Source organism: Streptomyces sp. NPDC005435, from assembly GCF_040703155.1.
In the GTDB taxonomy this organism is placed as follows: domain Bacteria; phylum Actinomycetota; class Actinomycetes; order Streptomycetales; family Streptomycetaceae; genus Streptomyces.
Genome location: NZ_JBEXEQ010000029.1, coordinates 1 through 57,317 on the forward strand (window position 1 = coordinate 1; position 57,317 = coordinate 57,317).

Annotated in this window: 49 protein-coding genes and 1 tRNA gene (1 of these 50 running past the window's edge); 24 read left to right on the plus strand and 26 right to left on the minus strand. The window is 72.1% G+C overall.

What is annotated here, in order from left to right:
- Window positions 1–167: 167 nt before the first annotated feature.
- From AB0898_RS28845 to AB0898_RS28860, 4 genes are all read right to left on the minus strand, one after another.
- Window positions 168–1,337, minus strand: coding sequence for a serine hydrolase domain-containing protein (locus AB0898_RS28845; RefSeq protein WP_366805962.1), 1,170 nt, complete (start codon window positions 1,335–1,337; stop codon window positions 168–170).
- A gap of 83 nt (window positions 1,338–1,420) precedes the next feature.
- Window positions 1,421–2,188 carry an ABC transporter ATP-binding protein gene (locus tag AB0898_RS28850; RefSeq protein WP_366805963.1) on the minus strand — a complete coding sequence of 256 codons (768 nt, stop codon included), beginning with the start codon at window positions 2,186–2,188 and terminating at the stop codon, window positions 1,421–1,423.
- Window positions 2,189–2,201: 13 nt separating this feature from the next.
- Window positions 2,202–2,963, minus strand: coding sequence for a cobalt ECF transporter T component CbiQ (gene cbiQ, locus AB0898_RS28855; RefSeq protein ID WP_366805964.1), 762 nt, complete (start codon window positions 2,961–2,963; stop codon window positions 2,202–2,204).
- Window position 2,964: 1 nt separating this feature from the next.
- Window positions 2,965–3,999 carry an energy-coupling factor ABC transporter permease gene (locus tag AB0898_RS28860; RefSeq protein ID WP_366805965.1) on the minus strand — a complete coding sequence of 345 codons (1,035 nt, stop codon included), beginning with the start codon at window positions 3,997–3,999 and terminating at the stop codon, window positions 2,965–2,967.
- Window positions 4,000–4,161: 162 nt separating this feature from the next.
- On the opposite strand from AB0898_RS28860, the gene AB0898_RS28865 reads away from it, so the two are divergent.
- The gene (locus tag AB0898_RS28865; RefSeq protein ID WP_366805966.1) at window positions 4,162–4,512 is read left to right on the plus strand and encodes an SsgA family sporulation/cell division regulator; all 351 of its coding nucleotides are present in this window, start codon (window positions 4,162–4,164) and stop codon (window positions 4,510–4,512) included.
- Between the two features lie 77 nt (window positions 4,513–4,589).
- Here AB0898_RS28865 and AB0898_RS28870 read toward each other — a convergent pair whose 3' ends face one another.
- The 3 genes from AB0898_RS28870 to AB0898_RS28880 form a co-directional block, all read right to left on the minus strand.
- Window positions 4,590–6,251 (minus strand): penicillin-binding transpeptidase domain-containing protein, encoded by a 1,662-nt coding sequence (locus AB0898_RS28870; protein WP_366805967.1) that lies wholly within the window; start codon window positions 6,249–6,251, stop codon window positions 4,590–4,592.
- Window positions 6,252–6,348: 97 nt separating this feature from the next.
- The gene (locus AB0898_RS28875; RefSeq protein ID WP_366805968.1) at window positions 6,349–7,983 is read right to left on the minus strand and encodes a penicillin-binding transpeptidase domain-containing protein; all 1,635 of its coding nucleotides are present in this window, start codon (window positions 7,981–7,983) and stop codon (window positions 6,349–6,351) included.
- 619 nt (window positions 7,984–8,602) lie between these two features.
- Entirely contained in the window at window positions 8,603–9,025 is a 423-nt protein-coding gene (locus AB0898_RS28880; protein WP_366805969.1) for a hypothetical protein, read from the minus strand.
- A gap of 601 nt (window positions 9,026–9,626) precedes the next feature.
- Here AB0898_RS28880 and AB0898_RS28885 point away from each other — a divergent pair.
- The gene (locus tag AB0898_RS28885) at window positions 9,627–11,531 is read left to right on the plus strand and encodes a GMC oxidoreductase (RefSeq protein WP_366805970.1); all 1,905 of its coding nucleotides are present in this window, start codon (window positions 9,627–9,629) and stop codon (window positions 11,529–11,531) included.
- Between the two features lie 28 nt (window positions 11,532–11,559).
- On the opposite strand, the gene AB0898_RS28890 is transcribed toward AB0898_RS28885, so the two are convergent.
- Window positions 11,560–13,314: a phospholipid carrier-dependent glycosyltransferase gene (locus AB0898_RS28890; RefSeq protein WP_366805971.1), complete on the minus strand. Its 1,755-nt coding sequence runs from the start codon at window positions 13,312–13,314 to the stop codon at window positions 11,560–11,562.
- A 105-nt stretch (window positions 13,315–13,419) separates the two neighbouring features.
- Here AB0898_RS28890 and rsmI point away from each other — a divergent pair, with 105 nt between their 5' ends.
- From rsmI to AB0898_RS28920, 6 genes are all read left to right on the plus strand, one after another.
- Window positions 13,420–14,268, plus strand: a complete 849-nt coding sequence (rsmI, locus tag AB0898_RS28895) for a 16S rRNA (cytidine(1402)-2'-O)-methyltransferase (protein WP_366805972.1) — start codon at window positions 13,420–13,422, stop codon at window positions 14,266–14,268.
- Window positions 14,269–14,493: 225 nt separating this feature from the next.
- Window positions 14,494–14,880, plus strand: a complete 387-nt coding sequence (locus AB0898_RS28900; RefSeq protein ID WP_366805973.1) for a hypothetical protein — start codon at window positions 14,494–14,496, stop codon at window positions 14,878–14,880.
- Window positions 14,881–14,907: 27 nt separating this feature from the next.
- Window positions 14,908–15,801 carry a TatD family hydrolase gene (locus AB0898_RS28905; RefSeq protein ID WP_366805974.1) on the plus strand — a complete coding sequence of 298 codons (894 nt, stop codon included), beginning with the start codon at window positions 14,908–14,910 and terminating at the stop codon, window positions 15,799–15,801.
- 114 nt (window positions 15,802–15,915) lie between these two features.
- Window positions 15,916–17,328 carry a ubiquitin-like domain-containing protein gene (locus tag AB0898_RS28910; protein ID WP_366805975.1) on the plus strand — a complete coding sequence of 471 codons (1,413 nt, stop codon included), beginning with the start codon at window positions 15,916–15,918 and terminating at the stop codon, window positions 17,326–17,328.
- A 95-nt stretch (window positions 17,329–17,423) separates the two neighbouring features.
- Window positions 17,424–18,293, plus strand: coding sequence for a 16S rRNA (adenine(1518)-N(6)/adenine(1519)-N(6))-dimethyltransferase RsmA (gene rsmA / locus AB0898_RS28915; protein ID WP_366805976.1), 870 nt, complete (start codon window positions 17,424–17,426; stop codon window positions 18,291–18,293).
- Entirely contained in the window at window positions 18,290–19,183 is an 894-nt protein-coding gene (locus tag AB0898_RS28920; RefSeq protein ID WP_366805977.1) for a 4-(cytidine 5'-diphospho)-2-C-methyl-D-erythritol kinase, read from the plus strand. Before rsmA ends, AB0898_RS28920 begins: the two co-directional genes overlap by 4 nt.
- Window positions 19,184–19,187: 4 nt before the next feature.
- Here the strand turns inward: AB0898_RS28920 and AB0898_RS28925 are convergent, their stop codons facing one another.
- The gene (locus AB0898_RS28925; RefSeq protein WP_366805978.1) at window positions 19,188–19,778 is read right to left on the minus strand and encodes a Uma2 family endonuclease; all 591 of its coding nucleotides are present in this window, start codon (window positions 19,776–19,778) and stop codon (window positions 19,188–19,190) included.
- Window positions 19,775–21,043, minus strand: coding sequence for a transposase (locus AB0898_RS28930; RefSeq protein WP_366805979.1), 1,269 nt, complete (start codon window positions 21,041–21,043; stop codon window positions 19,775–19,777). The genes AB0898_RS28925 and AB0898_RS28930 overlap by 4 nt, the downstream gene beginning before the upstream one ends.
- Window positions 21,044–21,332: 289 nt before the next feature.
- Between AB0898_RS28930 and AB0898_RS28935 the strand changes: the two genes are divergently transcribed.
- From AB0898_RS28935 to AB0898_RS28950, 4 genes are all read left to right on the plus strand, one after another.
- Entirely contained in the window at window positions 21,333–23,138 is a 1,806-nt protein-coding gene (locus AB0898_RS28935) for an ABC-F family ATP-binding cassette domain-containing protein (protein ID WP_366805980.1), read from the plus strand.
- 185 nt (window positions 23,139–23,323) lie between these two features.
- Entirely contained in the window at window positions 23,324–25,192 is a 1,869-nt protein-coding gene (locus AB0898_RS28940) for a PQQ-binding-like beta-propeller repeat protein (RefSeq protein ID WP_366805981.1), read from the plus strand.
- Between the two features lie 1,237 nt (window positions 25,193–26,429).
- Window positions 26,430–28,076 carry a PQQ-binding-like beta-propeller repeat protein gene (locus AB0898_RS28945; protein WP_366805982.1) on the plus strand — a complete coding sequence of 549 codons (1,647 nt, stop codon included), beginning with the start codon at window positions 26,430–26,432 and terminating at the stop codon, window positions 28,074–28,076.
- 192 nt (window positions 28,077–28,268) lie between these two features.
- Complete coding sequence (locus tag AB0898_RS28950; protein ID WP_361111816.1) at window positions 28,269–28,964, plus strand: response regulator transcription factor; 696 nt, start codon at window positions 28,269–28,271, stop codon at window positions 28,962–28,964.
- Between the two features lie 34 nt (window positions 28,965–28,998).
- Here the strand turns inward: AB0898_RS28950 and AB0898_RS28955 are convergent, their stop codons facing one another.
- A complete protein-coding gene (locus tag AB0898_RS28955) occupies window positions 28,999–29,337 on the minus strand; it encodes a hypothetical protein (RefSeq protein WP_366805983.1) in 339 nt (112 codons plus the stop codon).
- Window positions 29,338–29,358: 21 nt separating this feature from the next.
- Window positions 29,359–31,071, minus strand: a complete 1,713-nt coding sequence (locus tag AB0898_RS28960; protein WP_366805984.1) for a sodium:solute symporter family protein — start codon at window positions 31,069–31,071, stop codon at window positions 29,359–29,361.
- Between the two features lie 195 nt (window positions 31,072–31,266).
- On the opposite strand from AB0898_RS28960, the gene galT reads away from it, so the two are divergent.
- From galT to galK, 3 genes are read left to right on the plus strand one after another with little or no spacing between them, the layout of a single operon-like run.
- Window positions 31,267–32,370: a galactose-1-phosphate uridylyltransferase gene (gene galT / locus AB0898_RS28965; RefSeq protein ID WP_366805985.1), complete on the plus strand. Its 1,104-nt coding sequence runs from the start codon at window positions 31,267–31,269 to the stop codon at window positions 32,368–32,370.
- Window positions 32,367–33,329 (plus strand): UDP-glucose 4-epimerase GalE, encoded by a 963-nt coding sequence (galE, locus tag AB0898_RS28970; protein ID WP_366805986.1) that lies wholly within the window; start codon window positions 32,367–32,369, stop codon window positions 33,327–33,329. Before galT ends, galE begins: the two co-directional genes overlap by 4 nt.
- Window positions 33,329–34,483, plus strand: a complete 1,155-nt coding sequence (galK, locus tag AB0898_RS28975; protein ID WP_366805987.1) for a galactokinase — start codon at window positions 33,329–33,331, stop codon at window positions 34,481–34,483. The genes galE and galK overlap by 1 nt, the downstream gene beginning before the upstream one ends.
- Here galK and AB0898_RS28980 read toward each other — a convergent pair.
- Window positions 34,457–34,936: an N-acetyltransferase gene (locus tag AB0898_RS28980; RefSeq protein WP_366805988.1), complete on the minus strand. Its 480-nt coding sequence runs from the start codon at window positions 34,934–34,936 to the stop codon at window positions 34,457–34,459. The two genes, galK and AB0898_RS28980, sit on opposite strands and share 27 nt — an antisense overlap.
- 279 nt (window positions 34,937–35,215) lie before the next feature.
- Between AB0898_RS28980 and AB0898_RS28985 the strand changes: the two genes are divergently transcribed.
- Window positions 35,216–35,983: a response regulator transcription factor gene (locus AB0898_RS28985; RefSeq protein ID WP_366805989.1), complete on the plus strand. Its 768-nt coding sequence runs from the start codon at window positions 35,216–35,218 to the stop codon at window positions 35,981–35,983.
- Here the strand turns inward: AB0898_RS28985 and tamR are convergent.
- Window positions 35,942–36,439 carry a MarR family transcriptional regulator TamR gene (gene tamR / locus AB0898_RS28990; RefSeq protein ID WP_161179562.1) on the minus strand — a complete coding sequence of 166 codons (498 nt, stop codon included), beginning with the start codon at window positions 36,437–36,439 and terminating at the stop codon, window positions 35,942–35,944. The two genes, AB0898_RS28985 and tamR, sit on opposite strands and share 42 nt — an antisense overlap.
- Before the next feature lie 89 nt (window positions 36,440–36,528).
- On the opposite strand from tamR, the gene AB0898_RS28995 reads away from it, so the two are divergent.
- Together AB0898_RS28995 and AB0898_RS29000 are read left to right on the plus strand one after the other, a co-directional pair.
- Entirely contained in the window at window positions 36,529–37,341 is an 813-nt protein-coding gene (locus AB0898_RS28995; RefSeq protein ID WP_366805990.1) for a trans-aconitate 2-methyltransferase, read from the plus strand.
- 3 nt (window positions 37,342–37,344) lie between these two features.
- On the plus strand, window positions 37,345–37,725 hold the full coding sequence (locus tag AB0898_RS29000; protein WP_366805991.1) for a VOC family protein: 381 nt from the start codon (window positions 37,345–37,347) through the stop codon (window positions 37,723–37,725).
- Between the two features lie 24 nt (window positions 37,726–37,749).
- Here the strand turns inward: AB0898_RS29000 and AB0898_RS29005 are convergent, their stop codons facing one another.
- From AB0898_RS29005 to AB0898_RS29015, 3 genes are read right to left on the minus strand one after another with little or no spacing between them, the layout of a single operon-like run.
- Window positions 37,750–38,001, minus strand: a complete 252-nt coding sequence (locus AB0898_RS29005; protein ID WP_366805992.1) for a type II toxin-antitoxin system Phd/YefM family antitoxin — start codon at window positions 37,999–38,001, stop codon at window positions 37,750–37,752.
- A gap of 40 nt (window positions 38,002–38,041) precedes the next feature.
- The gene (locus tag AB0898_RS29010) at window positions 38,042–38,719 is read right to left on the minus strand and encodes a TetR/AcrR family transcriptional regulator (protein WP_366805993.1); all 678 of its coding nucleotides are present in this window, start codon (window positions 38,717–38,719) and stop codon (window positions 38,042–38,044) included.
- A complete protein-coding gene (locus AB0898_RS29015; RefSeq protein WP_366805994.1) occupies window positions 38,716–39,711 on the minus strand; it encodes an acyl-CoA desaturase in 996 nt (331 codons plus the stop codon). The genes AB0898_RS29010 and AB0898_RS29015 overlap by 4 nt, the downstream gene beginning before the upstream one ends.
- A 309-nt stretch (window positions 39,712–40,020) precedes the next feature.
- Between AB0898_RS29015 and ppc the strand changes: the two genes are divergently transcribed.
- Entirely contained in the window at window positions 40,021–42,753 is a 2,733-nt protein-coding gene (ppc, locus tag AB0898_RS29020) for a phosphoenolpyruvate carboxylase (protein ID WP_366805995.1), read from the plus strand.
- A 79-nt stretch (window positions 42,754–42,832) separates the two neighbouring features.
- Here the strand turns inward: ppc and AB0898_RS29025 are convergent, their stop codons facing one another.
- The 7 genes from AB0898_RS29025 to AB0898_RS29055 all read right to left on the minus strand — a co-directional run bounded on the left by AB0898_RS29025 (window position 42,833) and on the right by AB0898_RS29055 (window position 48,602).
- A complete protein-coding gene (locus AB0898_RS29025; protein WP_366805996.1) occupies window positions 42,833–43,327 on the minus strand; it encodes a hypothetical protein in 495 nt (164 codons plus the stop codon).
- Between the two features lie 63 nt (window positions 43,328–43,390).
- Complete coding sequence (pth, locus tag AB0898_RS29030) at window positions 43,391–43,987, minus strand: aminoacyl-tRNA hydrolase (protein ID WP_366805997.1); 597 nt, start codon at window positions 43,985–43,987, stop codon at window positions 43,391–43,393.
- A 115-nt stretch (window positions 43,988–44,102) separates the two neighbouring features.
- On the minus strand, window positions 44,103–44,699 hold the full coding sequence (locus AB0898_RS29035; protein ID WP_366805998.1) for a 50S ribosomal protein L25/general stress protein Ctc: 597 nt from the start codon (window positions 44,697–44,699) through the stop codon (window positions 44,103–44,105).
- A 205-nt stretch (window positions 44,700–44,904) separates the two neighbouring features.
- On the minus strand, window positions 44,905–45,885 hold the full coding sequence (locus tag AB0898_RS29040) for a ribose-phosphate diphosphokinase (protein WP_161179554.1): 981 nt from the start codon (window positions 45,883–45,885) through the stop codon (window positions 44,905–44,907).
- A 172-nt stretch (window positions 45,886–46,057) separates the two neighbouring features.
- On the minus strand, window positions 46,058–47,506 hold the full coding sequence (gene glmU, locus AB0898_RS29045; RefSeq protein WP_366805999.1) for a bifunctional UDP-N-acetylglucosamine diphosphorylase/glucosamine-1-phosphate N-acetyltransferase GlmU: 1,449 nt from the start codon (window positions 47,504–47,506) through the stop codon (window positions 46,058–46,060).
- A gap of 136 nt (window positions 47,507–47,642) precedes the next feature.
- A tRNA-Gln gene (locus AB0898_RS29050) sits at window positions 47,643–47,718 on the minus strand.
- A gap of 14 nt (window positions 47,719–47,732) precedes the next feature.
- Window positions 47,733–48,602 carry a hypothetical protein gene (locus AB0898_RS29055; RefSeq protein WP_366806000.1) on the minus strand — a complete coding sequence of 290 codons (870 nt, stop codon included), beginning with the start codon at window positions 48,600–48,602 and terminating at the stop codon, window positions 47,733–47,735.
- 165 nt (window positions 48,603–48,767) lie between these two features.
- Between AB0898_RS29055 and AB0898_RS29060 the strand changes: the two genes are divergently transcribed.
- The gene (locus AB0898_RS29060; RefSeq protein WP_366806001.1) at window positions 48,768–50,075 is read left to right on the plus strand and encodes a histidine kinase; all 1,308 of its coding nucleotides are present in this window, start codon (window positions 48,768–48,770) and stop codon (window positions 50,073–50,075) included.
- Between the two features lie 76 nt (window positions 50,076–50,151).
- On the opposite strand, the gene AB0898_RS29065 is transcribed toward AB0898_RS29060, so the two are convergent.
- Both AB0898_RS29065 and AB0898_RS29070 read right to left on the minus strand, forming a co-directional pair.
- The gene (locus AB0898_RS29065) at window positions 50,152–50,682 is read right to left on the minus strand and encodes an SUKH-3 domain-containing protein (RefSeq protein ID WP_366806002.1); all 531 of its coding nucleotides are present in this window, start codon (window positions 50,680–50,682) and stop codon (window positions 50,152–50,154) included.
- 55 nt (window positions 50,683–50,737) lie between these two features.
- Entirely contained in the window at window positions 50,738–51,253 is a 516-nt protein-coding gene (locus AB0898_RS29070) for a YwqJ-related putative deaminase (RefSeq protein ID WP_366806003.1), read from the minus strand.
- 324 nt (window positions 51,254–51,577) lie between these two features.
- On the opposite strand from AB0898_RS29070, the gene AB0898_RS29075 reads away from it, so the two are divergent.
- The 4 genes from AB0898_RS29075 to AB0898_RS29090 form a co-directional block, all read left to right on the plus strand.
- The gene (locus AB0898_RS29075) at window positions 51,578–52,570 is read left to right on the plus strand and encodes an SMI1/KNR4 family protein (protein WP_366806004.1); all 993 of its coding nucleotides are present in this window, start codon (window positions 51,578–51,580) and stop codon (window positions 52,568–52,570) included.
- Between the two features lie 10 nt (window positions 52,571–52,580).
- Window positions 52,581–55,727: an SUKH-4 family immunity protein gene (locus AB0898_RS29080; protein WP_366806005.1), complete on the plus strand. Its 3,147-nt coding sequence runs from the start codon at window positions 52,581–52,583 to the stop codon at window positions 55,725–55,727.
- A gap of 169 nt (window positions 55,728–55,896) precedes the next feature.
- Window positions 55,897–56,781 (plus strand): cellulose-binding protein, encoded by an 885-nt coding sequence (locus tag AB0898_RS29085; RefSeq protein WP_366806006.1) that lies wholly within the window; start codon window positions 55,897–55,899, stop codon window positions 56,779–56,781.
- Window positions 56,782–57,310: 529 nt separating this feature from the next.
- Window positions 57,311–57,317, plus strand: partial view of an ABC transporter ATP-binding protein gene (locus tag AB0898_RS29090; RefSeq protein ID WP_366806008.1) — the start only. 782 nt of this gene lie beyond the right edge of the window; 7 of the gene's 789 nt are visible here — the first part of the coding sequence; it begins with the start codon at window positions 57,311–57,313; the stop codon falls past the right edge of the window.

Genomic DNA, 57,317 nt, shown 5'->3' on the forward strand with positions numbered 1-57,317 from the left:
GTCCTCGGTCCGGCGGGCTGCGTACCGAGGAGCACAACGTGTTTTCGCCGGCCGCTGCGGGCGGACACCCCCCGCCGCGTCCCCTCCTCGCCGTCGGCGGCCGGCCGGTGCGTCGGGGCCGACGTCTGCGGCTTCCGCCGTCGGCCGTGTGCATGTCGTACGGGCTGCTAGGCGCTTAGCGCGTTTCGTACTGCTCGTACCAGGGACTGTGCCCTTGGGTCTGCTGTTACGCCTGGCTGGAAGCCGTTGGTTACGTAGCCGAAGGCGATTCCCGACTCCGGGTCGGCGAAGCCCAGGGCGCCGCCTCGGCCGGGGTGGCCGAAGGAGTGGGGGGTCAGGAGGGGGGAGGCCGGGCCGTGGAGCATGGGGCCCAGGCCGAAGCGGGTGTTCACCATGAGGACTCGGTCGGGGCCCGATGACTGTTCCTTGCGGGCCAGTTCCATGGTGGAGGGGGTGAACAGGCGTACGCCGCCGTCCACTTCGCCTGTCAGGGAGGCGTATACGCGGGCCAGGCCGTCGGCGGTCGCTATGCCGTTGGAGGCGGGGAGGGTGGCGGCTCGGTAGGCGGGGGCGTTTTCGTCGGGGAGGGGGGTGATCGCGGCGAAGGCTCGGCGGGTCAGCGATGTCGGGTCGGCGTAGGCGTCGGCCACGGACTGCTTGGGTCGGGTGCGCAGGGTGCCCTCTACGCGGGGTGGTTCCACCGGGCCTACCCGGCCCACTCGGTCGTGTTCCTGGGCGGGCAGGCCCAGCCACAGGGGCGCGTCGACCGGCCCTGTGATCTCGTGCGCGATCCACTCGCCCGCCGGGCGGCCGGTGATGCGCCGGATCAGTTCGCCGGTGAGCCAGCTGTAGGTCTGGGCGTGGTAGCCGTGGGCGGTGCCCGGTTCCCAGGCCGGGGCCTGTGCGGCCACGGCGGCCGCGCCGAGGTCCGGGTCGGCGGCCTGTTCGGGGGTGAGGGGGTGGTCGAGTACGGGTACGCCCGCTCGGTGGGCGAGCAGGTGGCGTACGAGGGTGTGTTCCTTGCCGTGCGCCTTGTACTCCGGCCAGTACTCGCCCACCGGGGCGTCCAGGTCCAGTTCGCCGCGCTGGTGCAGGAGCAGGAGCGCGGCGGCTGCGACGCCCTTGGTCGCGGAGCGGATGATCTGCGCGGTGCCCTCCTGCCAGGGCTCGGTGCCGTCCACGTCCCGGGTGCCGGCCCACAGATGGACGACCCGGTGGCCGTCGCGGTAGACGGTGACGGCCGCGCCCCGTTCCCCGAGCCGGGTGAAGTTCGCCGCGAACGCCTCCCCGACCGCTTCGAAACCTTCGGCCACCGTGCCGTTCACGTTCGCTTCCACACCGAGCCCCTTCACTGGCTTGCGCTCACGAGTGAAACACGGGGGCGTGGCCTTCGATTCCTCGGTGGGATGGGGTTCACATGTCACACGCCCCGCGTCACGGCCCTCGGGTCGAAGCCGAAGGGCAGCTCCAGCCGGTGGGCCCGCATCAGCGTGTCGTCGCCGAGCAGGTCGCCGGTCGGGCCGTCCGCCGCGATCACGCCGTCGCTGAGGATCAGGGAGCGGGGGCACAGCTCCAGGGCGTAGGGCAGGTCGTGGGTGACCATGAGGACGGTCACGTCCAACGAGCGCAGGATGTCGGCCAGTTCGCGGCGGGAGGCCGGGTCCAGGTTGGAGGACGGTTCGTCCAGGACCAGGATCTCCGGCTCCATCGCCAGTACCGTCGCGACCGCCACCCGGCGGCGCTGGCCGAAGGACAGGTGGTGCGGGGGGCGGTCCGCGAAGTCCGCCATGCCGACCTGGTCCAGCGCGCTCCGTACCCGCTCCTCCAGCGCCGCGCCCTTGAGGCCGGCCGCCGCCGGGCCGAAGGCCACGTCCTCCCGTACGGTCGGCATGAAGAGCTGGTCGTCGGGGTCCTGGAAGACGATGCCGACCCGCTGCCGGATCTCCGCCATGTGCCGCTTGCCGACCGGCAGTCCGGCCACGGTCACCGTGCCGGTGCCGCCGCCCAGGATACCGTTCAGATGCAGCACGAGCGTCGTCTTGCCCGCGCCGTTCGGGCCGAGCAGCGCGACCCGCTCACCGCGGGTGATCGAGAAGTCCACGCCGAACAGCGCCTGGTGGCCGTCGGGGTAGGCGAAGGCGAGGCCGGAGACCTCCAGCGAAGCAGAAGCAGTACTCACGCCGACCATCCCAGCACACCTCTCACAGGGCCCAGCCCAGCAGGCAGACCACGAGCGCGGTCGCCGGGAGGGTCAGGGCGTACGACCACTGGGTGCGGGACGCGGCGATGTCGTCGATGACCGGCATGGTGCCGGAGTAGCCCCGGCTCATCATGGCGAGGTGGACGCGCTCGCCGCGTTCGTAGGAGCGGATGAACAGGGCGGCCGCCGACTTGGCGAGGACGCCCCAGTGCCGTACGCCCCGCGCCTCGAAGCCGCGGGACTCGCGGGCGATCCGCATCCGGCGCATCTCGTCGGTGACGACGTCGCCGTAGCGGATCATGAAGGACGCGATCTGGACGAGCAGCGGCGGCAGCTTGAGCCGCTGGAGGCCGAGCAGCAGTTCGCGCAGGTCGGTGGTGGCCGCGAGCAGGACGGAGGCGGCGACGCCCAGGGTGCCCTTGGCGAGCACGTTCCAGGCGCCCCACAGCCCGTCCACGCTCAGCGACAGGCCGAGCCAGTGCGTCCGCGGGCCCTCGGCGACGAACGGCATGAGTGCCGCGAACGCCACGAACGGCACCTCGATGACCAGCCGCCGCAGCAGGAACCCGGCGGGCACCCGGGCCCGGTACGCGACGCAGGCCAGCAGCACGGCGTACACCCCGAACGCCCACATCGCCTCGCGCGGGGTGGCCACCACCACGACGACGAAGGCGAGGGTGGCGGCGAGCTTGGTGTGCGGGGGGAGGGTGTGGACGGGGGAGTGCCCGTGCCGGTAGAGGCGGTGGGCGTGTCCCGCGCCCATGTCAGGCCTCCGCCGGCACGGAACGGCGCCTGCGCACCGCCCAGAACACCGCGCTGCCCGCCACGACCGTGACGCCGACGCCGATCACGCCCGCGAGTCCGCCGGACAGGCGCGCGTCGGAGACGTCCCTGACGCCGTAGTCCGCGAGCGGGGAGTCGGCGGAGGCGTGCCGCTCGGCCTTCTTGTCGATGCCCTGGTCGTGGGCGACCTTCTCCAGGCCGTCGGGGTGGGCGGAGGCGTAGAAGCTGACGAATCCGGCGAGGACCAGCGAGGTGACCAGGCCGGTGATCCACAGGGTGCGCCGGGAGGTGCGCGCGGCCACCGGGGCCGGGGCGTCGGTGGGCGCGTCCACCAGCTCGCCGTTCACCCGCAGCCGGAGCCGCTGCCGCAGTCCGCGCGCGCCGTAGACCAGGTCGGGGCGTACGGCGACGACGGCGCCCACCGTGAGCGCGGTGATCACGGCCTCGCCGATGCCGATCAGGACGTGGACGCCGATCATCGCGGTGGCGACCTTGCCGAGGGACACGTTCGTGGTGCCGCCGACGGCGTAGATCAGCGTGAAGACCACGGCGGCGGCCGGTACGGAGACCAGCGCGGCGACGAAGGACGCGGCGGTGACCGAGCGCCGGGTGCGCGGCAGCACCGCGAGCAGCCCCCGGAAGACGGCGTACGAGACGACGGTGGTCGTGAGCGCCATGTCGGTGATGTTCACGCCGAGCGCGGTCAGCCCGCCGTCCGCGAACAGCACGCCCTGCATGAGCAGGACGACGGACACGCAGAGCACGGCCGTGTAGGGGCCGACGAGTATCGCGGCGAGCGCACCGCCGAGCAGGTGGCCGCTTGTTCCGGCCGCGACGGGGAAGTTGAGCATCTGTACGGCGAAGATGAACGCCGCGACGAGTCCGGCCAGCGGTGCGGCGCGCTCCTCGCCCAGTTCGCGGCGGGCACCGCGCAGGCTCACCGCGAGGGCGCCGGCGGCGACCACTCCGGTGACGGCGGAGGTCGGGGCGTTGATGAATCCGTCAGGTACATGCACAGCACGATTTTAGGGGCTTGTTGCGAACCCTTTGCAAGAGAGAGGAAGTCTCGGTTTCATCGTTCCCGGCCGTCCGGGGGCGTAAATCGGAAAATATGGGACATTAGAGACGAGGTGGATGGACGGCACCGGCGATGTCACCCCATGTGAGAGGGCGATCCGATGTCTGTAGTCGAGCAGTACGCGCGCGCCCACATCGTCACGGACGAGGACGAGGACGACCCGGGAGCCGTACCCGTCATGCTGACCTACGACCCCGACACCGACCCCTGGTCGATCCGTGTGGGGCTGCCCGGACCGCAGGAGTGGACCTTCTCCCGCGCGCTCCTGGAGGAAGGGCTCCGCGCCCCCGCCGAGAGCGGTGACGGGGACGTACGGGTCTGGCCGTGCGGCCGGGTCCAGGCGGTCGTCGAGTTCCACTCGCCGCAGGGCGTGGAGGTCGTGCAGTTCGACGTCAAAGCGCTCATGCGCTTCCTGCGCCGCACCTACACGGCCGAGCCCGTCCGCAGCTGATCTGCGAACGGGCTCGTTCCACACGTGAGTTGTGCGGTGGAGTGGTGCGGTCGGGCTGTGCGGTCGGGTTGTGCGGGTCAGCTCCCGAGCTTCAGCAGGGCCGCCACGATCGGGCCCGCCGTGTCGCCGCCGTGGCCGCCCGCCTGGACGACGCCCGCCGAGGCCATGTCGCCCTTGTAGGCGGTGAACCAGCCGTTGGGCTTCTTCTGGTTGTCCACCTCGGCCGAGCCGGTCTTCGCGCCGTAGTCCGGGCCGAGCCCGGACATCGCCTCGGCGGCGGTGCCGTAGGCCGCGGTGAACTGCATCAGCTCGCGCAGATCGGCCAGCGTCTTCGCGGACATGGTGCGCGAGGCGGTTGCCAGCGTGCGGTGGTCCACCGACGGCGCGACCAGGTACGGCTGGTGGAAGGTGCCCGTCTTCACGGTCGCCGCGACCGACGCCATGTTCAGCGGGTTCATCCGCACCCCGCCCTGCCCGATCAGGTCGGCCGCCATCGGCGCCCCCGACTGCACCGGCACCGAGCCGTCCAGGGTGGGCACGCCGATCTGCCAGTTGTCCATGGAGAGGCCGAAGACCTCCCGCGCCTGCTTGGGCAGGTCGTCGCTCTTCAGCTTCTTCGCCTGGCTGATGAAGGCGGTGTTGCAGGAGCGGCCGAAGCTCGCCTTGAAGGTGCCGCCCTTGATCTCGAAGTCGTCGTCGTTGTGGAACTTCCAGCCGCCGTACGTGTACGTCTTCGGGCACGGGTGCTTCTTGTCCGGCGACGCCAGACCCTTCTCGATCAGCAGCGAGGAGGTGATGACCTTCATGGTGGAGCCGGGGGCCAGCGAGCCCTGGAACGCGGTGTTGAAGCCGTGCCCGCTGTTCGCGACCGCGAGAATCTCACCCGTCGAGGCGCGCAGGGCGACCACCGACGCCTTGTCCTGCTTGTCCACCTGCTTCTCGGCCGCCTCCTGGAGCGCCGGGCTCAGCGTGGTCTTCACCGTGCCCGGGGTGCCCTCGCTGAGCGTCACCAGGGTCTTGTCGGACAGCCCGGCCTTCCCGGACGCCTTGCCGCGCACCACGCGCAGCTCCACGCCGGCCTTGCCGCCCGCCTGCTTGCCGTACTTCTCGCGCAGGCCGTCCAGCACCGGGCCCAGCGAGGGGAACCTGGCCGTCGTCAGCTCGCCGCCGTCGCGGTCCAGGGCCTTGACCGGCGGGGTGCCGGACTCGCCGGTGACCAGCTTGTCGCCGTCCTTCAGGTCCGGGTGGACGACGGAGGGCTGCCAGTCCACCACCGCCGCGCCGTCGGACTTACGGCGCACCACGGTCAGCGAACTGTCGTACGCCAGCGGCTTGTCGGTGCCCTCGAAGGAGACGGTCGCCTTCACCGAGAACGGCACCTTCGCGCCCGCGCGCTTTCCCGCCGTCAGCGTGACGTCCTTCAGACGGGCGTCCTTGGCGTAGCCGGTGAGCAGGGCGGTGGCGGCGGGGGCGTCGTCGGTGACGGCGGCCGCCTTGGCCGGGTCGTTCTTCTGCCAGGCCGTCAGGAAGCGGGTGGCGGCCGTCTGCACCTCGATGGCGCTCGGCGGACCCGTCTTGACCTCCTTGTGGTCCGACAGGGTCCGGTCGTCGGCCGACGCGCCGCCCTCGTACAGCGCGTAGAGGCCGAAGCCCGCGCCGCCGACGACGACGGCGATCATCCCGCCGAGTACGGCGGGTCTGGTCTTCGGCCGCTCGGCGGCACGCCTTCTCTTGCCCACAGTCCCAAGTCCTCCGCGCTCTCCCCAGGGTCCCCGCAGCCCTCACACATCCCCAACGTCGGCCACCACACTAGAGTCCCCGCGCGTGTGCCCGCGCTCAGCCCATGCTCCGTAGCACTCTTGCGACAATCGGACCGGAGGCGTCGATGCCATGGCCGCCGTCCTCGGTGACCGCCGCGGCGGCCACGTCGTTGCGGTAGCCGGTGAACCAGCTGTTGGACTTCGTCTGGCTGTCCACCTCGGCGGAGCCGGTCTTGGCGCCGATGACGCCGGTCATCCCGGCCATCACGCCCGAGGCGGTGCCGGAGCGGGCGGTGCGGTTCATCATCTCGCGCAACTGCCGGGACGTGCCCGGCGCGAGACCCTGGGCGGTGGCCGCCTCACGGCCGTCCAGGCTCAGCGGCACGATCACCGGCTGGCGGAAGACCCCGGTCATCGCGGTCGCGGTCACCGAGGCCATGTTCAGCGGGCTCATCTGCACCTGGCCCTGGCCGATCAGCCCGGCCGCCGTGTCGGGGCCGCCCGGCGCGGGTACCCGGCCGTCGAAGGACGGCACGCCGATCTTCCAGTCGTCACGGCCGATCCCGAAGTGCTGCGCGGCCTCGTTGGTCAGCCAGTCCGGCCGCACGTCGTCCGCGAACTTCACGAAGGCCGTGTTGCAGGAGCGGGCGAAGCTGTCGGCGAGGGTGGCGTTCTCGTTCGGCGTCATGCCGGCGAGGTTGTTGAAGGTCTGGCTCTGCCAGACGGCGCTGGGCGGGCAGGGCGCCGGGCCGTCGGCCGAGGTCAGGCCGTGGTCGATGAGGGTCGCGGCGCTGACTATCTTCATGGTCGAGCCGGGGGCCAGCTCGCCGAGGAAGGCCGCGTTGAAGCCGTCGTCGCGGTGGTTGGCGACCGCCAGTATCTCGCCGGTGCTCGGCTTGACCGCGACCACCGAGGAGTTGGTGTAGTGGGCGACCGCCGACTCGGCCGCCGCCTGCGCACCGGCGCTGAGCGTGGTCCTGAGCTTGCCGGTCCGGCCCTTCACCAGCGTCATCAGGGTGGTGTCGGCGGCCGTGTCCCCCTCCGCCGCGTCCTGATGGCGGATCACCAGCTCCACCCCGCCCCGGCCGCCGGCCTTGTCGCCGTAGCGCTGCCGCAGTTCGTCGAGGATCGGCCCGAGCGAGGGGTACTTCTCCCGGGTCAGCACCCTGCCGTCCCGGTCCACGGCCTCGATCTGCGGGGAGGCGGCCTCCTCGATCGTCAGCGTGTCCCCCTTCTCCAGCCGGGGGTAGACCACCGAGGGCTCCCAGTCGACCAGCGGCCGGTGCGAGGTCACCCCGCGCACCACGGTCAACTCGCTGCTGTACTCGATGGGTTCGGACTTCTCGCCGTACTTCACCTGCGCCGTCACCTTGAACGGCACGGTGGCGCCGTCGGCCTTGCCGGGCCGGATGCGGACGCCGGTGATGTGCGCGTCGTCGCCGTACGCCGTGAGCAACTGCTCGGCGTCCTCGGGGAAGTTGGTGTACGTGGCCGCCTGCGCGGGCTCGTTCCCCGTCCAGGCGGCGAAGAACGCCTTGCTGGTCTCGGCCACTTCGTCCTTGTCGGGCGGCCCCGTCCGCACCTTGGGCGCGCTGCTGCCGACTCCGGTGCCGCCCAGCGCGGAGGCGACGTTGTACATCCCGTAGCCCGCGCCGCCCAGCATCGCCGCGCAGACCCCGCTGATGACGACGACCTTGACTTTCCCGCCCATGAACGCGTCCCTCCCCAGCCCCGTGTCCCCGTGGTGCGACCGTTCGCTCGCGTCCCGGCGCCCTGAACGCGTTCAAAAATCGGTGCGGGGGAACTGTATGCGCTCGTGGACCACTCGTGTGGTCTTCGTGTCGAGAGTTGTCGATTGTTGACCGAACGGAGATGTTGCGCGGCTGCCCGCCCCTGGTACGTGGTGTGGGCGTCCGCCGTGGCGCGTGAGCGTTCCCGCGAGGTGCGCGGGGGGTGAGTCCGGCCGACGTCGGACCGGCCGGACCCACCGGGGCCCCCGGCCGCCGGCCCGGCTCCGGGGTGCGTTCCGGAGCCGGGCCTCAAGGCACGGGGGCCGTGCGGGAGGCTCTCCCCCTGGGGCCTCCGAGGAGAGAGACAACCCCAACCGACCCCCCTCGCTCAAGCGTCCGGCGCCCGACCCGGGGAGGGGTTCGTCCCGGTTTGCCGGTGGCGGGCGCCGGGGTGTTCGACTGGCGCGTTCGGATGGCGAATGGCGAAACCGCAGGCGGGGGGCGTGCGGGGGTGGCGAAACCTGGCGTATGGGCGGGTACCGCCTGCCTTCCCGGCCCCCCTCGCGCGCGCCTCGCCCGCATCGCCTCCCGGCCCGCGGCTCAGCCCTCGTCCCGCACCGCCTCCACCAGCGCGTCCGCCGCGAGCAGGCCGAGGGCGTTGGAGGCGAGCGGGCTGTCGCCGGTGAGGAGCTTGCGGTCCTGGTGGACGCGGCCGGTCATGTCGTCGTTGAGGACGTTCAGGCCCTGCTCGCGCAGCAGTCCGGCGACCAGCCACTGGAGCCGTCCGGGCAGATAGCCGATCTCCAGGTTGGGTCCCTCGTCGAGCGCGTCCGGGAAGACGCAGACCGAGTAGCCCTTGAACGGCGACTCGCTCTTGCCCAGGGAGGCCGCCAGCAGCGCCGCGGGGCCGTGGCACAGGGTGATGACGTACTTGTCGTTCTCCAGGGCCCAGTCCAGCGTCCGCGCCACGTCCTCGCTCCTGGGCAGCCCCACCACGGCTCCGTGGCCGCCCGGGATGAACACGGCGAGGTACTCCGAGTCCTCGCCGAGGCCGTTCGCGACGACGTCCGCGAGGTCCAGGGGTTCTTCAGCTTCGGCTTGAGCGTCTCGTAGGCGGACAGGACGGCCTCGTCCTCGCCCGGCATCGCCCACAGCTCCAGCTTCGCCGGGTAACCGCCCACGGTGGCTACGTCGATGTCGAAACCGGCCTCCAGCAGATGGTGCGCGGGCAGCAGCATCTCCACCGGATGATTTCCCGTGGAGAACATCTTGCCGTTCTCCAGCAGGACATAGCGTTCCGCCGAGGCGATCATCAGCACCTTTTTGTCGCCGGAATAGGCGTCCTTGTGCTTCACGCCGTCGAAGTCGGTTCTGGGCGAGGTGTATTGACTCAGTGAATACGGGGACGGGAAATAGGCGTCGTCCTCGGCCCGGTCCGGAGCCGGCTCCTTGCTCAGCCCGTCGGAAGCCGTTGCCATCGTTGCTCACCGCCTCGGTGTCGGTGATGGTCAGGGACACCCCCCGCCCAGGCTAACCCCCGTGAACGGGCCTGTCAGAGGGGCCGCGCGGCGGTGGGTGGCGCGCCTCTTTCCGCAGGTGCACAGTGGTCGGGAGGAGGAGTCGCATGTCTCGGCAACCGCTTGAAACGTCCCAGGAATTCGACTTCGTCGTGGTCGGCTCCGGCGCCGGGGGAGGTCCCCTGGCCGCCGGTCTCGCTCTCGCCGGACATCGCGTCCTGGTGCTCGAAGCCGGTGACGACCACGCGTGCCCGTACTATTCCATTCCGATCATGCAGGCTTTCGCCAGTGAAGATCCGGACATGGCGTGGAGCTTTTACGTACGGCACTGGGACGATACGGAGAACCAGCGCGAGGACCGGAAATTCGTCGACGCGGAGAACGGCGTTCTGTATCCGAGGGGCAGTTCCCTCGGCGGCAGTACGACGGTGAACGCGCTCATCACCCTCTTCCCGCAGGGCAAGGAGTGGGAGCGGCTGGTGGAACTGACCGGCGACACCGGCTGGTCCACCGAGGCCATGCGCGAGCGGTTCCGGCGCCTGGAGAACTGGCAGGGCCAGGACGCCGAGCCCCTTCCCGGCGAGACACCCGCCGAGCGGGACGCCAAGGCCCGGCACGGCAGGGACGGTTGGCTCGGCACGACCCGCGCCGCACCGAGTCTGGCCGGCCGGGAGCCGAGGTTCCTCGACATCATCGGCGCGGTGGAGCGGACCGCCCGCGACCGCTTCAACATCCCCGACGACGTCCCGCTGCCCCGCGACCCGAACGCCGCCGACACCCCGCCCGACTTCCAGGGCATGGGGTTCGTCCCGACCGCCGTGCACGACGGGGTGCGCAACGGCTCCCGCGAGCGGCTGCTCGACGTACGACGGCAGGTCGGGGACCGGCTGACGATCAGGACGGACGCGCTGGTGACCCGGGTGTTCTTCGACGGCGACCGGGCCGTGGGCGTCGCCTACCGCGCGCAGCACCGGGCGTACGGCGCCTCGTCGCACGAGACCTGCCGGCTCGACCCCGACCCGGCCGACGGGACCGAGGACGAGAGCGCCGAGGCGGTCGCGTACGCCACCAAGGAGGTCGTCCTCGCGGGCGGCACCTACAACACCCCCCAGCTGCTCATGCTGTCCGGCATCGGACCCCGCGAGGAACTGGAGCGGCTCGGCATCCCCGTGCGCGTCGACGCCCCCGGCGTGGGACGCAACCTCCACGACCGCTACGAGGCGTCCGTGGTCGCCGAACTCGATCACGACTACGCCCTGTTCGAGGGCTCCTCGCTGAACGTGCCCACCGCCGGCGAGCCCCGCGACGCGCTGATCGGCGAGTGGGACGACGACCACGGCGGCCCCTACTCGACCAACGGGCTGCTCGCGACGCTCATCGCCGAGTCGAGCGTCGCCGACGGCGACTCCGACCTCATGCTGCTGGTGCTCCCCGTCGACTTCCACGGCTACTACCCCGGCTACGCGGAGGACGGTTCGCACGCGCGCGACCGGCTGGCCGTCGTCGTCCTCAAGGGCCACACCAAGAACCGCGGCGGCGTGGTGAGCCTGCGCTCCGCCGACCCCGCCGAGCCGCCGGACATCAGCTTCCACTACTTCTCCGAGGGCAGCCCCGGCTGGCAGGAGGACCTGCGCGGCATGGTCGACGGGATCGAGATCGCCCGCGACGTCATCGCCCACGCGGCCGGCGCCGGTGTCACCCGCGAACTGGTCCCCGGGCCCGAGGTCCGCACCACCGGCCGGCTGGAGGAGTGGATCCGCACCCAGTCCTGGGGCCACCACGCCTGCGGCACCGCGAAGATCGGCGCCGACGACGACCCGGCCGCCGTGCTCGACGGCGACTTCCGCGTGCGGGGAGTCCAGGGGCTGCGCGTGGTCGACGCCTCCGTCTTCCCCGACATCCCGGGCCTGTTCATCGCCTCCGCCGTCTACCTGATCAGCGAGAAGGCCGCCGAGACACTGCTCGCGCGGTACCCGGCCCAGGAAACGGAAACGGCGACGGCCCGGCGGTGAGACCGCCGGGCCGTCGACAGAAAACGGGCTACACCCAGGTGTCCAGCCACATCCGCGACCGCCACTGGTCGATCGGGATGGCCTGGCCCGTGAACAGGGGCCAGAAGTAGATGAAGTTCCAGGCGATCAGCAGGACCAGGACGCCCGCGCCCGTCGCGCCGACCACGCGGCGGGTGTCGGTGGAGTGGGCCGGGCCGATGACGGCGCCGATCATCATGGCGACCGCGAGGCAGAGGAACGGCACGAAGACGACCGCGTAGAAGAGGAAGATCGTGCGCTCCTGGTACAGGAACCAGGGGAGGTACCCGGCCGCGACACCGCAGGCGATGGCACCGGCGCGCCAGTCGCGGCGGAAGACCCAGCGCCACAGGACGTACAGCAGCGCCGCGCAGCCCGCCCACCACAGGGCCGGGGTGCCGATGGCCAGCACCTCGCGGGCGCACTTGCCCGCCGTGTCGATCGGGCAGCCGTCGGCGCCGGCGGAGGGCGACTCGTAGAAGTACGACACCGGGCGGCCCAGCACGATCCAGCTCCACGGGTTGGACTGGTAGGTGTGCGGGGACGACAGGTGGACGTGGAACTCGTAGACCTCGTGCTCGTAGTGCCACAGGCTGCGCAGCCAGTCCGGCAGGAAGGTCCAGGAGCCGCCCTTGCCCGCCGTCGCGGCCCAGTCGCGGAAGTAGCCGCCGGTGCCGTCGGTGGGGGAGAGGATCCAGCCCGTCCAGGAGGCCAGGTAGACGGCGATCGTCACCGGGACCGTCGCGAGGAACGTGATGCCGGTGTCGTACTTCAGCACCGCCTCGTACGGGTGCCGGGCACCCGCGACCTTGCGCGCGCCCACGTCCCACAGCACGGCCATCACACAGAACGCGGCCAGGATGTACAGGCCGTTCCACTTGGTGCCGAAGGCCAGGCCCAGCATCAGACCGGCCGCCCAGCGCCAGGGGCGCCACCCGAGACGGAAGGTGTCCGCGACCTCCGCGTCCGGGCGGGCCCGGCCGTCCTCGCCGACCGGGAGCGCGGCCGCGAGTTTCGCGCGTGAGCGGTCGCGGTCGAGGATCAGGCAGCCGAACGCCGCCAGCACGAAGAACATCAGCACCCCGTCGAGCAGCGCGGTGCGGCTCATCACGAAGTGCAGACCGTCCAGCGCCATCAGCAGGCCCGCCAGGCAGCCGAGGAACGTCGAGCGGAACATCCGCCGGCCGATCCGGCACAGCATCAGCACGCTCAGCGTGCCGAGCAGCGCGGTCATGAAGCGCCAGCCGAACGGGTCGAACCCGAAGAGCAGCTCGCCGAGCCCGATCACGTACTTGCCGACCGGCGGGTGCACGACGTACGCCGCGTCCAGCGGGACGGACAGGTGGCCGTGCGTCTGGAGGACCGCGTCGTTGGCGTTCTTGTCCCAGTTGACCTCGAAACCGCGGTGGACGAGGGCCCACGCGTCCTTGGCGTAGTACGTCTCGTCGAATATCACCGCCCGCGGGCTGCCCAGGTTCCAGAACCGCAGCACGCCCGCGAGGAGCGTCACGAGCAGCGGGCCGCCCCACGCCGACCAGCGGGTGATCCGGTCGGCGAGCAGCGGGGGCGCGCCGAGGACCTGCCACAGGCGCGGCGAGGGCTCGGCGTACGGCGGCACCAGGCGGTCCCGTACGTCGCCCCCTCCCGGCGCGCCTCCCGCGGGCGCGTAGCCGAATCGGCGCAGCCGCCGCTGCCAGGAGGGCCGCTCGTCGTCGGGCGGCGCCTGGCCCTGCCGGAGGTCCGTGGAGGACGCGGTACTGGTCACCGCGCCATGGTAGGGAAAGCCGCTGTGGGAGTCCCGCGCATGTGCGGTACCGATTGGGACGCGATCGTTTTCCGCCCTCCCCCGGAGCCCTGGGAGGATGGGGGCGTGACTGGAACCCTTGTCCTCGCAGGTACCCCCATCGGCGACGTCGCGGACGCCCCGCCCCGGCTGGCCCAGGAGCTGGCGGGCGCCGACGTGATCGCCGCCGAGGACACGCGCCGGATGCGCCGGCTGACCCAGGCCCTCGGGGTGACACCGCGCGGGCGCGTCGTGTCGTACTTCGAGGGCAACGAGTCCGCGCGCACCCCCGAACTGGTCGAGGAGCTGCTCGGCGGGGCGCGGGTGCTGCTCGTCACGGACGCGGGCATGCCCTCGGTCTCCGACCCCGGGTACCGGCTGGTCGCGGCCGCCGTCGAGAAGGACGTCAAGGTCACCGCCGTGCCCGGCCCGTCCGCCGTCCTCACCGCGCTCGCCCTGTCCGGGCTGCCCGTCGACCGCTTCTGCTTCGAGGGCTTCCTGCCCCGCAAGGCGGGCGAACGGCTCTCCCGGCTCCGCGAGGTCGAGGGCGAGCGCCGCACCCTCGTCTACTTCGAGGCCCCGCACCGCCTGGACGACACCCTCGCCGCCATGGCCGAGGTCTTCGGCCCCGACCGCCGCGCCGCCGTCTGCCGCGAGCTGACCAAGACGTACGAGGAGGTCAAGCGCGGGGGCCTCGCGGACCTCGCCGCCTGGGCCGCCGACGGCGTCCGGGGCGAGATCACCGTCGTCGTCGAGGGCGCCCCCGAGCCCGGCCCCGAGGAGCTGGACGGCGACGAGCTGGTCCGCCGCGTCCGCGTCCGCGAGGAGGCCGGTGAGCGCCGCAAGGAGGCGATCGCGGCGGTGGCCGCCGAGGCGGGGCTGCCGAAGCGGGTGGTGTTCGACGCGGTGGTGGCGTCGAAGAAACCGCAGGGCTGAGGCGCACCCGTCCCTCTCCGGCGCGCCGGAGGTGTGCGCCCCATGCGTGGGCAAAAGGGGCGGCGCTCAGGCAAAGGGCTGCCCTCCGCGACAGGGGCGTTTCGGCAAGGGCGGCCCAAAACGGGTCCAATACTCGACAGGACGGATGCGCTCGCTCACCGTCCGGCGTCCACTGGTCGAAGGGACGAACCTGTCCCTCGCCTCCGGCGGACAAGAGGAGCGGGCATGAGCGAGATCGCAGGACCGGTCGGCCTCCGGGCGACGACCACCGCCGTTGTTCACGAGTCGTACTCCTTCGCCTGCATGAGCTGCGGGCACGGCTGGGAGCAGTCGTACGAGATAGCCCACCACACCGACACCGAGGGCCACGAGTGCGTCCGGTACGTGGCGGACGGCCGGGTCGTGCCGTCCCCGCTGAGTCGGCCCGCCTGCCAGAACTGCGACGGACACGTGGTGCGGATCATGCGCGCCGGGCAGGTGTCGTCGGTGCGTGCCTGCGCCCAGCCCAGGTCGTACGCCGTACGGCCGGTCGCCGCGCCGCCCCCGGAGACCGAGCCGCACCACTGGCACCTCTCCGACCTGCTGCACCCCTTCCAGCGCCGGGCGAGCTGAGCGCGGGCCTTTTCGTAGGATCGGCACATGCCTTCGAACGCCGGTCCCGCCCAGGACGACAAGCACGCGGCCCCGCCGCTCCCGGCACCCCTGGCGGTGCCCGTGGCCGATTCGCACACCCACCTCGACATGCAGTCCGGCACCGTCGAGGAGGGGCTGGCGAAGGCCGCGTCCGTGGGGGTGACGACCGTCGTCCAGGTCGGCTGCGACCTCGCGGGCTCCCGCTGGGCCGCCGAGACGGCCGCCGCGTACGACAACGTCCACGCGGCCGTCGCCCTTCACCCGAACGAGGCGCCGCGCATCGTGCACGGAGACCCCGACGGCTGGTCGAGGCAGGGGGCCCGTACGCCGGGCGGCGACGCGGCCCTGGACGACGCCCTCGCCGAGATCGACCGCCTCGCCGCGCTTGCGCAGGTCAAGGGCGTCGGCGAGACCGGCCTCGACTACTTCCGCACCGGGCCTGAGGGCAAGGAGGCCCAGGAGCGCTCCTTCCGCGCCCACATCGAGATCGCCAAGCGGCACGGCAAGGCCCTCGTCATCCACGACCGCGACGCCCACGCCGACGTCCTGCGCGTCCTCAAGGAGGAGGGCGCCCCCGAGCGCACCGTCTTCCACTGCTACTCCGGCGACGCCGACATGGCCGAGATCTGCGCCCGCGAGGGCTACTACATGTCCTTCGCCGGGAACGTCACCTTCAAGAACGCCCAGAATCTGCGCGACGCCCTGACCGTGGCCCCGCTGGAGCTGGTCCTCGTCGAGACCGACGCGCCCTTCCTGACCCCGGCGCCGTACCGGGGCCGCCCCAACGCGCCGTACCTGATCCCGGTCACCGTGCGCGCCATGGCCGCCGTACGCGGCACCGACGAGAACACCCTCGCCACCGCGCTCGCGGCGAACACGGCGCGCGCCTTCGGGTACTGAGCGCCCGTTCGAGGCGCGACGGACCGTAGTCGAGCCGCTTTGGAGAGTGACGCCCGCTCCGCTAGGTTCTGGGGGCCCGATCCGGACCCCTGGCCTCCTGGAGCGTGTGTCGGCGTGACCAAGTCGCAGTACGAGACGTACGGCCCCGTGGGCCCGCACGGCACCCACGGCCCGTTCACGCCCACGGTGGCCGACCCCGCCGGCGCCCTGCACCGGGCGGACACCCTGCCGTACGACCTGCCCGGCGGCCGGGACACCTACCGCCCCGCCTACGAGGCCGAGGCGTACCTCGCCACCGAGCCCGCGCTGCCGGTGCCGAGACCGGCGCCGGACGTGTACGACGTACGGGAGGGGGCGCCGGGGGGCCGCGCCGCGCGCCGCAGGGCCCGGGGCCGCACCCGCGCCCGCTCCGGTTCCCGGTCCGGCGAGCGCCCCGACTCCGCCGTGCGCAGGCTCGTCCCGCAGGCCCTCGTCGTCGCCTTCCTCGCGGGCGGCACCAGCGCGTTCGTCGCCGAGGACAAGTCCGTCGAGCTGACCGTCGACGGCGGCCACCGCACCCTGCACACCTTCGCCGACGACGTGACCGAGCTGCTGGAGGCGGAGGACGTACACCTCGGCCGGCACGACGTGGTCGCCCCCGCCCCCGGCACCCCGCTGACCGACGGCGACGAGATCACCGTCCGCCACGGCCGCCCCCTCCGGCTCACCATCGACGGCGAGCAGCGCACGGTGTGGACGACCGCCGGCACCGTGGAAGAGGCGCTCCGGCAGTTCGGGGTGCGCGCCGAGGGCGCCTACCTCTCCGTCTCCCGCTCCCAGCCCATCGGACGCGCCGGGCTCCGCTTCGACGTCCGCACCGAGCGCACCCTCACCATCGTCGCGGACGGCCGCAGCCGCACCGTCCGCACCAACGCCGCCACCGTCGGGGAGGCGCTGGACGACGCCGGGATCGAGCTGCACGGCCAGGACACCACCTCCGTGCCCGCGACGAGCTTCCCGCGCGACGGCCAGACGGTCACCGTGCTGCGCGTGACCGGCACCCGCGAGGTCCGCGAGGAACCGATCCCGTACGCCGTGGAGCGCACCGGGGACCCGGAGCTCTTCCAGGGCACCGAGGTCGTCGACCGGCAGGGCAGCCCGGGGCTTCGCCGGGTCACCTATCTGGTGCGGACCGTCAACGGCGTACGGCAGCGGCCGCGCCTGGAGGGCTCCGAGGTGGTGCGCGAGCCGCGCCGGGGGAAGGTCCGGTACGGCACCCGGCCGCGCCCCGCCTCCGTGGGCGGCGCCGACCACCTCAACTGGCACGCCCTCGCCGTCTGCGAGTCCGGCGGCCGCCCCGACGCCGTGGACCCCTCGGGCACCTACGGCGGCCTCTACCAGTTCGACGCGCCCACCTGGCACAGCCTCGGCGGCCACGGCCGCCCCCAGGACGCCCCGGCCGAGGAGCAGACCTACCGTGCGAAGAAGCTCTACCAGCGCAGCGGGGCCAGTCCCTGGCCGCACTGCGGCGGCCGGCTGCGGGGCTGAACGGAGCGGGGAACAGGTGCTCGCACGCGCCCGTACGGACCCGTCGTGGGAGTCCGGCGCGCGGGAGGCCCCCTGTCGCCCCGTACCCTTGTTCCGTGAGTAGCCCCACCCCCGACGCCCTGCTCGGACCCGCCGACATCCGCGAGCTGGCGGCTGTGCTCGGCGTACGGCCGACCAAACAGCGCGGCCAGAACTTCGTGATCGACGCCAACACGGTCCGCCGCATCGTCCGCACCGCCGGGGTGCGCCCCGACGACGTGGTGGTCGAGGTGGGGCCGGGTCTCGGCTCCCTCACCCTCGCCCTGCTGGAGGCCGCCGACCGGGTCACCGCCGTCGAGATCGACGACGTGCTCGCCGCCGCGCTGCCCGCGACCATCACCGCCCGGATGCCCGAGCGGGCCGGCCGGTTCGCGCTGGTCCACTCCGACGCGATGCTGGTCGAGGAGCTGCCGGGCCCGCCGCCCACCGCGCTGGTCGCGAACCTGCCCTACAACGTCGCCGTCCCCGTGCTGCTGCACATGCTCGCGACCTTCCCGAGCATCGAGCGCACCCTGGTGATGGTCCAGTCCGAGGTCGCCGACCGGCTCGCCGCCGCGCCCGGCTCCAAGGTGTACGGCGTGCCCTCGGTGAAGGCCAACTGGTACGCCGAGGTCAAGCGGGCCGGTGCCATCGGGCGCAACGTCTTCTGGCCCGCGCCGAACGTGGACAGCGGGCTCGTCTCCCTGGTCCGCCGCACCGAGCCGATCAAGACCACCGCCTCCAAGAAGGAGGTCTTCGCGGTCGTGGACGCGGCCTTCGCGCAGCGCCGCAAGACCCTGCGCGCCGCGCTGGCCGGCTGGGCCGGTTCGGCCGCCGCCGCCGAGGCGGCCCTCGTCGCGGCCGGGATCTCCCCGCAGGCGCGCGGCGAGGCGCTGACGGTCGAGGAGTTCGCGCGGATCGCGGAGCACAAGGGGGCGGGCGCGTGAGCGTCACGGTACGGGTACCGGCCAAGGTCAACGTCCAGCTCGCGGTCGGCGCCGCCCGGCCCGACGGCTTCCACGACCTCGCCAACGTCTTCCTCGCGGTCGGCCTCTACGACGAGGTCACCGTGACCCCCGCCGACGAGCTCCGGATCACCTGCGAGGGCCCGGACGCCGCGTCGGTCCCGCTGGACCGCACCAACCTGGCCGCGCGCGCGGCCATCGCCCTCGCCGAGCGCCGGGGCATCGAACCGGCCGTCCACCTCCACATCGTCAAGGACATCCCCGTAGCCGGGGGCATGGCGGGCGGCAGCGCGGACGGCGCGGGCGCGCTGGTCGCCTGCGACGCGCTGTGGCGTACGGGGGCGTCCCTGGCGGAGCTGCTCGACATCTGCGCGGAGCTGGGCAGCGATGTGCCCTTCAGCCTGGTCGGCGGCGCCGCCCTCGGTCTCGGGCGCGGTGAACGCCTCACCCCGCTCGACATCGGCGGCGGCTTCCACTGGGTCTTCGCGATGGCGGAGCGGGGGCTGTCCACGCCGGCGGTCTTCCGCGAGTTCGACCGGCTGGCCGAGGGGCGCGAGATCCCCGAGCCGACGGCTTCGGCGGACCTCCTGGACGCCCTCGCCAAGGGCGACCCGGACGCCCTGGCGGCCACCCTCTCGAACGACCTCCAGCCGGCGGCGCTGTCCCTCTACCCGGAGCTCTCCGACACCCTGGCCGCCGGCCGCGACGCGGGCGCCCTGGCCACCCTGGTCTCCGGCTCGGGCCCCACGACGGCGTTCCTGACCCGGGACCCGGAGTCGGCGGCGAAGGTCGCGGAGGCGCTGCGGGTCTCCGGCACGTGCCGGACGGTACGGGTGGCGTCCGGGCCTGCGCCGGGGGCGTTGGTGGTCTGAGGCGTCAGAGCTGGTCGACGGCGGTCAGGTCGATGTCGATGAGGTAGGGCTTGTCGACCTTGAGCTGGGCGCGGTGCATGCCCATGTGCACGTAGGACCTGGTGAGCGGGTCGAGTTCGTAGACGTGGACGACGGGCTTGCCCTTCGTCGCCTCGACGCGCCAGAAGTTCGGAATCCCGGCGGCGGCGTACTTCTGCGGCTTGGTCGTACGGTCCCGGGACGCCGAATCCGGTGAGACGACCTCCACGGCCAGGAGGACATCCTTGGCCAGGAAGCTGACCTGGTCCCGGCCGCTGAGCGCGTCGGCCCAGGTCACGATGACATCTGGTTCGGGACCGTTGCGCTCATCGAGGATGACGGTCATTTGCCGACTGACCTTGTACTCGGCCGGTCGGCCGGCACGAAGGCCGCTCACCAGCAGGTCGACCCCGACGGAGTGATACGTGGACTGTGGCTGCGCGAGTACCAGGGTGCCGTCGATCAGCTGAATGTGCGGCGGAAGGCCGGGCATCGTGAGCAGGTCGTCCACGGTGAAGCCGTCTTTGGGCGACACATGCCAGCGGCTGTACTGCGATGCCGACTCGGACTCGGTCATGGTTCCTCCCGTGACCCCACCCGCGCGTGCACGCGAGGGCTTCCTGGATCGCTGGCTGTGCAGCGTCGCAGAGGGCCGGCCCGGCCCCTGTTGAGGATGTTCAGAGCGCCGACGCGATCCGCGTTTGCTGTGAAGCGGCACGCCATGCATGCGAACCTCGCCTGGGTGACGCGGTTCCCCTTCGCGATATGCCCGCAGCTGGGGCAGGAGAGGGAGGTGTTGCGGGGGTCCACCGCGACGACGGTCCGACCGGCGCTTTCAGCCTTGTTGGCGAGGATCGCGAGGAACACCCCCCAACCCGTGTCGAGAATCGACCTGTTGAGCCCGGCTTTTGCGGCCCGTTGGTTCGGGAGGAAGGCGCCAGGCTGTTCGGGGTCGGGCTTGGGTACGGGCGCTTTGGTCATGCCCGCGACGTTCAGCCGTTCGTGGGCGATCACTTCGTGGTCGCGGACAAGCATGAGAGCGGTCTTGTGCGCGTGATCCAGGCGTCGGCGCCGGATCTTCGCGTGGATCCTGGCCACCTTCCGTGCGGCGGCGCGGTGCTTCTTCGTGCGCCGTTTGGCACGCCTGGGAAACGTCGCCAGCTGCCGTTGTGCCTCGGCGAGTTCCTGGGCCGCTTCTCGGAGGAAGCGGGGGTTGGCGATGTGCTTGCCGTCCGATGTGGTCAGGAAGTGGGTGATGCCCATGTCGATGCCGATGACCGCGTCCGTCTGTGGCAGGGGTTCGGCGGGAACGTCGTCGCAGGACAGGACGACGTACCAGCGGCTTCCCTCGCGTTTGACCGTGACCGTCTTCACCCGCCCCTTGACCGGGCGATGCTGATGAACGCGGATGTGTCCGATGCCTTGGATCCGCACGCGGGTCTGCGGATCGTGCGGGGTGGAGTTCCAGCGGCAGCCGTCGCCGTCCCTGGGAAAGACGACGGTGTCAAAGCGTCCAACGCCTTTGAAGCGAGGGTATCCGGGCGTTGCACCGTTCTTCACGCGGCGGAAGAACGCGGTGAACGCCCTGTCGAGGCGGCGCAGCGTGGCCTGCTGGGAGGAGAAGGACCAGCGGCCCTGCCGCTCAGGGTCGAATGCGCGGATCTCCTTCAGCTGCGCGGACTGGCCGCCGTACGTGATTCTCGTCCTCGAACTGTGCCGGTAGGCGTCCCGGCGCTCTTGGAGCGCGCCGTTGTAGAGGGAGCAGTGGTTGGCCAGCATCTCGCGAAGTGCCTGGGCCTGACGGGTCGTGGGGCGAAGGAGGAACTTGTATGCGCGGATCACGCCTGCTCCCCTTCCCTTTTGTCCCCTGTGCCTGCATGGGGTCCAGCCGCCCCTGGCCGCCTCGTACTCAGCCGCCACCACCGATCATGCGTTCCATGTGCGCGAGTGGCCCTGGGAATCGGTCGCCGTTCACCTCATCGAGGGACACCCCGGCGACCCACAGTCACTTGATCAGCGGTTGGAGACCCGAGCACCTCATCGCGCAGGGTGACCGCCCCCTCTCGATCCGCCACCCCCACTACAGGCCCTACGCTTGAAGGCTGATCCGCCCCGCGCGCACAGGAGTGAAATGGCCGTCAACCTGGTCAATGTCGAGAACGTCAGCAAGGTCTACGGAACACGGGCCCTGCTGGACGGCGTCTCGCTCGGTGTGTCGGAGGGGGACCGGATCGGGGTCGTCGGGCGGAACGGGGACGGGAAGACCACGCTCATCCGGATGCTCGCGCGGCTGGAGGACGCCGACACCGGACGGGTGACGCACTCCGGCGGGCTGCGCCTCGGCGTGCTCACGCAGCACGACTCGCTCGACCCGGAGGCGACCGTCCGCCACGAGGTCATCGGGGACATGGCCGACCACGAGTGGGCGGGCAACGCCAAGGTCAGGGACGTGCTGACCGGGCTGTTCGGCGGGCTCGACCTGCCGGGGTTCCCCAAGGGGCTGGACACGGTCATCGGTCCGCTCTCCGGCGGTGAGCGGCGCCGTATCGCGCTGGCCAAGCTGCTCATCGAGGAGCAGGACCTCATCGTCCTGGACGAGCCCACCAACCACCTCGACGTCGAGGGCATCTCCTGGCTCGCCCGGCATCTGCGCGAGCGCCGCTCGGCGCTGGTGTGCGTGACCCACGACCGCTGGTTCCTGGACCAGGTCTGCACCCGCATGTGGGACGTGCAGCGCGGTGACGTGTACGAGTACGAGGGCGGCTACTCCGACTACGTCTTCGCCCGCGCCGAGCGCGAGCGCATCGCCGCCACCGAGGAGGCCAAGCGGCAGAACCTGGTGCGCAAGGAGCTGGCCTGGCTGCGCCGGGGCGCCCCGGCCCGTACCTCCAAGCCCCGCTTCCGCGTCGAGGCCGCCAACGAGCTGATCAAGGACGTGCCGCCGCCGCGCGACACCAGCGAGCTGATGAAGTTCGCCTCCTCGCGGCTCGGCAAGACCGTCTTCGACCTGGAGAACGTCTCCATCGAGGCAGGGCCCAAGCTGCTGCTCCAGCACGTCACCTGGCAGCTCGGCCCCGGCGACCGCATCGGCCTGGTCGGCGTCAACGGCGCGGGCAAGACCTCGCTGCTGCGCGCCATGGCCCAGGCCGCCCGCACCGAGGGCGAGGCCCAGCCCGCCGCCGGACGCATCGCCGTCGGCAGGACCGTCAAGCTCGCCTACCTCTCCCAGGAGGTCGCCGAACTCGACCCCGCCACCCGGGTGCTGGAGGCCGTGCAGCAGGTGCGCGAGCGCGTCGACCTCGGCAAGGGCCGCGAGATGACGGCGGGCCAGCTGTGCGAGACGTTCGGCTTCAGCAAGGAGAAGCAGTGGACGCCGGTCGGCGACCTCTCCGGCGGTGAGCGGCGCCGTCTCCAGCTGCTGCGCCTCCTCATGGACGAGCCCAACGTCCTCTTCCTGGACGAGCCCACCAACGACCTCGACATCGAGACCCTGAACCAGCTGGAGGACGTCCTCGACGGCTGGCCCGGCTCGATGATCGTCATCTCCCACGACCGCTTCTTCGTCGAGCGCACCACCGACAAGGTGTACGCCCTCCTCGGCGACGGCACGCTGCGGATGCTGCCGCGCGGCATCGACGAGTACCTGGAGCGACGGCAGCGGATGGAGGAGGCGGTGGCCACCTCCGCCCCCGCCCCGAAGACCGACGCCGCCCCCGAGCGCAGCGCCGCCGACCAGCGCGCCGCGAAGAAGGAACTCCAGAAGATCGAGCGGCAGTTGGACAAGATCTCCGAGAAGGAGACCAAGCTCCACGCGGCCATCGCGGAGAACGCCACGGACTTCGGCAAGGTGGCCGAACTCGACGCCCAGCTCCGGGGACTCGCCGACGAGCGCGAGGAACTGGAGATGCGCTGGCTGGAGTTGGCCGAGGACGCGTAACGACGGCATCACGGGCCGGTCCTCCCTTGGGAACGCTTGGGAGGACCGGCCCGCGCGCACTCCTGCGCTGTCGGGGGCGGGTGATAGAAAAGAGCCGTTCGGGGGAACGCGCGCCCGGCCCGCGGGCCGGCCACCGGCCTCGGAACACTTGGCTAAAAATCAGTGGACGAGGGGGAGCAGCGCTGATGACTCAGCCACCCGGTCAGCCGCCGCAGGGCGGATTCGGAGCACCGCAGGACCAGCCGCCGCAGGGGCCGCCACCTCAGGCGCAGCCGCCGCAGAGCCCGCCGCCGCAGGCGCAGCCGCCCCAGGGTCCGCCGCCGCAGGGTCAGCCGCAGCCCGGCTTCGGTGCCGCGCAGAATCCGCCGCCGCCCCCGGCCCAGCCGCCGAACGCCCCGCCGCCGCAGCCCGGTTACGGCTTCCCGCAGCAGCCCGGCCCCTACGCCCAGCCGGGCCCGTACGCCCAGCAGCCGGGCCCGTACCCGCCCCCGCCGGGCCCCTACGGGTACCCGCCCCAGCCCGGCGGCGCCCCCTACGGCCCGCCGCCCGGTGGCCCCTACGCCCAGCAGCCCGGCCCCTACGGGTACCCGCAGCAGCCCTACCCCGGCGCCCCCGGCACCCCGCCCGGCCCCGGCGGGAACCGTAAGAGGACGGCCGTCATCGCGGGTGCCGTCGCGGCCGCCCTGCTGCTCGTCGGCGGCACCGTCTACGCCGTGACCTCCGGCGACTCCGGCGGCAAGAAGCCCGTCGCGCACGGCAGCGACGACCCCAAGCCGACCGTCACCACCCCGGTCGACGAGGGCGACGGCAGCGGCGACGGCGGCTCCGACCCCGAGGACCTCAACGAGGGCCGCAAGCCCGGCGAGGCGAAGGTCCTCTGGTACAAGACCGCGCCGGACGCCCCCGGTTCGGGCGCGGAGGCCCCGGGCATGTGGATCACGAGCCGTACGGCGGTGAAGGCGGCGTACAAGCAGGTCTTCGGCTACCGCGTGGCGGACGGGACCCCCGCCTGGGCCCCGGTCTCCTTCCCGCAGAAGGTCTGCGCGGTCACCCCGAACCCCGCGGGCGGCAAGATCGTCGTCGGCTACATGAACGGCGTCAGCGACCGCGCCAAGTGCAACCAGCTCCAGCAGATCGACCTCGACACCGGCAAGAAGGGCTGGCACGGGGAGGTCCCCGAGGGCGGCCTGTTCGACACCGCGTCGGACGTGCAGCTCATCACCAGCGGCAACACCTTGCTGGTGGGGCGCGCGCAGTCCGGCGTCGCGTTCGACATCCGTGACGGGCACAAGCTGTACGAGTCCAAGAAGTACGGGCAGGACTGCTTCCCGGTCGGCTTCACCGGTGGCGGCGGCCGGCTGTTCCAGGTGGCCTCCTGCGGCACGGGCGGCAGCAACGAGCACGACGAGGTACGGCGGCTCGACGCGGCCACCGGCAAGGTGAAGTGGACGCAGAAGATCAAGAAGGGCTGGCGGGTCCAGCACGCGTACTCGGTGAACCCGCTGGTCATCTACCTCGTCAACGACGACAAGAAGGCGTGGAACATCTCGACCCTCACCGACAGCGGGAAGTTCCGCTCCGAGGTGAAGGTGGACGAGAAGTTCACCACCAGCTGCGGGTGGGCGGTGCTCAACCGGGCGCTCCAGGGCTGCCAGGGGGCCGTCGTCGCCGACGACACGCTTTATCTGCCCACCAGCGAGACGACCGGGCCCAACGAGGTCGTCGCCATCAGCCTCGCCACCGGCAAGGAGAAGTGGCGGGTCAAGTCGCCCATGGACGAGTCGATGACGCCGGTCGGGGCGGAGGGCGGCAAGCTCGTCGCCTACGTGCACGCCTCGTACGACGTGGGGGGCCGGGTCGTCGCGATCCCGACCGCCGGGTCCGCGCACAAGCCGGCCACGCTGCTCCAGAACCCGTCCGCCACCGCGCAGATCGAGGACACCTTCTTCAGCAGTCAGATCGCCTGGGCCGACGGCCGGTTCTATCTCTCCTCGAACCGGCTGAGCGGCAACGACGACGACAAGGAAAAGCTGATGATGGCCTTCGGCAAGTGACCCAGGCCCCGCCGCCCCCTCCCGCTCCCGAGGTACCCACCCCATGACCCAGCCACCCCCCAACGACCCCCAACGGCCCCCGTCCGGCGAGGCACAGCGGCTTTCGGCTTCGGACGAGCCCACCGGCTCCCGCGCGGGCACCTCCGGTGAGGAGCGGCAGCTTCCGGCTTCGGGGGAGCCCACCGGCTCCGCCGCCCCGGGCCCCCGCACGGCCACCTCCGGTGAGGAGCAGCGGCTTTCGGCTTCGGACGAGCCCACCGGCTCCCGCGCGGGCACCTCCGGTGAGGAGCAGCGGCTTTCGGCTTCGGAGGAGCCCGCCGGCTCCCGCGCGGGCACCTCCGGTGAGGAGCGGCAGCTTCCGGCCCCGGAGGAGCCCACCGGCTCCGCCGCCCCCGGCTCCCGCACGCCTGCCAGCCCCGACGAACCCCGACAGGACACCCCCGGCGCGTCCACGGCCCCCGAGGAGCCCCGGGATGGGGCTCCGGCCGCCGCATCGGTCAACTCCCTTGCGGATCAGCCCGGTTCGAAGTCGTCCCCGGCCGACGGCCCGGACGTTCAGGACCCGCCGACCGCCTTGTTGAAGCCGGTCCCGCCGGCGGATGCCCCTGGGGCTTCCGCTGCCGAGTCGGGTAACTCCGGTGTGGCTGCGGGGGGTTCGAAGGCGTCCTCGGGTGATGGCCCGGACGCCCAGGACCCGCCGACCACCCTGCTGAAGCCGGTCCCACCGGCCGACGCTCCCCGGAGCGGGGCTCCGGCTGCCGCGTCGGGCAACTCCGTTGCGGATCAGGGTGGTTCGAAGGCGGCCCCGGATGCGCGACAGGACCCGCCGACCACGCGGCTCGCGCCCGTCCCGCAGGACCAGTCGCCCTCCGCCCCGCAGGCGCAGCCGCCCGCTGCTCCGCAGCCGGGTGGGTACGGCGCTCCGCAGCCTCCGGCTGCCGCCGCCCCGCCGGGGTTCGGCGCGCCTCAGGATCAGTCGTCCTCTGCCCCGCAGCCGCCGGCTGCTGCTCCGCAGCCTGGGGGGTATGGGGTCCCGCAGCCTCCGGCCGCTGCTCCCCAGCCGGGCTTCGGCGCGCCTCAGGACCAGTCGTCCGCCGCTGCCCCGCAGCCCGGCGGATACGGCGCTCCGCAGCCCCCCGCCGCCCCACCCCAGCCGGGGTTCGGCGCGCCTCCCGGGCAGACCCCCGTCGCTCCCCAGCCCGGGGGCTACGGCACGCCGCCCGCCGCTTACGGGCACGTGCCGCAGGGCAACCCCGCCCCCGGGTACGCCTACCCGCAGCCGTACCCGCACCCGCACCCCACCGCCGCACCCCAGCCCCCCTACGGGTACCCCCAGGGTCCGCCCAGCGGCTACGCCTATCCGGGGCAGCCGCAGGCCTACGGGTACCCGGGTGGGCCGCAGCAGCCGTACGGGCAGCACCCCACCGCCCCGTACCCCGCGCCGAAGGCGAAGGGGCAGCGGACCGTGGTGTACATCGTCGTGGCCGCCGTGCTGGCGATCGCGCTCATCGCGGGGCTGGGGTTCTGGTACGCCAACTCGGGCGGTGACGGCGGGAAGCAGGACACCGCGCACTCCTCCGGAGGGACCGGCGGAACCGGAGAGAAGAACGGGAACGGCGACACCGGCGGCAAGGAGAAGGCCCCCGCCGACCCCGCCGCGAAGACCCTGTTCAAGGTGCCGCTGCCGCAGCCCAAGGACACCGTCGTGACGGCGGGCTCCTGGCTGACGGACTCGGTGTACGCGAAGACGGGCGTCGGGGAGATCACCGGGTACGCCCCCGCCGACGGCACCCGCGAGTGGACGCTCAAGCTGCCAGGCCCGGTCTGCTCGGCGAGCAGGCAGCTCACCGACGACGGAAAGACCGCGATCGTCTTCAAGCCGAAGATGCCGGCGGCCGACCCCGTCTCGCCCTGCAGCCAGGTCGCGGCCGTGGACCTCACCAAGGGCACCCGGCTGTGGACGAAGACGGTGGGGCAGGGCGACTTCCCCGTCACCTTCGACAACGTCACCGTCTCGGGCCGTACCGTCGCGGCCGGCAGCACCGACGGCGGCGCCGCGTTCGACATCGACTCCGGCAAGGTGCTCTGGCAGCCCAAGCCCTCCGACGGCTGCTACGACGCCGGCTACGGCGGCGGCGCCAAGCTCGTCGCGGTCCGCAAGTGCGGCAGCTACGACAACCCGACGCTGCACATCCAGACCATCGACCCGAAGTCGGGCAAGGTCATCTCCGAGTACAAGATGGCCGACGGCATCGACTACGCGTCCGTGGTCTCCAGCGACCCGCTGGTCGTCGCCGCCGACGTGGGCGACAGCGCGGGCGACGGCAGCGGCATCTCGGACTACTTCTCCATCGACAACAAGACCGGCAAGCTGCTCACCCGTATCTCCGCCCCCGGCGACACCTACGGCGGCAAGTGCGACAGCATCACCAAGGCCGAGGAGTGCCGGGGCGTCGTCGTGGGCAACGGCAGGCTCTACCTGGCCACCGAGGAGCACGACGGCTCGGGCGGCAAGTACGGCAAGACGAACGAGATCGTCGCCTTCGACCTGACGACGGGCAAGCAGACCGGCCAGCGCGCCCCGGCGGGCAACGGCTACACCATTTACCCGCTGCGCATGGACGGCACGAACCTGATCGCCTACAACCATCCGCCGTACGACAAGGGCAGTCAGGTCCTCAGCATCGGGGGTTCCTCCTTCAAGGCCGTCAAGCTGCTGGAGAACCCCTCGACCGAGGCCGTGCACCAGGAGGAGCTGACGATGCCCCCGGATTACGCGGAACTCCGGTTCGCCGGCGGCCGTCTGTTCATGTCGTCGGCCTTCGCGCACAAGGTGACGTACGGCAAGGAGTACCTGGTGCTCGCCTTCGGCACCGACGGCTGAGCGCACCCCGCTCCGCCCCGAGTGCCCCGGATTTCATCGGTCCGGGGCACTTCTCCGCATAGTGGCGGCGCGACGTCGAACAAGCGTGTAACTTCCGGGACATGGGGGACGAGGCGCCGGGGGGCCCTCTGTCCCCGGGGACCGGTGGGCGGCCATAGTGGGGCTCCACCGGGGGACTGGGGGGTTTGCAGTATGGGAGTGCGGCTGATGGTCGTCGACGACCACCGCCTGCTCGCGGAGGCGCTGGCCTCCGCGCTCAAGCTGCGCGGGCACCGGGTGCTCGCGGCGGCGGCACCGGCGGCGGGCGCGGCCGAGCTGGTGATCACACGGGCACCCGAGGTGTGCCTGCTCGGTACGGCGGCACCCGCCGAGCCGGGCGTCTTCGACCCGGTGGCCCGGATCAAACGGGAGCGTCCGCAGGTGGCCGTGGTGGTCCTCGGGCCCGTGCCGTCCCCGCGCGGTATCGCGGCGGCCTTCGCGGCCGGCGCCTCGGGGTACGTACGGCACGACGAGCGCATCGAGGGCGTCGAGCGGGCCATCATGAAGGCGCGGGCGGGCGAGGCGGCCGTGGCGCCCCAGCTCCTCCAGGGCGCCTTCGCGGAGCTGCTCAACCCCGCCGCCCAGCCCGACGACGAGGGCCAGCGGCTGCTGCGGCTGCTCACCCCGCGCGAGGTCGAGGTGCTGGTCCGGGTGGCGGACGGCGAGGACACGCGCCGTATCGCGGCCGGCATGGGGATAGCCCCCAGCACCGCCCGCACCCATGTCCAGCGCGTCCTGATGAAGCTCGGCGTCGGCTCCCGTCTGGAGGCCGCCGCCCTGGCCGCCCGCACCGGCCTGCTGGACAGAGCGGGCCCGCTGCCGCACATGACGACGGGGCCGGAGCTGTGACGCACAGCTCCGGCCCCGCCTGGCACACCTCCGGCTAGTGCGCCGGGTCCTCCTCGGTCACGCCCTCCGCGGGGAGCGGCGGCGGGGTCGGGCGGAGCTTGAGCCAGGCCAGGAAGAAGATGCCGAGGATCAGCATGCCGATGCCGGTCCACAGGTTGATGTTGACGCCCTCGGCCTTGTCGATCGCGGCCTGGGAGTCGGTGATGCCGGCGATCGTGACGATGACGCCGTAGACGACGAACAGGCCGCCGATGATGCGCCGCAGGTCGAAGATGCGGGCCGCGGTCGCGGACTTGCCCTCCAGCTCGGTCACCTCGCGCTGGACGTTCTGCTCGGTGGCATCCTGCTCGGGGCGGGGGGATTCTTCGGTCATGGTTTCCTCATCCTCCCGCGATCAGAACGAGAACGGGATGTAGCAGGCGGCGGCCAGGACGACGGCGCCCCAGCCGAGCAGGGCGGGCTTGCGGTACCAGGCGTCGTCGCCCTCGGAGGGCGGCTCGGACATGCCCGGCGACTTGGTGCCGTAGACCAGGCCCTGGAGCTCGTCGGCCGGCTTGGCCTTGGTGAACAGCGACACCGCGACCATCACGACCGCGCCCGCGACGAAGCCCGCGATGGCGGAGACGAAGTTGGCGCCCTGGTCGGAGGGGATCGAGATGATGCCCTTCTTGTAGAACACGAAGTAGTTGACCATCGCGGTGGCGGTGCCCGCGAGCAGACCCCAGAAGCCGGACTTGGCCGAGGCGCGCTTCCAGAACATGCCGACGATGAAGACCACGAACATCGGGACGTTGAAGAAGGAGAACAGCGTCTGGAGGTAGCTCATGATGTTCGAGAACGAGGACGCCAGGAACGCCGTGCCGACGGAGGCGCAGACGCCGATGACGGTGATCAGCCGGCCGAAGCGGACGTAGTAGCCGTCCTCCTGGCCGGGCTTGACGTAGCGCGCCCAGATGTCGGTGGTGAACACGGTGTTGAAGGACGACACGTTGGCCGCCATGCCCGCCATGAACGCCGCGAGCAGACCGGTGACCGCGATGCCGAGCACGCCGTTGGGCAGCAGCTCCTGCATCAGATAGGGGATCGCGTCGTTGTACTGGAGCCCCGAGCCGGGCGTGCCGATCTTCGGGACCAGCGCGGCGGCGACCAGGCCCGGGATCATCACCAGGAAGACGATGAAGATCTTCGGGTACGCGGCGATCAGCGGGGTGCGCTGCCCTGCGGAGAGGTTCTTCGCGGACAGGGCGCGCTGCACCTCGGCGAAGTTGGTGGTCCAGTAGCCGAAGGACAGCACGAAGCCGAGGCCGAGGACGATGGTCAGCCAGTTCGCGCCGAGCGGGTTGGCGCTGCCGATGCCGGTGCCGCCCCACGCGGTGGTGAAGTTCGCCCCGTGCTGCGCGGTCAGCTTGTCGGTCAGGCCGTCCCAGCCGCCGACCTTCTTCAGGCCGAGGAAGGTGATCGGGATGAGGGCGGCCAGGATCACGAAGAACTGGAGCACCTCGTTGTAGATCGCCGAGGACAGTCCGCCGAGCGTGATGTACGCGAGCACGAAGGCGCCCGCGACCACGATCGCCACCCACTGCGGCCAGCCCAGCAGCGCCTCGACCACGATCGCGAGGGCGTACAGGTTGACGCCCGCGATCAGGATCGCCGCGAAGGCGAACAGGATCGAGCTGAGCAGATGGGCGGCCTTGTCGAAGCGCAGCAGCAGGAACTCGGGGACCGAGCGGACCTTGCTGCCGTAGTAGAAGGGCATCATCACGAGGCCCAGGAAGACCATCGCGGGGATGGCGCCGATCCAGTACCAGTGCACCGTGTACGCGCCGTACTGCGCGCTGTTGGCCGCCATGCCCAGGATCTCGGTGGCCGCCAGGTTCGCCGAGATGAAGGCGAGGCCGGTGATCCAGGCGGGCAGCGAGCGTCCGGAGAGGAAGAAGTCCAGGCTGGTCTTCACCGAGCGGCGGGCCGCGAAGCCGATGCCGAGGACGACGACGAAGTAGATGGCCAGGATCGTGTAGTCGAGCCAGTTGGTGGGGAGCCGTAGCTCCGCGGCCAGATAGGTGGGGCCCGCCGCCAGGGGCGCGGGGCCGGTCGGGGACGTCTGCATGAGAACTCGCTTCGTTGCGCGAACTGATCCAGAGCGGAACCTACGCCGCGGCCTTCAGTATTTGAACAGTTCTGTTGGTGTTCTTTGTTTGATTGTGATCGTGCGATCCGTTGTCGAGTTGTGGTTTGTTATGTTTGATTGTGTTGAGTGATTGGGTGAGGACGCCCTGCGGGGTGGTCGATCAAGGAGTCCGGCGTGAAGAAGACCCCGACGCGGCTGGCCGACGGGCGTGAGCTGATCTACTACGACCTGCGCGACGACACCGTGCGCGACGCGGTGGACCGCCGCCCGCTCGACCCCACGGTCACCAGCTCCGAGATCCGCCGCGACCCGCTGCTCGGCGACTCGGTCGCGATCGCCTCCCACCGCCAGGGCCGCACCTACCACCCCCCGGCCGACGAGTGCCCGCTCTGCCCGAGCCGGGACGGACGGCTGAGCGAGATCCCCGACTCCTCCTACGACGTGGCGGTCTTCGAGAACCGCTTCCCCTCGCTCGCCGGCGACTCGGGCCGCTGCGAGGTCGTCTGCTTCACCTCCGACCACGACGCGTCCTTCGCCGACCTCACCGGCGAACAGGCCCGGCTGGTCCTGGACGCGTGGACCGACCGCACCGCCGAACTCTCCCAACTCCCCGCCGTGAAGCAGGTGTTCTGCTTCGAGAACCGGGGCGCCGAGATCGGCGTGACCCTCGGCCATCCCCACGGGCAGATCTACGCCTACCCGTTCACCACGCCCCGCACCGCCCTGATGCTCCGCTCCGTCGCCGCGCACCAGGAGGAGAGCGGCGGGGAGAACCTCTTCGACGCCGTCCTCGCGCGGGAACTCGCCGGTGAGCGGGTCGTCCTGGAGAGTGAACACTGGGCGGCCTTCGTGCCGTACGCCGCGCACTGGCCCTACGAGGTCCACCTGTACCCCAAGCGCCGGGTGCCCGATCTGCTCGCCCTCGACGAGGACGCGCGCACAGAATTCCCCCAGGTCTATCTGGAACTCTTGAGGCGCTTCGACCGGATCTTCGAGCGGGAGGAAGGGGAGAGCGCCGTGGGCGACGCGGTGAGCGAGGCCGTGAGCGAGCCGAGGACGCCGTACATCGCCGCCTGGCACCAGGCGCCGTTCGGCGACACGGGTGTTCCCGGCGCGGACCGCGAGGACTTCGCGCTGCACCTGGAGCTTTTCACCATCCGACGCACTTCCGGCAAGCTGAAGTTTCTCGCCGGTTCCGAGTCCGGCATGAACGTCTTCATCAACGACGTGCCGCCGGAGCGCGCGGCCGAGCGACTGCGAGAGGTAGCGAGTTCATGAAGTACCTGGTGACGGGTGGCGCGGGTTACGTCGGCAGTGTGGTGGCCCAGCATCTGCTGGAGGCGGGGCACGAGGTCACCGTCCTCGACAACCTCTCCACCGGCTTCCGCGCGGGCGTCCCCGAGGGCGCCGCGTTCATCGAGGGCGACATCCGCGACGCCGCCAAGTGGCTCGACCCCTCCTACGACGGCGTGCTGCACTTCGCCGCGTTCTCGCAGGTCGGCGAGTCGGTCGTGAAGCCCGAGAAGTACTGGGAGAACAACGTCGGCGGCACCATGGCGCTGCTCGCCGCGATGCGCGAGGCCGGCGTGCGCCGCCTGGTCTTCTCCTCCACCGCCGCGACCTACGGCGAGCCCGAGGAGATCCCGATCCGGGAGTCCGCCCCGACGAAGCCCACCAACCCCTACGGCGCCTCCAAGCTCGCCGTCGACCACATGATCACCGGCGAGGCGGCCGCGCACGGCCTCGCGGCGGTCTCGCTGCGCTACTTCAACGTGGCGGGCGCGTACGGCAGTTACGGCGAGCGGCACGACCCCGAGTCCCACCTCATTCCGCTCGTCCTCCAGGTCGCCCAGGGCCGCCGCGACGCCATCTCCGTCTACGGCGACGACTACCCGACCCCCGACGGCACCTGCGTGCGCGACTACATCCACGTCGCGGACCTCGCCGAGGCGCACCTCCTCGCCCTCGACGCCGCGAAGACCGGCGAGCACCTGATCTGCAACCTCGGCAACGGCAACGGCTTCTCCGTCCGTGAGGTCGTCGAGACCGTCCGCGAGGTCACCGGGCACCCGGTCCCCGAGATCACCGCCCCCCGCCGGGCGGGCGATCCGGCGGTCCTGGTGGCGTCCGCCGAGACGGCACGCGCCACACTGGGCTGGAACCCTTCCCGCGCGGACCTCGCCGGGATCATCGCGGACGCCTGGCAGTTCGCGCGTCGGACGCACAAGGAGCAGTAGTGGGCGCAGAGTCGGTCCGGGAACGCTTCGCCGAGCTGTACGGAGCCGAGCCGGAGGGGGTGTGGGCGGCGCCGGGACGGGTCAACCTGATCGGCGAACACACCGACTACAACGACGGCTTCGTGATGCCGTTCGCACTTCCCCACCAGGTGACGGCGGCGGTCTCGCGCCGTACCGACGGTGTGCTGCGGCTGCACTCGGCGGACATCGGGGGCGACCCCGTCGAACTGGCTCTGGACACCCTGGAACCGGGCGCGGACCACGACTGGACGGCGTACCCGGCGGGCGTGGTCTGGGCGCTGCGCGAGGCGGGGCACGCGCTGACCGGCGCGGACGTCCATCTGTCCTCCACGGTGCCGACCGGGGCGGGTCTGTCCTCCTCGGCGGCACTGGAGATCGTCGTCGCCCTCGCCCTGAACGACCTCCACGAACTCGGGCTGCCCCGCTGGCGGTTGGCCCGCCTGTGCCAGCGCGCCGAGAACGTCTACGTCGGCGCCCCCACCGGCATCATGGACCAGACCGCCTCCGCCTGCTGCGAGGAGGGCCACGCCCTCTTCCTCGACACCCGCGACCTCTCCCAGCGCCAGATCCCCTTCGACCTCGCCGCCGGGGGCCTGCGCCTGCTGGTCGTCGACACCCAGGTCAAGCACGCCCACAGCAGCGGCGAGTACGGCAAGCGCCGCGCGGGCTGCGAGAAGGGCGCGGCGCTGCTCGGCGTGGACGCGCTGCGGGACGTGGCGTACGCGGACCTCGACCAGGCGCTGGCGGACCTCGGCGACGAGGACGAGGTACGCCGCCTGGTCCGCCACATCGTCACCGAGGACCACCGGGTGGAGCGTGTGGTGGAGCTGCTCACGGCGGGCGACGTCCGCGGGATCGGCCCCCTGCTCACCGAGGGCCACGCCTCCCTGCGCGACGACTTCCGCATCTCCTGCCCGGAACTGGACCTCGCGGTCGACACCGCCCTCACCTCCGGCGCCCTGGGCGCCCGCATGACGGGCGGCGGCTTCGGCGGCTCGGCGATCGCCCTCGTGGAGGCGGCCTCGGTCGACACCGTCACCAAGGCGGTCGAAGAGGCCTTCGCCCACGCCGGATTCACCACCCCACGCGTGTTCGAGGCGGTACCGTCACCGGGCGCCCACCGCCTGCGCTGAGCGCTCCGACGGGCCGAGCCGCTTCGTCAGCGTGTACTCCGTGACCCCCGGCGGATAGTCGGGGATCTCGCAGACCACCTCGTACCCCTGCCCGCGGTAGAAGCCGGGGGCCTGGAAGTCCCAGGTCTCCAGGCGGGCGTGGGCACAGCCGCGGGTGGTGCGGGCGAGGTCCTCGGCCTCGGCCAGCAGCCGGGTGCCGAGGCCGCTGCCCCGGTGGTGGGTGTCGACCCAGAGGTGGGTGATGTGGAGCCAGCCGGCCCAGGTGTGGGCCACCAGGCCGCCGGCCAGCTCGCCCGCCTCGTCCAACGCCCAGACATGGAGCGGGGTTTCCCGTTCCAGGGGAGTGTCGCGCAGGGCGGCCAGGGCGGGGGAGGCCGCCGTGTTGGTGTCCCGTAGCCGCGCTCGCAGCAGAGCGCGTCGGTCCTGGTCGACTTGCGTCTCGATACGGAACATGCGGCACACCATAAACGCGCAGCCCGGTCAGTTCCGCCAATTCGCCCGCCCCCGGAGGCCCCCGCCCGTACGCTGAGAAGCGGTGCCGGTGGGGGCCGGTACCGATTCAGGGGGCGAGACAGGCGGGTACGGCACCCGCGAGGGGGGTAGCACTGTCCGCGACGGCTGGGGCCGCGCGGTCGGTGGCCCCTTCGCGGGTGCCGTGACCGCGAGCCGTCGTCGTTCTCCCAGCCTGGGGTCTCCCCCGCTCCCACGCGGAGCCTGGGGATAGGGGGTTACGTGGTGCGCATCCGAGTCCTTGTCGTCGACGACCATCGCATCTTCGCCGAGTCGCTCGCCGCCGCGCTCGCCGCCGAGCCGGACGTCGACGTGTTCGCCGCCGGCAGCGGCCCGGCCGCGCTGCGCTGCCTGGAGCGGGCCGCCGCCGAGGGCCGCCGCTACGACGTCCTGCTGGTCGACGCCGACCTGGGCAGGGTGCTGCCCGGCGGCCGCGCGGCCATCCCCGTGCAGCTGGGCGACTCCGAGGGGCACGTCGACGGGATCTCCCTGGTGGCCGGGGTCCGCACCGCCCAGCCCGGGGTCCGCTGTGTGGTCCTCGCCGAGAAGGACGAGCCCCGCCGGGCCGCCCTCGCGCTCCAGGCGGGCGCCTGCGGCTGGGTCGCCAAGGACTGCTCGCTGTCCCGGCTGCTCACCGTCATCCGGGGCGTGCTGCGCGACGAGACGCATCTGCCGGCCGCCTTGCTCACCGGCGTCCTCAAGGAACTCACCGCCGCCCGCAAGCACCGCAGCGAGAGCGAGCGCCTGGTGGAGTCGCTGACCCCGCGCGAGCGGGAGGTGCTGCGCTGCATGGTCGCCGGGCTCGGCCGCAAGGCGGTCGCCGAGCGGCTGTTCCTCTCCCCGCACACCGTGCGCACCCATATGCAGAACGTGCTGGGCAAGCTCGGCGTCCACTCCACGCTCGCCGCCGTGGCGCTCGCCCGCAGGGCCGGGGTGGGGCCGGTGGACCTAGCCGGGGACGTTGTCGAACGGGGCGGTCAACTGGCGTAGCAGCCCGGCCAGTTCGGAGCGCTGCGCGGTGGACAGCTCGCCCAGGATCGCCCGCTCCTGCGCCAGCAGCCCCGCCAGCGCCTCATCGGCCCGGTCGCGCCCGGTGTCGGTCAGCCGCACCAGCACGCCCCGCCGGTCGCTGGGGTCGGGCAGCCGCTCCACCAGGCCCTTCTTGGCGAGCCGGTCGATGCGGTTGGTCATCGTGCCCGAGGTGACCAGGGTCTGGGTGAGCAGCTGGCCGGGGGAGAGCTGGTACGGCGTCCCGGCGCGCCGGAGCGCGGTCAGCACGTCGAACTCCCAGGGCTCCAGCTGATGCTCGGAGAAGGCGAGCCGGCGCGCGCGGTCCAGGTGCCGGGCCAGCCTGCTCACCCGGCTCAGTACTTCCAGCGGCTCCACGTCGAGGTCCGGGCGCTCCCGGCGCCACGCTGCGACCAGCCGATCGACCTCGTCCTCCATGGAGATCAGTGTAGTGGTTGTGTCGACGTGAAGTCTCTTGATGTCGAGTGTCTTGACATCAAGATATCGACGGCGCCACGCTGGACCCCATGACGACGCCGCAGTGGAACCCCGCCCAGTACCTCCGGCACGCCGGACACCGGCTGCGCCCCTTCGCCGACCTGCTCGCCCGCGTCCCCGACCCGGCGGACCCCCGCCCGCGTGTCGCCGACCTCGGCTGCGGCCCCGGCAACGCCACCGCCCTGCTCGCCGCCCGCTGGCCCGCCGCGCACATCACCGGTTACGACAACTCGCCCGAGATGCTCGACCGCGCCCACACCGAGCACGAGGGCCCCACCGAGGGCGGCGGCCGCCTGGACTTCGCCCCCGCCGACGCCCGCACCTGGACCCCGGACGAGCCCTGCGACGTGATCGTCTCCAACGCCACCCTCCAGTGGGTGCCGGGCCACCTCGACCGCTTCGCCGACTGGACGGACGCCCTGAACCCCGGCGGCACCTTCGCCTTCCAGGTCCCCGACAACACCGACGCCCCGCTGCACGCCCTGATGCGGGACCTCGCGGACACCCCGCGCTGGACGTCCCGCCTCGCCGGCGTCCTGCGCCGCCCGGACTCCGTCCACACCCCCGGCGTCTACCTCGACCGCCTCGCCCGCCTCGGCCTCGCCGCCGACGTGTGGCAGACGACGTACCAGCACCTCCTCACCGGCGAGGACCCGGTGCTCGACTGGGTCAAGGGCACCGGCCTGCGCCCCGCCCTCACCGCCCTCGCCGACGACCCCGAGGCCCGGGACGCCTTCCTCACCGAGTACCGCGACCTGCTGCGCACGGCCTACCCGAGCGCGCCGTACGGGACGGTCCTGCCGTTCCGCCGGCTCTTCGCGGTCGCCGTCCGGGAGGCGTGAGCCGTGCTCGTCGCCGTCGACCATGTCCAGCTGGCGGCGCCGGCCGGTACGGAGGAGCTGCTGCGCGCCTTCTACACCGGCGCCCTCGGCATGGCCGAGATCCCCAAGCCCCCGGTGCTCGCCGCGCGTGGCGGCTGCTGGTTCGAGGCGGGCGAGGTGCGGCTCCACCTGGGGGTGGAGGAGGACTTCCGCCCCGCCCGCAAGGCCCACCCCGGGCTGCGGGTCCATGACATCGAGGCGTACGCCGCCCGGCTCACCGCCCACGGCGCCCCCGTGACCTGGGACGACAGCCTCCCCGGCCACCGCCGGTTCTACAGCGAGGACCCGGCCGGCAACCGCTTGGAGTTCCTGGAGCCGCTCAGTCCGTCCGGCCGGGACGCGTGACGAGAAGCCGGACCGTGCGGACGCTCAGGGACGTAGCCCCAACAGGCGTTTGACCTCGGCATGGGGGATGCCCGGGGCAAGCGTTCCCTCGGCCTTGCGCCGCTGGTAGTCGGCAACCGCCAGGTCGTCTTCCAGGTCCTCCAACACGCGGGGAGAAACCAGGAGTGCGACAACGTGCCCCTGGTCGGTGAGGGCGATGGGCTCGCGATTGTGGGCCACCAGGCGGACCAGCTCGTCCAACCGGGCGGCGGCGTCACCGATGGTGATCTCGGTCATACGCGCACGATCCCACAGCCCCGTACCGCACTCCTCCAACTCAGTTCTTCCGGTGCCCTATCAGCCGCGGCTTCTGCTCCAGGCCGTCCAGGCCGTGCCACGCCAGGTTCACCAGATGCGCCGCGACCTCCGCCTTCTTCGGGCGGCGTACGTCCAGCCACCACTGCCCGGTCAGCGCGACCATGCCGACCAGCGCCTGGGCGTAGAGCGGGGCCAGCTTGGAGTCGAAGCCGCGGCTCTTGAACTCGCGGCCCAGGATGTCCTCCACCTGGGTCGCGATGTCCGAGATCAGCGAGGCGAAGGAGCCCGTGGACTGCGGGATGGGGGAGTCGCGGACCAGGATGCGGAACCCGTCCGTGTACTCCTCGATGTAGTCCAGGAGCGCGAAGGCCGCCTGCTCGCACAGCTCGCGGGGATGCCCCGCCGTCAGCGACCCGGTCACCATGTCCAGCAGCCGCCGCATCTCGCGGTCGACCACCACCGCGTACAGCCCCTCCTTGCCGCCGAAGTGCTCGTACACCACCGGCTTGGACACCCCGGCCTTCGCCGCGATCTCCTCCACCGACGTGCCCTCGAAGCCCTTGGCCGCGAAGAGGGTGCGACCGATCTCCAGCAACTGCTGGCGGCGCTCGGCACCGGTCATACGGGTCCGGCGCGTCCGCCGCTGCTTGTCGTTGCCCTGGATGCTGCTGGAGTCGGTCGCCACGCCGTCAATCATGCCGCCTCGGCGCCGGCCTTCCCGCGCGGGGAGGACTCCGCACCACCGCTGCGGCGCGAATCGATACGCGAGCGTGACGGCCAGCGCACGTCGTACGCCCAGCCGAGCTTCTCGAACCAGCGGATGATCCGGGCCGAGGAGTCGATCTGGCCGCGCTCCACCCCGTGCCGCGCCGCCGTCGGGTCGGCGTGGTGCAGGTTGTGCCAGGACTCACCGCAGGACAGCACCGCCAGCCACCACACGTTGCCCGAGCGGTCGCGCGACTTGAACGGCCGCTTGCCCACCGCGTGACAGATCGAGTTGATGGACCACGTCACGTGGTGCAGCAACGCCACCCGGATGAGTGAACCCCAGAAGAAGCCGGTGAACGCGCCCCACCAGGACATCGTGACCAGACCGCCGATCAGCGGCGGCAGCGCCAGCGAGATCACCGTCCACATCACGAACTGCCGGGAGATCGTCCGGATGGCCCGGTCCCGGATCAGATCCGGCGCGTACTTGTCCTGCGGGGTCTGCTCCTCGTCGAACATCCAGGCGATGTGGGCCCACCACAGGCCCTTCATCAGCGCCGGGAGCGTCTCGCCGTAGCGCCAGGGGGAGTGGGGGTCGCCCTCGGCGTCGGAGAACTTGTGGTGCCTGCGGTGATCGGCCACCCAGCGCACGATCGGGCCCTCGACCGCCATCGACCCCATGATCGCCAGCGCGATCCGCAGGGGCCGCTTGGCCTTGAAGGAGCCATGGGTGAAGTACCGGTGGAAACCGATGGTGATGCCGTGGCAGCCGATGAAGTAGAAGAGTGCCAGCAGGCCCAGATCGAGCCAGCTCACTCCCCAGCCCCAGGCCAGCGGCACGGCCGCCACCAGGGCCAGGAACGGCACCACGATGAACACGAGCAGGGCGATCTGCTCGACGGAGCGCTTCTTCTCGCCGCCCAGCGTGGCGGAGGAGCCATCGGGTGAGGCTTCGTCGATCACATCGGAACTTGAGGTCATGCGCGTCCCCTGTGGGGTCGAGGGTCGGGGCAGGTGCCGGGCCGCCGGGACCGTACGGGAGAGAAGGGAACACTTCCCTACGGTTCCGTAACCTACGGCGTCGTAAGTATGGCAGCGAGTCGGGGCGCGGCAAGGGCCCCAGACCCTGCGCGTCCCGGTGGACACCTATCCTTGGAAGCGGTCGGACAGCGCCGTCCGCTCTGTTTACTTCCCGGACGTTCCAGGCCGTATGCGGCGTTTTGCGCCACGATGGACGGATGCCCCGGGTTCCCTCCCAGTTGAGCTTCAACACTGCAAGGAGCCGCACCTGTGAGCAGTGCCGACGACCAGACCACCACGACCGGCAGCGAGCTGCGCGCCGACATCCGGCGCCTGGGCGACCTGCTGGGCGAGACCCTCGTACGGCAGGAGGGTCCCGAACTCCTGGAACTGGTCGAGAAGGTCCGCCGCCTGACCCGCGAGGACGGGGAGGCCGCCGCCGAACTGCTGCGCGGCACCGAACTGGAGACCGCCGCCAAACTCGTGCGCGCCTTCTCCACCTACTTCCACCTGGCCAACGTCACCGAGCAGGTGCACCGCGGCCGCGAACTGCGCGCCCGGCGCGCCGCCGAGGGCGGCCTCATCGCCCGCACCGCCGACCGCCTCAAGGACGCCGACCCCGAGCACGTCCGCGAGACCGTCCGCAACCTCAACGTGCGGCCCGTCTTCACCGCCCACCCCACCGAGGCCGCCCGGCGTTCCGTCCTCAACAAGCTCCGGCGCGTCGCCGAACTCCTGGACACCCCCGTCCTCGACTCCGACCGCCGCCGCCACGACGTCCGCCTCGCCGAGAACATCGACCTCGTCTGGCAGACCGACGAACTGCGCGTCGTACGCCCCGAGCCCACCGACGAGGCCCGCAACGCCATCTACTACCTGGACGAACTGCACGCGCACGCCGTCGGCGACGTCCTGGAGGACCTCACCGCCGAACTGGAGCGCGTCGGCGTCGAGCTGCCCGACGACACCCGGCCGCTCACCTTCGGCACCTGGATCGGCGGCGACCGCGACGGCAACCCCAACGTCACCCCCCAGGTCACCTGGGACGTCCTCATCCTCCAGCACGAGCACGGCATCAACGACGCCCTGGAGATGATCGACGAACTGCGCGGACTGCTCTCCAACTCCATCCGCTACACCGGCGCCACCGAGGAACTCCTCACCTCCCTCGACGCCGACCTGGAGCGCCTGCCCGAGATCAGCCCCCGCTACAAGCGGCTCAACGCCGAGGAGCCCTACCGGCTCAAGGCCACCGCGATCCGCCAGAAGCTGGAGAACACCAAGCAGCGCCTGGCCAGAAACACCCCCCACCAGGAAGGCCGCGACTACCTCGGCACCGCCGAGCTCCTCGACGACCTCCGCATCATCCAGACCTCCCTGCGCGCCCACCGCGGCGCCCTCTTCGCCGACGGCCGCCTCGCCCGCGTCATCCGCACCCTGGCCGCCTTCGGCCTCCAGCTCGCCACCATGGACGTACGCGAGCACGCCGACGCCCACCACCACGCCCTCGGCCAGCTCTTCGACCGCCTCGGCGAGGAGTCCTGGCGCTACGCCGACATGCCCCGCGAGTACCGCGCCAAGCTGCTCGCCAAGGAACTGCGCTCACGCCGCCCGCTCGCCCCGAGCCCGGCCCCCGTCGACGCGGCCGCCGCCAAGACCCTCGGCGTCTTCCAGACCGTCAAGCGCGCCCTGGAGGTCTTCGGACCCGAGGTCATCGAGTCCTACATCATCTCGATGTGCCAGGGCGCCGACGACGTCTTCGCCGCGACCGTGCTCGCCCGCGAGGCCGGACTGCTCGACCTGCACGCCGGCTGGGCCAGGATCGGCATCGTCCCGCTCCTGGAGACCACCGACGAGCTCAAGGCCGCCGACACCATCCTGGAGGACATGCTCTCCGACCCCTCCTACCGGCGCCTGGTCGCGCTGCGCGGAGACGTCCAGGAGGTCATGCTCGGCTACTCCGACTCCTCCAAGTTCGGCGGCATCACCACCAGCCAGTGGGAGATCCACCGCGCCCAGCGCCGGCTGCGCGACGTCGCCCACCGCTACGGCGTCCGGCTGCGCCTCTTCCACGGCCGCGGCGGCACCGTCGGCCGCGGCGGCGGCCCCTCGCACGACGCGATCCTCGCCCAGCCCTGGGGCACCCTGGAGGGCGAGATCAAGGTCACCGAGCAGGGCGAGGTCATCTCCGACAAGTACCTCATCCCCTCCCTCGCCCGGGAGAACCTGGAACTGACGGTCGCGGCCACCCTCCAGGCGTCCGCCCTGCACACCGCGCCCCGCCAGTCCGACGAGGCCCTCGCCCGCTGGGACGCGGCCATGGACGTCGTCTCCGACGCCGCCCACTCCGCCTACCGCGCGCTCGTCGAGGACCCCGACCTGCCGACGTACTTCCTCGCCTCCACCCCCGTCGACCAGCTCGCCGACCTGCACCTGGGCTCGCGGCCCTCCCGCCGCCCCGGCTCCGGCGTCTCGCTCGACGGACTGCGCGCCATCCCCTGGGTGTTCGGCTGGACCCAGTCCCGGCAGATCGTCCCCGGCTGGTTCGGCGTCGGCTCCGGCCTCAAGGCCCTGCGCGAGGCCGGCCTCGACACCGTGCTCGACGAGATGCACGGCCAGTGGCACTTCTTCCGCAACTTCATCTCCAACGTCGAGATGACCCTCGCCAAGACCGACCTGCGCATCGCCCAGCACTACGTCGACACCCTCGTGCCCGACGAGCTGAAGCACGTCTTCGACACCATCCGCGCCGAGCACGAACTCACCGTCGCCGAGATCCTGCGCGTCACCGGCGAGAGCGAACTCCTCGACGCCCAGCCCGTCCTCAAGCAGACCTTCACCATCCGCGACGCCTACCTGGACCCGATCTCCTACCTCCAGGTCGCCCTGCTCAAGCGCCAGCGCGACGCCGTCGCCGAGGGCACCGAACCCGACCCGCTCCTCGCCCGCGCCCTGCTCCTCACCGTCAACGGCGTGGCGGCGGGCCTGCGCAACACCGGCTGACCCCGGCGCACGTACGACGGTGCCCCCGGGAGCCCTTCGGCTGCCGGGGGCACCGTCATGTCGTCATGTCAGGAAAGGCTCACTGCGCCGTCACGAACGCCCCGGTCAGCAGCACCACACCCAGCACCCCCAGCGTCCAGCCGGTCCGCGTCAGCCGCATCCCGCCCGCCACCACCACCGAGGCCAGCACCAGCGCCCCGCCCAGCGGCAGCCACGCGAACAGCGTCCCCGAGAGCCCCGAGCGCACCACCACGTCCGTACCCGGCTCCACCGTCACGTCGTAGGACCGGCCCGCCCGCACCGCGACGGACTTCGCGAGCACCACCCGGTCCCGGCGCACCCCACCGGCCGACGTCGGCGCGAACGGGCCCGTACAGCGGTCGCCGGAACAGTCCGTCACCCGCATCGTGCCGTGCTCACGGCCCTTGGGCAGCATCACGTGCTGCGCGGTGCCCCAGGAACCCCACGCGCCGGCGAAGAGGATCAGCGCGGCACACACACCCATCAGCACGGCCCGCCCCACCCCCAACGCGGTCACGGAAGCCCGGCGGACGGAACTGGCTCTGGCAGGCATGGCCGGGATCATTGGCCATACCCCTACGACCGGTCAACTCCGCCGCGGAGCAGACCGGACAAGTCAGGAGTTGTACGCCGACTGCGCCCGCTCCAGACCCTCCGTCACCAACGACTCCACCGCGTCCGCCGCCCGGTCCACGAACCAGTCCAGCTCCTTGCGCTCGGCGGACGAGAAGTCCTTCAGCACGAAGTCCGCCACCTGCATCCGCCCCGGCGGCCGGCCGATCCCGCACCGCACCCGGTGATAGTCCGCGCCCATCGCCTTCGTCATCGACTTCAGGCCGTTGTGCCCGTTGTCCCCGCCGCCCAGCTTCAGCCGCAGCGTCGCGTAGTCGATGTCCAGCTCGTCGTGCACCGCCACGACGTGGTCGAGCGGCACCTTGTAGAAGTCCCGCAGCGCGTTCACCGGGCCGCCCGACAGATTCATGAACGACATCGGCTTCGCCAGGATCACCCGCCGGCTGCCCGGACCCGCCGGACCGATCCGGCCCTCCAGCACCTGCGCCTGCGCCTTCGTCGCCCGCTTGAACTTCCCGCCGATCCGCTCCGCGAGCAGATCCACCACCATGAAGCCGACGTTGTGCCGGTTCATCGCGTACTCAGGACCCGGATTGCCGAGCCCGACGACCAGCCAGGGGGCACTCTCGGACGTGCTCACGTCCCTGTCTCCTCACGTGCGACAGCCGCTGCTCCCCACAGGGATACCCCTAGGGAAGCAGCGGCTGGAGCGAATACGGCTACCGCCACGGACGCGGCGGCAGAACCGGGCCGGATCAGGCCTCGGCGGCCTCGTCACCCTCGGCGGCCTCGGCCTCCGGGGCCTCCTCGGCCTGGGCGGCCAGGACCTGCAGGACGACGGCGTCGCCGTCGACGGCCAGGGAGACACCCTTGGGCAGCTCGATGTCCTTGGCGTGGACGGAGGCACCGGCCTCCAGGCCCTCGACGGAGACCGTCACGGACTCGGGGATGTGCGTGGCCTCGGCCTCGACCGGCAGCGCGTTCAGCACGTGCTCGAGCAGGTTGCCGCCCGGGGCCAGCTCGCCCTCGGCGACGACCGGGATCTCGACGTTGACCTTCTCGCCGCGCTTGACCAGCAGCAGGTCGACGTGCTCGAGGAAGCCCTTGATGGCGTCACGCTGGACGGCCTTCGGGATGGCCAGCTCGTTGGTCTTGCCGTCGATGTCCAGGGCGATCAGGACGTTCGGCGTACGCAGCGCGAGCAGCAGCTCGTGGCCCGGGAGGGTCAGGTGCAGGGGCTCGGAGCCGTGGCCGTAGAGGACACCGGGAACCTTGTTCTCACGGCGGATGCGACGGGCCGCACCCTTGCCGAACTCGGTGCGGGTCTCGGCGGCGATCTTCACCTCGGACATGTGAATCACTCCTCGTAGAGGTAGTAGGAACGTGGTCACCCGGCCACGAACGGCCTGCTACGAAGAGCGCGTCGATAACGGACAACCGCCTCGCGAAAACACGAGTGCGGCCTCCCTCGCCGAGCAACTGTCGCAGTCTACTCGGCAGGGGAGGCCGCACCCAAAAGGATCTTCAACTAGCCCGCGGTACGGGCCTGCAGAAACCTCACTGCTCGTCGAAGAGACTCGTCACCGAGCCATCCTCGAACACCTCACGCACCGCGTTCGCGATCGTCGGAGCGATCGACAGCACCTTGATCTTCTCCAGGTCGGCGGCCAGCTCACCCGGCGTCGGCAGCGTGTCCGTGAACACGAACTCGCTCACCCGCGAGTTCTTCAGCCGGTCCACCGCCGGACCCGACAGCACACCGTGCGTCGCCGTCACGATGACGTCCTCCGCACCGTGCGCGAAGAGCGCGTCCGCCGCCGCGCAGATCGTGCCACCCGTGTCGATCATGTCGTCGACCAGCACGCACACCCGGCCCTCGACCTCACCCACGACCTCGTGGACGGTGACCTGGTTCGCCACGTCCTTGTCACGCCGCTTGTGCACGATCGCCAGCGGCGCACCGAGCCGGTCGCACCAGCGGTCCGCCACCCGCACCCGGCCCGCGTCCGGCGACACGACCGTCAGCTTGTCCCGGTCCACCTTGGAACCCACGTAGTCCGCCAGCAGCGGCAGCGCGAACAGGTGGTCCACCGGACCGTCGAAGAAGCCCTGGATCTGGTCCGTGTGCAGATCCACCGTCAGGATGCGGTCCGCACCCGCCGTCTTCATCAGATCCGCGATCAGCCGCGCCGAGATCGGCTCACGGCCACGGTGCTTCTTGTCCTGGCGCGCGTAACCGTAGAACGGCACGATCACCGTGATGGAGCGGGCCGACGCACGCTTCAGCGCGTCGATCATGATCAGCTGCTCCATGATCCACTTATTGATCGGAGCCGTGTGGCTCTGGATCAGGAAACAGTCCGCGCCACGCGCCGACTCCTGATACCGAACGTAGATCTCACCGTTGGCGAAGTCGAACGCCTTCGTCGGGACGACCCCGACACCGAGCTCGCGGGCGACCTCCTCGGCAAGCTCGGGGTGGGCGCGGCCGGAGAAGAACATCATCTTCTTCTCGCCGGTCGTCTTGATCCCGGTCACAGCACTGTCTCCTCAGAGGTGTGTCAGCCAGCCTCGGCCAAGCGGCCTCTCGGCTGGGCACGAGAGGGCCGAATCAGCTGGTAGGGGGTGCGGGTGTGCACTTATCACGGTACGCCGTGTTTGACGCACTCGTGTCCGGAAGGGGTCCGGACGAGACCTTCCCAGGTCCCCGTCAGCCCTCGTCCCCGGCCGGACCGGACGCCGCCCCGGCCGCCTTCGCCGCCGCGCTCCCCGGCCGCTTACGGGCCACCCAGCCCTCGATATTGCGCTGCTGGCCACGCGCCACGGCCAGCGAACCCGGCGGCACATCCTTGATGATCACGGACCCCGCCGCGGTGTACGCGCCGTCCCCGACCGTGACAGGCGCCACAAACATGTTGTCCGCCCCCGTCCGGCAATGCGACCCGATCACCGAGTGATGCTTGTCCTGACCGTCGTAGTTCACGAACACACTCGCCGCCCCGATGTTCGTGAAATCACCGATCGACGCGTCCCCCACGTACGACAGATGCGGAACCTTCGTCCCCTCACCGATCGACGCGTTCTTCGTCTCCACGTACGTCCCGATCTTGGACTTCACGCCGAGCCGCGTCCCCGGCCGCAGATACGCGAACGGACCCACCGACGCGCCCTCCCCGACCCGGGCACCGTCCGACACCGTGTTGTCCAGCCGCGCGCCCGCGCCCACCTGCGTGTCGTGCAGCCGGCTGTTCGGACCGACCTCCGCGCCCTCGCCGACATGCGTCGCGCCCGTCAGCTGCGTCCCCGGGTGCACCAGCGCGTCCCGGCCGAACGTGACCGTCACGTCCACCCACGTCGTCGCCGGGTCCACCACCGTCACACCGTCCAGCATCGCGGCCGTCACCAGACGGTCGTTCAGCGTCCGGCGGGCCTCCGACAGCTGCACCCGGTTGTTGATACCCGCGATCTCCCGGTGATCCCCGGCCACCGACGCGCCCACCCGGTGCCCCGCCTCCCGCAGGATGCCGAGCACGTCCGTCAGGTACTCCTCGCCCTGGCTGTTGTCCGTACGCACCTGCTTCAGCGCGTCCGCCAGCAGCCGGCCGTCGAACGCGAACACACCGCTGTTGATCTCCCGCAGCGCCCGCTGGGCCTCCGTCGCGTCCTTGTGCTCCACGATCGCCGTCACCGCGCCGGTCGCCTCGTCCCGCACGATCCGGCCGTACCCGGTCGCGTCCGGCACCTCGGCGGTCAGCACGGTCACCGCGTTGCCGTCGGCGTCGTGGGTGCCGGCCAGGTCCCGCAGGGTGGCGGCCGTCAGCAGCGGGGTGTCGCCGCACACGACGACGACGGTGCCCTCCAGGGGGCCGCCCAGCTCCTCCAGCGCCATCCGGACCGCGTGACCGGTGCCGTTCTGCGTCTCCTGCACGGCGGTGCGGACGCCGGGGTCGATCTCGGCCAGGTGCGCGGCGACCTGCTCACGGGCGTGGCCCACGACGACGACGAGATGCTCCGGGTCCAGCTCACGGGAGGCCGCCAGCACGTGCCCCACCAGCGAACGGCCGCAGATCTCGTGCAGCACCTTCGGTGTGGCGGACTTCATACGGGTGCCCTCACCCGCTGCGAGAACGACGACGGCTGCCGGGCGAATGGCGCTCACGGGGTTGCCTTTCGGCTCATGAAGGGTGTGGGGGGTGACGAGCGCAGGATACCGGGGTGAATTCGGGGGGACATGAGAGCGGGTCCTGACCCGATGCGGTGAGAGGTCAGGACCCGAACTGAGGTCTTGTGAGCTGTGGCTCCCCCGCAAGGATTCGAACCTTGTCCTACTAGATCCAAAATCTAGTGTGCTGCCAGTTACACCACGGGGGACAGCGCTTCAGACCTTACCCGAGGCGTGCCTGCGCCTGTGTCACGATTCCACCCCACCAGCCCTCAATGCGGTTGTAAAGGTGGCCGCTTCGGGCGACGGTCACGACCAGGCAGCCGTGATAGCCCTCGCCCGTGTTCTTGCGGACCGTCCGCGGGTTGTGCTTCTTCAGGGTCGGCTTGGCGAAGACGGACACGTCGACGCCGGCCACCTCCGCCCAGAAGCGGTGGGCGGCCGGGACGTCCGCCGACTCGTGGATGAGCACGCGGTAGCCCAGGCGCTCCCGGCCCACGTCGAGGAGGTCCAGCCAGGCGAGGTAGGTCCGGATCACCCCCGGGTCGCTGTTGACGAAGACCGCGCGCTCGCGCCGGTCGTACGGCTTGCTCTTCGCGCCCTCCGCCCAGTAGAGCGCCACTCCCGCCACGAACAGCTCGCGGTCCGTCAGCTCGGCCACGTCCCGTACTGCCGCTGATTTCGACTCCTCCCGCTTCGACCGTTCCACGGCCCGGGACCGCGCCAGGCCCTCCCGCATGAGCGCCTGCTGTTCCTCCGGGGTGTAGCGGGGGCTCGGCCTCGGCAGATCCCTGACCCAGAGGGACACCGAGCTTCTGGAGCAGCCCAGCTCCAGCTGGATCCGGTCGTACGTCCACCCCTGTCGTCGCAGCTCCCGTGCCCGCTCCCGCAGGTCGTCCTTCGCGTTCGGGCGTTTGGTCCACTCCGGAGGGGGCTCGCCGTGGACGAGGCGGTTGAGGAGGTCGTTGTTGAAGACTTTCAGTTCGTCGCGGATCTGGCGGAGGCTGAGCCCCGCGCGGCGGAGCGCGACCGCTCGCGCTCGCAACGTGTCGAAGTCCGCGTACCGCCCGCCGTTGCCTGGTGAATGTGCCATGTGCATACCGTCCGGGCGGAACGGGTAGGTCCGGTGGTGAAGCGCCGGGGTTCAGCAGTTCGAGCGATTTCAGCTGGTTTCGACGGCATTCGATTACGGTGTGTGATCCGGGCGGAGGGCGAAACTCGCCGGAAAAGCGGCCCCACGCGCCCGTAGGCTGGAGGCATGACCACGACGGGGGAAGACCGCGCCAGGGCCCTGACCGGCCCATGGTGGTGGGAGAGGCGGCGCGGCGCGGCGCTGGACGTTGTGCTGGCCCTGGCGTCGGCGTTGGAGTGCGGCGCGGAGGGTGTCCCGTTCGCGCGGGACGCGGGTGTGCCGCTGTCGGTGGGGATCGTGTTCGGGCTGCTGGCCGGTGCGGTGCTGCTGGTGCGCAGGAAGTGGCCGGTGGCGGTCGTGCTCGTCGCGATCGCGATCACCCCGGCCGAGATGGGCTTCCTGATGGGCATCGTGGGGCTGTACACGCTGGCGGCGTGCGAGCTGCCGCGCCGGATCATCGTGGCGCTCGCGGGGATGTCGCTGGTGGGCACGATGATCGTGACGTTCGTGCGGGTGCGCCAGGACATGGCGCGGGGCGATCTGACGATGGGCGACTGGTTCGTGCCGTTCGCCGCGGTGACGACGTCGCTGGGGCTGACGGCGCCGCCGTTGCTGCTGGGGCTGTACGTGGGGGCGCGGCGCCGGCTGATGGAGAGCCTGCGGGAGCGGGCGGACTCGTTGGAGCGGGAGCTTCAGCTGCTCGCGGAGCGGGCGGAGGAGCGGGCGGAGTGGGCGCGGGGCGAGGAGCGTACGCGGATCGCCCGGGAGATGCATGACGTGGTGGCGCACCGGGTGAGTCTGATGGTGGTGCACGCGGCGGCGTTGCAGGCGGTGGCGCGCAAGGACCCGGAGAAGGCGGTGCGCAACGCGGCGCTGGTGGGGGACATGGGCCGGCAGGCGCTGACGGAGCTGCGGGAGATGCTGGGCGTGCTGCGGTCGGGGGACGCGGTGCGGCGTGGTGTCGAGCCGGTGCCGTTGGCGGCGGTGGGGGCCGCTGCCGCGGAGGCGGCATCCCGGGCGGCGGCCGAGGAGGTCCTCGACGGGCCGAGCCTGGCGGAGCTTGAGGAGTTGGTGGGGCAGTCCGCGGCGGCGGGGATGGTGGTGGCCCTGTCGGTGGAGGGCGAGGTGCGTTCGTATGCGGCGGAGGTGGAGCAGACGGCGTACCGGGTGGTGCAGGAGGCGTTGACGAACGTGCACAAGCACGCGGCGGGTGCGCGGACGTTCGTGCGGCTGGCGCATCGGCGGGCGGAGATCGCGATGCAGGTGGAGAACGAGTCTCCGCCGGAGGTGGCGTCGGCGTCGGCGGGTCTGCCGTCCGGCGGGAACGGGCTGCTGGGGATGCGGGAGCGGGTGGTGGCGCTGGGGGGTGTGTTCGTGTCGGGGCCGACGGAGAAGGGCGGTTTCCGGGTGTCGGCGGTGATTCCGGCGGTGTGAGGGGCCGCCGGTGCCGGTGCCGGTGCCGGAGCGGGAGCCGGTGCCCCTGCCCGTACCCGTGCCGTGGCCGGTGGGGTCAGCCTGCCGTCAGGCGTACGGGGTGGGTGCCCATGATGAGGGTGGTCAGGGCGTGGTCGATGTCGGGGCCGAGGTACCAGTCGCCGCTGTGGTCGAGGGCGTAGACGCGGCCTTCGGCGTCGATGGCGAGCAGGGCGGCGGTGGCGGTCTCCTCGCCGAGGGGGCTGACCTCGGTGCCCAGTGCGCGGCCGAGGTCGCCGAGGGTGCGGGCGAGGTGGAGGCCGTGCAGGGGGTCGAGGTGGAGGGTGGCGGGGGCGACCTGGCGGCCGGTGCCGGTGGGGTTGACGCTCAGGCCGCCGAATTCGGCCCAGGCTTCGACGGCGGCGGGGAAGACGGTGTGGCGGTGGCCCGCGGGGGAGAGGTGTTCGCGCAGGGTGTCGGCCCAGATCTCGGCCTGTTTTATGTCCCAGCGTCCGGGGTGCCAGCCGGCGGTGCGCAGGGCGTTGTCGGCGGCGCCGGGGAAGCGGGGGGCGGCCGGTGGGTGGCCGAGTGTGGTGGTGCCGGGTGCGGTGGTGCGGTTGGGGTGCATGTGCCTTCGATCGTCGTGCGTGCGGTGGTTCCGGTGGCCGGTCGGGCCGGGGGTGTCAGTTGCCGCCGGTGGCCGGGTCGACGATGCGGACGCCGAAGTGGGCGCTGAGGGCGGTGCAGGCGCGGCAGGGGGCGGCGAAGCTGCCGTGGAGGGGGTCGCCGTCCTCGCGTATGCGGCGGGCGGTGAGTTTGGCCTGCTTGAGGGCTTTGCGGGCTTCGCCGTTGGTGAGGGGCCTGCGGGCGGCGCGTCTGCTGCGGGTGGCCTCGATGGCGGTGAGGTGCCGGGAGATGAGGATCGTTTCGGCACAGCGGCCGGTGAAGCGGTCGCGCTGGTTGCTGGTGAGGGTGTCGAGGAAGTCCTGGACGAGGGGGTGCAGGGCGGGGGGCCGGTCGCCTCGGGCGGCGGTGCCGGTGAGGGTCTCGCCGCGTACGGAGAGGGCGGCGGCGATGGTGGGGAGGATGCCGTCGCGGCGGTGGAGCAGGGTGGGGGCGGGGGGCGCTTCGGTGGCGCTCCAGCCGATGCGGGGGTCCCCGGAGGGCGTGTCGGTGCTCTTGGTGGCCATCGTGTTCATGATCGTCTTTCCCTCCCCTGGGGCTCCCCCGAAGGACACAGAGTGCCAAATGCCGTGGCGGCTGCGGAAGCTGGGGCGGCGCGACACGCCAGAGCCGTGACGCTGTGTGACTGTATGTCATGGGTGCGGGGAGGGCCGGTGGGGCCTTCGGGGCGGTGGTCCGGCGGCCCGGTGACCGGTGTGCGCGTACCGCATAGGCTGTCGGCACCGCGCCGGTCGCGGTCGGGGCGTCGGTGACGCCTGAGACAGTCGGATACGGGTCGGGGTGCGCCGGTCGAGGGCGCGGGCGCCGGCTCGTACAGAGTGCCGCAGGGGGCAACCGCCATGACGACAGGTCGGCTCGGGCAGGAGGCCGCGCCGCCGAACGCGGCCTATGCCGGGCAGGTCGTGCACTTCCCGGATCCGGTGCGGGCGGCGCGTCATCCGCGTGGGGTGCGGGTGGACGACCGTGGCTATCCCGATTTCGCGCCGTACGCGCGCGCGGCGGCGGAGATCGCGGATCCTCCGGAGGGTTTCGGAGTCGACGAGCTGCGGCTGACGGACTACGTGTCGGCGAACGCGGCGCTGGCGGCCTCGGGTCATGAGCTGTGGGACACGGTGCCGGACGTGGCGACGCCGCACGGCTGGACGTGGCATCACGTGGCGGACTCGCGCCGTCTCGAACTGGTCCCGGTCGAGGTGAAGGCGCTGCTGCGGCATCACGGCGGTCTGGCGACGGCGGTGGTGGACCACGACAAGCGGGGTACGCGGCCGCTTCCGGAGACGCGTCCGGCGCACTTCGGGCTGCCCAAGTCGGGTGTGGCGGTGACGGAGTCGCAGGTGCAGGGGGTCGAGGAGGACCTCGGCTACCGGCTGCCGGGCGCCTACCGCTCGTTCCTGAAGGCGGCGGGCGGGTGCGCGCCGGTGGGCGCGGCGCTCGACGCGGAGCTGGGGCTGCTGGTGGACCAGCCGTTCTTCACGGTGCGGGACGAGGCGGCGGTGAACGACCTGCTGTACGTCAACAAGTGTCTGCGCGACCACCTGACGAAGGACTACCTGGGCGTCGGGTTCGTGCAGGGCGGTCTGCTCGCGGTGAAGGTGAAGGGCGAGCGGGCGGGTTCGGTGTGGTTCTGCGCGTACGACGACGTACGGGACGTGGATCCGGCGTGGTCTCCGGCGGAACGGGTGGAGCGGCTGCTGCTGCCGTGCGGCGACGACTTCGACGCGTTCCTGTCGCGGCTCGCGGGTGATCCGCCGGAGCTGGAGACGGTGGCGGGTCTGATGGTGGACGGCGGCTTCGCGCGTGCGGTGCCGGTGTCCTCGGCTGCGGGGGAGTGAGCTTCCGGCGATGGTGACGTTCGCACAGGCGCAGGAGCGCGCCGAGGAGTGGATCAACGGGGACGTCCCGGCCTATCAGCACCGTGAGGTGCGGGTGCGGGAGTTCGAGCTGGGCTTCGTGGTCTGGGGCGAGGACCGCGCGGAGGGCCCGCGGGTGGACGCGGGCGCCCAGCGGCTGGTGATCGCCCGGGACAGCGGCGAGGCGACGCTGTGGCCCGCGCTGCCGGTGGGCGAGGTGATCCGCCGCTACGAGGAGACGTACGGGCGCCCCGACGAGCCGGAGGACGCGGTGCCGGTGCCGGCTGCGGCGCGGGTGGACCTGAACCAGACGTCGTTCCTGCTGAGTCCGCCGGAGTGGCTGCAGGAGGCGGCGGAGAAGCTGGGGTCGCCTTCGGCCGGGGCGGGGTCGGCTTCGGGGGCGGGGGTGGCGTCCGGGGTGGCTTCGGGTTCTGCTTCGGGGTCCGGGGTCGGGTCGGGGTCGGTGTCCGGGGATGGTTCCGGGTCCGGGGTCGGACTCGGGGTCGGGTCCAGGGATGGTTCCGGGTCGGGGTCGGTTTCTCGGACGGCGCCCGGTGTGGCTTCGGGTGCTGCTTCCGCCGCGAGTGCGGGGCCGGGTGTGGCCGGCGGCTCGGGGTCGGTTCAGGGGGTGGCCTCGGGGTCGGCTTCTGGGTCAACTCCCGCTGTGGGTAAGGCTCCTGGCCCGGTTACGGGTCCGGCCGCTGCCCCGAGTCCGGCTCCTGCCCCGGGGCCGACGTCTGCCCCGAGTCCGGCTCCTGCCCCGGGGCCGGCGTCTGCCCCGGGTCCGGCGTCTGCCCCGGGTCCGGCCCCTGCCCCGGGTCCCGCCCCTGAGGCCGGTCCGGGGAGTGTGCCCGGGCCGCGTGAGGGTTCCGGCAACGGGCTCGCCGAGACGCGGCCCGGGGTACCCCTAGGGGACGGGCGCGCTACGCCGTGGCCCGCCGCCGCTGCCGAGGACGACGACGCCTCCCGGACGCCCTGGGCGGGTACGGACACCAACGCGGGCGACGGAGAGGACCGTTCCGTACCGCTGCCCGCCACCGTGTTCTCGCCTCCGGTGGGGGACGGCCCCCCGCGCCCGCCCGCGTCCGAGCCGGACGCGAAGACGGCGCTGATGTCGGGCGGCAGCCAGTTGCCGCCCACGGCGGTCTCGCCGGGGGTGACGGCGCCGGCGGGTCCCGGTCACGCCTACCCGCCGAGCGGCGCCGCCGACGCGCCCCGGCCCCCGGCCCGCCCGCTGCCGCCGGACGCCGGTGACATCGCCGACGCCGTGACGAGCAAGGCCGCGCCCCCGCCGCGCAAGAACCCCGCCACGCCCCCGCCCCCGCCGGGCGCCCCCGGCACTCCGGGCGCGCGTCCCGGTGGCGCGGGCGGGGACGAGTACGTACCGACCCAGCTGGTGTCGGCGCTCGGCCCGGAGGACCCGGACGGGTTCGCGCTGCGGCAGCCCGCGCCGGGTACGCCTGGTGCGCAGGGCGCGCCGGGTGCTCCCGGTGGCCCGGGGACGCCGCCTGCGCCGGGTGTGTCCACGGTCCCGGGGACGCCCGGCGCCCAGGGCACGCTGCCCGGGCCCGGTGCGCCGCCCGCGCCGGGCACCTCCCGCGCGCCGGGGATGCCGTCCGCCCCCGGCCCCGTCCGCGCCCCCGGTGCCGACCACGCGGAGACGGTCCTGGCCGCACCTCCGCAGGGCGGTCCCGGTGTGCCTCCGCCCCCGCAGCCCGCCCCGGGCATCCCGGCCCCGCCGAACGCGGCACCCGCGCCGGGTGTGCCGCCCGTGCCGAACGCGTCGTCCGTCCCGGGCGCGCCCCCGGCCCCCGGCACCCACCCCGCGCCGTCGGCCGCGACGCCCCCGCAGGGTGCCCCGCTGCCCCCGCCCGGTGCGATGCCGCCCCCCGCCGGGGTCGTACCGCCGCCCGGGGCCGTACCGCCGGGCGCGATGCCCCCGCCCGCCGGTCCCGCGCCCACGGGCCAGCTGCCGTACCCGGGTGCCATGCCTCCCCCCGGAGCCATGCCCCCGCCCCCCGGCGCGACGCCCCCGCCCGGTGCCATGCCGCCGCCGCACCTCGGCGCGCCCCCGCACCCCGGTGCCATGGCGCCCGGAGTCATGCCGCCGCACGGCGCCCCCGTGCCGGGTCAGCCCCCGGCGTACGGCTATCCGCCCCCGGCGCAGCCGACGGTCGGCCCCGGTTACCAGGCCGTGCTGCGCTACCGCGCCCAGGACGGTTCCGAGCAGCAGCTGATCCGGCGGTCCGCGCCGGGCATGCCGCACCCGGAGTGGCAGATCTTCCACGAGCTGCGGGCGATGAACGTGCCGCCGGACCAAGTACTCGAACTGCACACGGAGTTGGAGTCGTGCGAGCTGCCGGGGGCGTACTGCGCGCGGATGATCCGGGAGCAGTGGCCGCAGGCGCGGATCGCGAGCATCGCGCCGTACGGCACCGATCACGCGAGCAGGCAGCAGGGGATGCAGGAACTCCTCGCGCACCAGGGCGAGTTGCACCAGGTGGCGGACGGCCCGGCGCGCCCCGCGCCGGTGCGCGCCCCGCTGCCGCCGGTGCAGCCGGTCCCGCCCGTCCCGCCGGAGGGCGTCGCGCACGAGCTGGCGGCGGCGTTCGGGCCGGGGGTGCACCGCTTCGACCAGCAGGCGGTGTCGCGGCAGGGGGTGCCGCCGGTCGTGGCGCACACGCTGGTGGTGGCCGGACTCCCGCTGGACATGGGCCCGTTCTTCTGGGCGCAGGCCCAGCCGGGGCGCCCGGTGCCGACGCTGGCGGAGCTGGCGGCCGAGCGCGGGGTGCGGCCGGCGTCGGACGCGGGGTCGTACCTGGTGATGGGCACGGACTTCGGCAAGGCGATCTGTGTGCAGTACGGCACGGCGCACATCGTCGCGGTGCCGGTGGAGGCCGGTCCGGGGGGTGCTCCGGTGCCGCCGCAGTTCGTCAACACCGGGCTGCCGGAGTTCACCCGCTGCCTGGCGCTGCTCGGCCGGATGTGGCGGCTGCGCTACGGCCTGAACCAGGAGCAGGCGGGCCGCTGGACCGTCGACTTCCAGGCCCAGCTGGCCTCCCTGGACCCGGCGGCGCTCGGCTCGCCGGAGACCTGGTGGTCGGTGCTGCTGGAACAGATGTGGGACGGCCTGCTGTAGCCGGAGGCGGTCCGCCCCTCCGTCCGCCGTTCGCGTCGGGCCCTTCACTCGCTGGAGTGAAGGGCCCGACGGTGTTGACGAACCCTGACGTCTCTTCAGCTCATATCGACATGCGTTCCATCATTCTGTCGGGTATGTCGGACAGTCAGGGCGGAGAGGGGTTCCACGGGTGAGCAGCGCATCGGCGACGCCGTACGGCTTCAAGGCCGCCCGGGGGCGCGGCTACCACCCCGAACAGGTCGACGCCCGGCTGGCCGCCCTCTCGCGGGAGCGGGACGCCGCCTGGGAGCGCCTCGCGCGGCTGACCGTCCTCGCCCGGAACATGGCGGCGGAGTCGGCGCGGCTGCGCGAGCGGGCGGCCGGGCTGGAACCGCAGACGTACGACGTCCTCGGCGAGCCCGCGCGCACGGTGTTCCGGCTGGTGCGCCAGGAGGCGGTACGGCTGCGCGAGAGCGCCCGGAACGAGGCGCGCGATCGGGTCGCGGCCGCCGAGGAGTACGCGCGCAGCGTGCGCCGTACGGCGCGGGAGGCGGCCGACGCGCTGCGCGCCGAGGCGGTGGATTCCGCCGGACAGCGGCTGGTCGCGGCCCGCGCGGAGGCGGAGGCGCTGCGCGTCGGCACCCGGCACGAGGTGCGCGAGCTGCGCCGGGCGGCCCTGGACGGCCTGCGCGAGACCCGCCACCGCGCCGCCGCCCTGCGCGCCGCCCAGCCCGGGGAACTCGCCGCCCGGCGGTCGGCGGCCGAACGCGCGCTGACGGAACGGGCGGCCGCCCTCGAAGCGGACACCGCCGAACGGCTGACCCGCGCCGAGGCCGCCCTCGCCGCGGCGAAGCGCACGCTCGCGGTGGAGAAGGACCGCGCGCCCCGCCTCCTGGAGGCGGCACACGCGCGTGCCACCGAAGTCCTCGACGCGGCCCTGGCCCACGAGGAGCGCACCGCCCGCGAGACCGAACGCCTCCTGCGCGAGCACGGCGAGATCTGGGACGAGGTACGGGAGCAGGTGGACCACCTCCGCGACCGCCTGAACGCGTCCATGGCGGCCGCGAGGCGCTGAGCCGCGCGGCGTCCGCCGGCCTCGGCGCGCGGCGTCCGCCCGCTTGCCCCGTCATGCCCGTCGGCTCCGCCCCGGTCCGTCCCGGCGGTCCCGCCCCTGAGCCGCCGCTCCTCGGTGTCCCGTACACGCTTCGCGTGCGCCGGCGCGCTGTCGTGGCCGTCCGCGGGGAATGTGCTTGACCCTGACGCCGCGTGAGGGTGGAGGCTTTTGCCCGTCGGGGGTGGAGACGACCCTGAGAACGGCTCCACCCGACGGTGGAGGACCCCTAGGGGTATCTCCGTACCGCGGATCGGGGGGCGTTCGTCCCCCCGGAGGACGAGACGGCGCCCGTCCGCTCCTTAACCTGGCTTTACGCCGCTGGGGGGCGGCGTACCCGAGTCGCCGGGGTGGGGTTTGCCCCACCGGGATCGGGGGCTCCGCACCAGCGCGCGGCACCCCCGGGGCCCGCGAGAATCACCGGTACGACCAGCAACGAACCGCACGCGCCGCCGGCGCGCGCTCCGACCTGCCATCCCATAGGAGACATACCGTGACAT

What these genes read in the sequence shown, in the direction of transcription:
- AB0898_RS28850 (WP_366805963.1), bottom strand. Translation starts at nt 2,188, where the DNA reads ATGGTCGGCGTGAGTACTGCTTCTGCTTCGCTGGAGGTCTCCGGCCTC.
- cbiQ (WP_366805964.1), bottom strand. Translation starts at nt 2,963, where the DNA reads ATGGGCGCGGGACACGCCCACCGCCTCTACCGGCACGGGCACTCCCCC.
- AB0898_RS28865 (WP_366805966.1), top strand. Translation starts at nt 4,162, where the DNA reads ATGTCTGTAGTCGAGCAGTACGCGCGCGCCCACATCGTCACGGACGAG.
- AB0898_RS28875 (WP_366805968.1), bottom strand. Translation starts at nt 7,983, where the DNA reads ATGGGCGGGAAAGTCAAGGTCGTCGTCATCAGCGGGGTCTGCGCGGCG.
- AB0898_RS28885 (WP_366805970.1), top strand. Translation starts at nt 9,627, where the DNA reads ATGTCTCGGCAACCGCTTGAAACGTCCCAGGAATTCGACTTCGTCGTG.
- AB0898_RS28900 (WP_366805973.1), top strand. Translation starts at nt 14,494, where the DNA reads ATGAGCGAGATCGCAGGACCGGTCGGCCTCCGGGCGACGACCACCGCC.
- AB0898_RS28905 (WP_366805974.1), top strand. Translation starts at nt 14,908, where the DNA reads ATGCCTTCGAACGCCGGTCCCGCCCAGGACGACAAGCACGCGGCCCCG.
- AB0898_RS28925 (WP_366805978.1), bottom strand. Translation starts at nt 19,778, where the DNA reads ATGACCGAGTCCGAGTCGGCATCGCAGTACAGCCGCTGGCATGTGTCG.
- AB0898_RS28935 (WP_366805980.1), top strand. Translation starts at nt 21,333, where the DNA reads ATGGCCGTCAACCTGGTCAATGTCGAGAACGTCAGCAAGGTCTACGGA.
- AB0898_RS28940 (WP_366805981.1), top strand. Translation starts at nt 23,324, where the DNA reads ATGACTCAGCCACCCGGTCAGCCGCCGCAGGGCGGATTCGGAGCACCG.
- AB0898_RS28950 (WP_361111816.1), top strand. Translation starts at nt 28,269, where the DNA reads ATGGGAGTGCGGCTGATGGTCGTCGACGACCACCGCCTGCTCGCGGAG.
- AB0898_RS28955 (WP_366805983.1), bottom strand. Translation starts at nt 29,337, where the DNA reads ATGACCGAAGAATCCCCCCGCCCCGAGCAGGATGCCACCGAGCAGAAC.
- AB0898_RS28960 (WP_366805984.1), bottom strand. Translation starts at nt 31,071, where the DNA reads ATGCAGACGTCCCCGACCGGCCCCGCGCCCCTGGCGGCGGGCCCCACC.
- galE (WP_366805986.1), top strand. Translation starts at nt 32,367, where the DNA reads ATGAAGTACCTGGTGACGGGTGGCGCGGGTTACGTCGGCAGTGTGGTG.
- AB0898_RS28980 (WP_366805988.1), bottom strand. Translation starts at nt 34,936, where the DNA reads ATGTTCCGTATCGAGACGCAAGTCGACCAGGACCGACGCGCTCTGCTG.
- tamR (WP_161179562.1), bottom strand. Translation starts at nt 36,439, where the DNA reads ATGGAGGACGAGGTCGATCGGCTGGTCGCAGCGTGGCGCCGGGAGCGC.
- AB0898_RS28995 (WP_366805990.1), top strand. Translation starts at nt 36,529, where the DNA reads ATGACGACGCCGCAGTGGAACCCCGCCCAGTACCTCCGGCACGCCGGA.
- AB0898_RS29005 (WP_366805992.1), bottom strand. Translation starts at nt 38,001, where the DNA reads ATGACCGAGATCACCATCGGTGACGCCGCCGCCCGGTTGGACGAGCTG.
- AB0898_RS29010 (WP_366805993.1), bottom strand. Translation starts at nt 38,719, where the DNA reads ATGATTGACGGCGTGGCGACCGACTCCAGCAGCATCCAGGGCAACGAC.
- AB0898_RS29015 (WP_366805994.1), bottom strand. Translation starts at nt 39,711, where the DNA reads ATGACCTCAAGTTCCGATGTGATCGACGAAGCCTCACCCGATGGCTCC.
- AB0898_RS29025 (WP_366805996.1), bottom strand. Translation starts at nt 43,327, where the DNA reads ATGCCTGCCAGAGCCAGTTCCGTCCGCCGGGCTTCCGTGACCGCGTTG.
- AB0898_RS29035 (WP_366805998.1), bottom strand. Translation starts at nt 44,699, where the DNA reads ATGTCCGAGGTGAAGATCGCCGCCGAGACCCGCACCGAGTTCGGCAAG.
- AB0898_RS29055 (WP_366806000.1), bottom strand. Translation starts at nt 48,602, where the DNA reads ATGGCACATTCACCAGGCAACGGCGGGCGGTACGCGGACTTCGACACG.
- AB0898_RS29060 (WP_366806001.1), top strand. Translation starts at nt 48,768, where the DNA reads ATGACCACGACGGGGGAAGACCGCGCCAGGGCCCTGACCGGCCCATGG.
- AB0898_RS29065 (WP_366806002.1), bottom strand. Translation starts at nt 50,682, where the DNA reads ATGCACCCCAACCGCACCACCGCACCCGGCACCACCACACTCGGCCAC.
- AB0898_RS29070 (WP_366806003.1), bottom strand. Translation starts at nt 51,253, where the DNA reads ATGAACACGATGGCCACCAAGAGCACCGACACGCCCTCCGGGGACCCC.
- AB0898_RS29075 (WP_366806004.1), top strand. Translation starts at nt 51,578, where the DNA reads ATGACGACAGGTCGGCTCGGGCAGGAGGCCGCGCCGCCGAACGCGGCC.
- AB0898_RS29080 (WP_366806005.1), top strand. Translation starts at nt 52,581, where the DNA reads ATGGTGACGTTCGCACAGGCGCAGGAGCGCGCCGAGGAGTGGATCAAC.